The 53,381-nt window shown below is 58.9% G+C and carries 61 protein-coding genes, 1 tRNA gene and 1 pseudogene (1 of these 63 running past the window's edge); 25 read left to right on the forward strand and 38 right to left on the reverse strand.

All coding sequences use genetic code 11. The features are described from left to right. A complete protein-coding gene (dnaA, locus tag ACLM45_RS00005; RefSeq protein WP_006043674.1) occupies positions 1–1,395 on the forward strand; it encodes a chromosomal replication initiator protein DnaA in 1,395 nt (464 codons plus the stop codon). Here the strand turns inward: dnaA and ACLM45_RS00010 are convergent. The 3 genes from ACLM45_RS00010 to ACLM45_RS00020 are packed head-to-tail and all read right to left on the reverse strand — an operon-like array spanning position 1,392 to position 2,785. Next, the gene (locus tag ACLM45_RS00010; RefSeq protein WP_415409902.1) at positions 1,392–2,060 is read right to left on the reverse strand and encodes a ParB-like protein; all 669 of its coding nucleotides are present in this window, start codon (positions 2,058–2,060) and stop codon (positions 1,392–1,394) included. The two genes, dnaA and ACLM45_RS00010, sit on opposite strands and share 4 nt — an antisense overlap. A 29-nt stretch (positions 2,061–2,089) precedes the next feature. Beyond that, positions 2,090–2,614, reverse strand: a complete 525-nt coding sequence (locus ACLM45_RS00015) for a DUF2808 domain-containing protein (protein ID WP_415409904.1) — start codon at positions 2,612–2,614, stop codon at positions 2,090–2,092. A 6-nt stretch (positions 2,615–2,620) separates the two neighbouring features. Beyond that, a complete protein-coding gene (locus tag ACLM45_RS00020; RefSeq protein ID WP_415409906.1) occupies positions 2,621–2,785 on the reverse strand; it encodes a hypothetical protein in 165 nt (54 codons plus the stop codon). Positions 2,786–3,024: 239 nt separating this feature from the next. Between ACLM45_RS00020 and gorA the strand changes: the two genes are divergently transcribed. The 6 genes from gorA to ACLM45_RS00050 all read left to right on the forward strand — a co-directional run bounded on the left by gorA (position 3,025) and on the right by ACLM45_RS00050 (position 6,868). After that, positions 3,025–4,386, forward strand: coding sequence for a glutathione-disulfide reductase (gorA, locus tag ACLM45_RS00025; RefSeq protein WP_415409907.1), 1,362 nt, complete (start codon positions 3,025–3,027; stop codon positions 4,384–4,386). 101 nt (positions 4,387–4,487) lie between these two features. Beyond that, a complete protein-coding gene (locus ACLM45_RS00030; RefSeq protein ID WP_415409908.1) occupies positions 4,488–5,009 on the forward strand; it encodes a MotA/TolQ/ExbB proton channel family protein in 522 nt (173 codons plus the stop codon). Then, on the forward strand, positions 5,009–5,371 hold the full coding sequence (locus tag ACLM45_RS00035; protein ID WP_415409909.1) for a hypothetical protein: 363 nt from the start codon (positions 5,009–5,011) through the stop codon (positions 5,369–5,371). The genes ACLM45_RS00030 and ACLM45_RS00035 overlap by 1 nt, the downstream gene beginning before the upstream one ends. A gap of 122 nt (positions 5,372–5,493) precedes the next feature. Further along, a complete protein-coding gene (locus ACLM45_RS00040) occupies positions 5,494–5,727 on the forward strand; it encodes a hypothetical protein (protein ID WP_415409910.1) in 234 nt (77 codons plus the stop codon). Next, positions 5,690–6,331, forward strand: a complete 642-nt coding sequence (locus ACLM45_RS00045) for a hypothetical protein (protein WP_415409912.1) — start codon at positions 5,690–5,692, stop codon at positions 6,329–6,331. Before ACLM45_RS00040 ends, ACLM45_RS00045 begins: the two co-directional genes overlap by 38 nt. A 69-nt stretch (positions 6,332–6,400) precedes the next feature. Next, complete coding sequence (locus tag ACLM45_RS00050; protein WP_415409913.1) at positions 6,401–6,868, forward strand: hypothetical protein; 468 nt, start codon at positions 6,401–6,403, stop codon at positions 6,866–6,868. Here ACLM45_RS00050 and ACLM45_RS00055 read toward each other — a convergent pair. From ACLM45_RS00055 to ACLM45_RS00085, 7 genes are all read right to left on the reverse strand, one after another. Then, complete coding sequence (locus ACLM45_RS00055; protein ID WP_415409915.1) at positions 6,865–8,385, reverse strand: GMC oxidoreductase; 1,521 nt, start codon at positions 8,383–8,385, stop codon at positions 6,865–6,867. The two genes, ACLM45_RS00050 and ACLM45_RS00055, sit on opposite strands and share 4 nt — an antisense overlap. 4 nt (positions 8,386–8,389) lie before the next feature. Beyond that, positions 8,390–8,986 (reverse strand): cytochrome c oxidase subunit 3, encoded by a 597-nt coding sequence (locus ACLM45_RS00060; RefSeq protein ID WP_415409917.1) that lies wholly within the window; start codon positions 8,984–8,986, stop codon positions 8,390–8,392. Positions 8,987–8,989: 3 nt separating this feature from the next. Beyond that, the gene (locus tag ACLM45_RS00065) at positions 8,990–10,678 is read right to left on the reverse strand and encodes a cytochrome c oxidase subunit I (protein ID WP_415409918.1); all 1,689 of its coding nucleotides are present in this window, start codon (positions 10,676–10,678) and stop codon (positions 8,990–8,992) included. Between the two features lie 3 nt (positions 10,679–10,681). Further along, a complete protein-coding gene (locus tag ACLM45_RS00070; protein ID WP_415409919.1) occupies positions 10,682–11,617 on the reverse strand; it encodes a cytochrome c oxidase subunit II in 936 nt (311 codons plus the stop codon). After that, positions 11,614–12,234 (reverse strand): DUF2231 domain-containing protein, encoded by a 621-nt coding sequence (locus ACLM45_RS00075; RefSeq protein WP_415409920.1) that lies wholly within the window; start codon positions 12,232–12,234, stop codon positions 11,614–11,616. Before ACLM45_RS00075 ends, ACLM45_RS00070 begins: the two co-directional genes overlap by 4 nt. After that, entirely contained in the window at positions 12,231–12,731 is a 501-nt protein-coding gene (locus ACLM45_RS00080; protein ID WP_006043689.1) for a DUF2231 domain-containing protein, read from the reverse strand. The genes ACLM45_RS00075 and ACLM45_RS00080 overlap by 4 nt, the downstream gene beginning before the upstream one ends. 110 nt (positions 12,732–12,841) lie before the next feature. Next, positions 12,842–13,927: a calcium/sodium antiporter gene (locus ACLM45_RS00085; protein ID WP_413330798.1), complete on the reverse strand. Its 1,086-nt coding sequence runs from the start codon at positions 13,925–13,927 to the stop codon at positions 12,842–12,844. 101 nt (positions 13,928–14,028) lie between these two features. Here ACLM45_RS00085 and ACLM45_RS00090 point away from each other — a divergent pair, with 101 nt between their 5' ends. From ACLM45_RS00090 to ACLM45_RS00100, 3 genes are read left to right on the forward strand one after another with little or no spacing between them, the layout of a single operon-like run. After that, a complete protein-coding gene (locus tag ACLM45_RS00090; protein ID WP_415408470.1) occupies positions 14,029–15,708 on the forward strand; it encodes a SulP family inorganic anion transporter in 1,680 nt (559 codons plus the stop codon). A gap of 3 nt (positions 15,709–15,711) precedes the next feature. Further along, positions 15,712–16,827, forward strand: coding sequence for a dihydroorotase (pyrC, locus tag ACLM45_RS00095; RefSeq protein ID WP_415409921.1), 1,116 nt, complete (start codon positions 15,712–15,714; stop codon positions 16,825–16,827). Positions 16,828–16,858: 31 nt separating this feature from the next. Continuing rightward, on the forward strand, positions 16,859–17,026 hold the full coding sequence (locus tag ACLM45_RS00100; RefSeq protein ID WP_415409922.1) for a hypothetical protein: 168 nt from the start codon (positions 16,859–16,861) through the stop codon (positions 17,024–17,026). A gap of 96 nt (positions 17,027–17,122) precedes the next feature. Here the strand turns inward: ACLM45_RS00100 and ACLM45_RS00105 are convergent, their stop codons facing one another. The 3 genes from ACLM45_RS00105 to ACLM45_RS00115 form a co-directional block, all read right to left on the reverse strand. Then, complete coding sequence (locus tag ACLM45_RS00105; RefSeq protein WP_415409924.1) at positions 17,123–17,893, reverse strand: hypothetical protein; 771 nt, start codon at positions 17,891–17,893, stop codon at positions 17,123–17,125. Between the two features lie 12 nt (positions 17,894–17,905). After that, positions 17,906–18,121 carry a hypothetical protein gene (locus tag ACLM45_RS00110; protein WP_415409926.1) on the reverse strand — a complete coding sequence of 72 codons (216 nt, stop codon included), beginning with the start codon at positions 18,119–18,121 and terminating at the stop codon, positions 17,906–17,908. A gap of 84 nt (positions 18,122–18,205) precedes the next feature. Further along, a tRNA-Leu gene (locus tag ACLM45_RS00115) sits at positions 18,206–18,291 on the reverse strand. 46 nt (positions 18,292–18,337) lie between these two features. On the opposite strand from ACLM45_RS00115, the gene ACLM45_RS00120 reads away from it, so the two are divergent. Genes ACLM45_RS00120 through trpA form a run of 3 tightly spaced genes read left to right on the forward strand, consistent with a single transcriptional unit; the run spans position 18,338 to position 19,794 of the window. Next, positions 18,338–18,601: an NAD(P)H-quinone oxidoreductase subunit L gene (locus tag ACLM45_RS00120; RefSeq protein WP_415409927.1), complete on the forward strand. Its 264-nt coding sequence runs from the start codon at positions 18,338–18,340 to the stop codon at positions 18,599–18,601. Between the two features lies 1 nt (position 18,602). Next, complete coding sequence (locus ACLM45_RS00125; protein WP_006040827.1) at positions 18,603–18,959, forward strand: DUF3007 family protein; 357 nt, start codon at positions 18,603–18,605, stop codon at positions 18,957–18,959. A gap of 31 nt (positions 18,960–18,990) precedes the next feature. Next, the gene (gene trpA / locus ACLM45_RS00130) at positions 18,991–19,794 is read left to right on the forward strand and encodes a tryptophan synthase subunit alpha (protein WP_006040828.1); all 804 of its coding nucleotides are present in this window, start codon (positions 18,991–18,993) and stop codon (positions 19,792–19,794) included. 3 nt (positions 19,795–19,797) lie between these two features. Here the strand turns inward: trpA and ACLM45_RS00135 are convergent, their stop codons facing one another. Further along, positions 19,798–20,169 carry an AbrB family transcriptional regulator gene (locus ACLM45_RS00135; protein ID WP_006040829.1) on the reverse strand — a complete coding sequence of 124 codons (372 nt, stop codon included), beginning with the start codon at positions 20,167–20,169 and terminating at the stop codon, positions 19,798–19,800. Between the two features lie 94 nt (positions 20,170–20,263). Here ACLM45_RS00135 and ACLM45_RS00140 point away from each other — a divergent pair, with 94 nt between their 5' ends. Further along, positions 20,264–20,533, forward strand: coding sequence for a YciI family protein (locus ACLM45_RS00140; RefSeq protein WP_038004770.1), 270 nt, complete (start codon positions 20,264–20,266; stop codon positions 20,531–20,533). On the opposite strand, the gene ACLM45_RS00145 is transcribed toward ACLM45_RS00140, so the two are convergent. Together ACLM45_RS00145 and ACLM45_RS00150 are read right to left on the reverse strand one after the other, a co-directional pair. Beyond that, the gene (locus tag ACLM45_RS00145; RefSeq protein ID WP_415409930.1) at positions 20,509–20,850 is read right to left on the reverse strand and encodes a c-type cytochrome; all 342 of its coding nucleotides are present in this window, start codon (positions 20,848–20,850) and stop codon (positions 20,509–20,511) included. The two genes, ACLM45_RS00140 and ACLM45_RS00145, sit on opposite strands and share 25 nt — an antisense overlap. A 23-nt stretch (positions 20,851–20,873) precedes the next feature. Then, on the reverse strand, positions 20,874–21,119 hold the full coding sequence (locus tag ACLM45_RS00150; protein WP_006040832.1) for a DUF3136 domain-containing protein: 246 nt from the start codon (positions 21,117–21,119) through the stop codon (positions 20,874–20,876). An 85-nt stretch (positions 21,120–21,204) separates the two neighbouring features. Here ACLM45_RS00150 and ACLM45_RS00155 point away from each other — a divergent pair. Continuing rightward, a pseudogene (locus tag ACLM45_RS00155) lies at positions 21,205–21,666 on the forward strand (Nif11 domain/cupin domain-containing protein); the annotation flags it as partial. Here ACLM45_RS00155 and ACLM45_RS00160 read toward each other — a convergent pair. The 5 genes from ACLM45_RS00160 to ACLM45_RS00180 form a co-directional block, all read right to left on the reverse strand. Further along, on the reverse strand, positions 21,629–22,192 hold the full coding sequence (locus ACLM45_RS00160; RefSeq protein WP_415409932.1) for a phosphate-starvation-inducible PsiE family protein: 564 nt from the start codon (positions 22,190–22,192) through the stop codon (positions 21,629–21,631). The pseudogene ACLM45_RS00155 and the gene ACLM45_RS00160 sit on opposite strands and share 38 nt — an antisense overlap. 6 nt (positions 22,193–22,198) lie before the next feature. Continuing rightward, positions 22,199–22,453: a hypothetical protein gene (locus ACLM45_RS00165; protein ID WP_415409934.1), complete on the reverse strand. Its 255-nt coding sequence runs from the start codon at positions 22,451–22,453 to the stop codon at positions 22,199–22,201. Between the two features lie 41 nt (positions 22,454–22,494). Beyond that, a complete protein-coding gene (locus tag ACLM45_RS00170; protein ID WP_006040837.1) occupies positions 22,495–22,827 on the reverse strand; it encodes a hypothetical protein in 333 nt (110 codons plus the stop codon). Next, positions 22,824–23,183: a YkvA family protein gene (locus ACLM45_RS00175; protein WP_415409936.1), complete on the reverse strand. Its 360-nt coding sequence runs from the start codon at positions 23,181–23,183 to the stop codon at positions 22,824–22,826. The genes ACLM45_RS00170 and ACLM45_RS00175 overlap by 4 nt, the downstream gene beginning before the upstream one ends. A gap of 93 nt (positions 23,184–23,276) precedes the next feature. Further along, complete coding sequence (locus ACLM45_RS00180) at positions 23,277–24,203, reverse strand: sigma-70 family RNA polymerase sigma factor (protein ID WP_413330788.1); 927 nt, start codon at positions 24,201–24,203, stop codon at positions 23,277–23,279. 250 nt (positions 24,204–24,453) lie between these two features. On the opposite strand from ACLM45_RS00180, the gene ACLM45_RS00185 reads away from it, so the two are divergent. From ACLM45_RS00185 to ACLM45_RS00195, 3 genes are all read left to right on the forward strand, one after another. Next, complete coding sequence (locus ACLM45_RS00185; protein ID WP_006040841.1) at positions 24,454–24,945, forward strand: DUF2214 family protein; 492 nt, start codon at positions 24,454–24,456, stop codon at positions 24,943–24,945. 12 nt (positions 24,946–24,957) lie between these two features. Then, on the forward strand, positions 24,958–25,614 hold the full coding sequence (locus ACLM45_RS00190; protein WP_415409938.1) for a peptidase: 657 nt from the start codon (positions 24,958–24,960) through the stop codon (positions 25,612–25,614). A 71-nt stretch (positions 25,615–25,685) separates the two neighbouring features. Continuing rightward, the gene (locus tag ACLM45_RS00195; protein WP_415409940.1) at positions 25,686–26,420 is read left to right on the forward strand and encodes a L,D-transpeptidase; all 735 of its coding nucleotides are present in this window, start codon (positions 25,686–25,688) and stop codon (positions 26,418–26,420) included. Positions 26,421–26,429: 9 nt separating this feature from the next. Here ACLM45_RS00195 and hisIE read toward each other — a convergent pair whose 3' ends face one another. Continuing rightward, a complete protein-coding gene (gene hisIE / locus ACLM45_RS00200) occupies positions 26,430–27,098 on the reverse strand; it encodes a bifunctional phosphoribosyl-AMP cyclohydrolase/phosphoribosyl-ATP diphosphatase HisIE (RefSeq protein ID WP_415409942.1) in 669 nt (222 codons plus the stop codon). A gap of 68 nt (positions 27,099–27,166) precedes the next feature. Between hisIE and ACLM45_RS00205 the strand changes: the two genes are divergently transcribed. After that, a complete protein-coding gene (locus ACLM45_RS00205) occupies positions 27,167–27,667 on the forward strand; it encodes a 6-carboxytetrahydropterin synthase (RefSeq protein ID WP_415409944.1) in 501 nt (166 codons plus the stop codon). On the opposite strand, the gene clpB is transcribed toward ACLM45_RS00205, so the two are convergent. Next, positions 27,627–30,245 carry an ATP-dependent chaperone ClpB gene (gene clpB, locus ACLM45_RS00210; RefSeq protein ID WP_415409945.1) on the reverse strand — a complete coding sequence of 873 codons (2,619 nt, stop codon included), beginning with the start codon at positions 30,243–30,245 and terminating at the stop codon, positions 27,627–27,629. The genes ACLM45_RS00205 and clpB overlap by 41 nt on opposite strands. 141 nt (positions 30,246–30,386) lie before the next feature. On the opposite strand from clpB, the gene ACLM45_RS00215 reads away from it, so the two are divergent. Further along, positions 30,387–30,602 (forward strand): hypothetical protein, encoded by a 216-nt coding sequence (locus tag ACLM45_RS00215; RefSeq protein ID WP_006040847.1) that lies wholly within the window; start codon positions 30,387–30,389, stop codon positions 30,600–30,602. A gap of 4 nt (positions 30,603–30,606) precedes the next feature. Here ACLM45_RS00215 and ACLM45_RS00220 read toward each other — a convergent pair whose 3' ends face one another. The 11 genes from ACLM45_RS00220 to ACLM45_RS00270 form a co-directional block, all read right to left on the reverse strand. After that, positions 30,607–30,807, reverse strand: coding sequence for a Nif11-like leader peptide family natural product precursor (locus ACLM45_RS00220; protein WP_415409947.1), 201 nt, complete (start codon positions 30,805–30,807; stop codon positions 30,607–30,609). Further along, entirely contained in the window at positions 30,804–31,166 is a 363-nt protein-coding gene (locus ACLM45_RS00225) for a c-type cytochrome (RefSeq protein ID WP_415409949.1), read from the reverse strand. Before ACLM45_RS00225 ends, ACLM45_RS00220 begins: the two co-directional genes overlap by 4 nt. A gap of 133 nt (positions 31,167–31,299) precedes the next feature. Beyond that, positions 31,300–31,659 (reverse strand): plastocyanin, encoded by a 360-nt coding sequence (gene petE, locus ACLM45_RS00230; protein ID WP_415409950.1) that lies wholly within the window; start codon positions 31,657–31,659, stop codon positions 31,300–31,302. Positions 31,660–31,693: 34 nt separating this feature from the next. Beyond that, positions 31,694–32,686 carry an NAD-dependent epimerase/dehydratase family protein gene (locus ACLM45_RS00235; protein WP_006040851.1) on the reverse strand — a complete coding sequence of 331 codons (993 nt, stop codon included), beginning with the start codon at positions 32,684–32,686 and terminating at the stop codon, positions 31,694–31,696. A gap of 10 nt (positions 32,687–32,696) precedes the next feature. Further along, on the reverse strand, positions 32,697–33,755 hold the full coding sequence (hemE, locus tag ACLM45_RS00240; RefSeq protein WP_006040852.1) for a uroporphyrinogen decarboxylase: 1,059 nt from the start codon (positions 33,753–33,755) through the stop codon (positions 32,697–32,699). A gap of 118 nt (positions 33,756–33,873) precedes the next feature. Further along, positions 33,874–36,159: a 1,4-alpha-glucan branching protein GlgB gene (gene glgB / locus ACLM45_RS00245; protein WP_415409952.1), complete on the reverse strand. Its 2,286-nt coding sequence runs from the start codon at positions 36,157–36,159 to the stop codon at positions 33,874–33,876. A 78-nt stretch (positions 36,160–36,237) separates the two neighbouring features. Beyond that, positions 36,238–36,984, reverse strand: a complete 747-nt coding sequence (locus tag ACLM45_RS00250; RefSeq protein WP_415409954.1) for a DUF3887 domain-containing protein — start codon at positions 36,982–36,984, stop codon at positions 36,238–36,240. 23 nt (positions 36,985–37,007) lie between these two features. Continuing rightward, entirely contained in the window at positions 37,008–38,615 is a 1,608-nt protein-coding gene (locus ACLM45_RS00255) for a CocE/NonD family hydrolase (protein WP_415409956.1), read from the reverse strand. After that, a complete protein-coding gene (locus ACLM45_RS00260; RefSeq protein WP_006040856.1) occupies positions 38,605–38,850 on the reverse strand; it encodes a hypothetical protein in 246 nt (81 codons plus the stop codon). Before ACLM45_RS00260 ends, ACLM45_RS00255 begins: the two co-directional genes overlap by 11 nt. 108 nt (positions 38,851–38,958) lie before the next feature. After that, complete coding sequence (locus tag ACLM45_RS00265) at positions 38,959–39,363, reverse strand: DUF4332 domain-containing protein (protein WP_415409958.1); 405 nt, start codon at positions 39,361–39,363, stop codon at positions 38,959–38,961. Next, positions 39,363–39,803 carry a Ycf51 family protein gene (locus ACLM45_RS00270; RefSeq protein ID WP_415409959.1) on the reverse strand — a complete coding sequence of 147 codons (441 nt, stop codon included), beginning with the start codon at positions 39,801–39,803 and terminating at the stop codon, positions 39,363–39,365. Before ACLM45_RS00270 ends, ACLM45_RS00265 begins: the two co-directional genes overlap by 1 nt. Positions 39,804–39,867: 64 nt before the next feature. Here ACLM45_RS00270 and ACLM45_RS00275 point away from each other — a divergent pair, with 64 nt between their 5' ends. The 5 genes from ACLM45_RS00275 to ACLM45_RS00295 all read left to right on the forward strand — a co-directional run bounded on the left by ACLM45_RS00275 (position 39,868) and on the right by ACLM45_RS00295 (position 47,599). Further along, a complete protein-coding gene (locus ACLM45_RS00275) occupies positions 39,868–44,304 on the forward strand; it encodes a translocation/assembly module TamB domain-containing protein (protein ID WP_415409961.1) in 4,437 nt (1,478 codons plus the stop codon). Positions 44,305–44,307: 3 nt separating this feature from the next. After that, positions 44,308–45,198, forward strand: a complete 891-nt coding sequence (locus ACLM45_RS00280; RefSeq protein WP_415409963.1) for an ROK family protein — start codon at positions 44,308–44,310, stop codon at positions 45,196–45,198. 70 nt (positions 45,199–45,268) lie between these two features. Continuing rightward, on the forward strand, positions 45,269–46,576 hold the full coding sequence (locus ACLM45_RS00285) for a glutamate-5-semialdehyde dehydrogenase (RefSeq protein ID WP_415409965.1): 1,308 nt from the start codon (positions 45,269–45,271) through the stop codon (positions 46,574–46,576). Beyond that, positions 46,576–46,959, forward strand: a complete 384-nt coding sequence (locus tag ACLM45_RS00290; protein WP_415409967.1) for a dihydroneopterin aldolase — start codon at positions 46,576–46,578, stop codon at positions 46,957–46,959. The genes ACLM45_RS00285 and ACLM45_RS00290 overlap by 1 nt, the downstream gene beginning before the upstream one ends. Position 46,960: 1 nt before the next feature. Continuing rightward, positions 46,961–47,599 carry an esterase/lipase family protein gene (locus ACLM45_RS00295; RefSeq protein ID WP_415409968.1) on the forward strand — a complete coding sequence of 213 codons (639 nt, stop codon included), beginning with the start codon at positions 46,961–46,963 and terminating at the stop codon, positions 47,597–47,599. A 39-nt stretch (positions 47,600–47,638) separates the two neighbouring features. Here ACLM45_RS00295 and ACLM45_RS00300 read toward each other — a convergent pair whose 3' ends face one another. The 4 genes in view from ACLM45_RS00300 to ACLM45_RS00315 are tightly spaced (at most 56 nt apart) and all read right to left on the reverse strand, a layout consistent with a single transcriptional unit that may run on beyond the window. Beyond that, the gene (locus tag ACLM45_RS00300) at positions 47,639–49,750 is read right to left on the reverse strand and encodes a M3 family metallopeptidase (RefSeq protein ID WP_415409969.1); all 2,112 of its coding nucleotides are present in this window, start codon (positions 49,748–49,750) and stop codon (positions 47,639–47,641) included. Between the two features lie 6 nt (positions 49,751–49,756). Next, positions 49,757–51,328 (reverse strand): NAD(P)H-quinone oxidoreductase subunit 4, encoded by a 1,572-nt coding sequence (locus ACLM45_RS00305; protein WP_415409971.1) that lies wholly within the window; start codon positions 51,326–51,328, stop codon positions 49,757–49,759. A gap of 56 nt (positions 51,329–51,384) precedes the next feature. Further along, positions 51,385–52,332 carry a homoserine kinase gene (thrB, locus tag ACLM45_RS00310; protein WP_415409972.1) on the reverse strand — a complete coding sequence of 316 codons (948 nt, stop codon included), beginning with the start codon at positions 52,330–52,332 and terminating at the stop codon, positions 51,385–51,387. A gap of 14 nt (positions 52,333–52,346) precedes the next feature. After that, a protein-coding gene (locus ACLM45_RS00315; protein WP_415411444.1) for a glucokinase crosses the window boundary here: on the reverse strand, positions 52,347–53,381 show its 3' portion. The gene runs 42 nt beyond the window's last position; the window shows 1,035 of its 1,077 coding nt (coding positions 43–1,077); its start codon lies beyond the right edge, outside the window; the stop codon is at positions 52,347–52,349.

Genomic DNA, 53,381 nt, shown 5'->3' on the forward strand with positions numbered 1-53,381 from the left:
GTGGATCTGACGGGAAGTGAACTTTGGAGCAAGGTTCAGCAGACCCTTCAGAGCAACCTCAGCAAGCCCACGTTCGAGACCTGGATCCGGCCAGCCCAATGCAGCGCTTTCACGGATGGAACGCTCACTCTGCTGGCGCCCAACAGCTTCGCGAGTAACTGGCTGCGCAAGAACTACGCCGGCACGATTGCCGATGTCGCTGGTGAGATCGTTGGCCGTCCCGTCCTTGTGATGGTTGAGGCCCGGGACGTTGAGCCCCGTGGTGGCAGCCCCAACAGCCAAACGACCGCAGTGACTGCCGAGTCAGCTCCGTCGCCTCCCACGGTCGAGGCGCTGCCGAAGGCTTCGAAGGCACCACGCCGTCTCCCCGGCTTGAACATGCGCTACGTGTTCAACCGCTTCGTGGTGGGTCCGAACAGCCGGATGGCCCATGCCGCGGCTCTGGCAGTGGCCGAAGCACCGGGACGGGAATTCAATCCGCTGTTCATCTGCGGCGGTGTCGGGCTCGGCAAAACGCATCTGATGCAAGCCATCGGCCACTATCGGCTCGAAATCGATCCCGAGGCGCGGGTCTTTTATGTTTCCACTGAAAGTTTCACGAATGATCTAATCCTGGCGATCCGCAGAGACGGAATGCAGGCGTTCCGTGACAGATATCGGGCTGCTGATTTGATCTTGGTGGATGACATCCAGTTCATCGAGGGCAAGGAATACACCCAAGAAGAGTTCTTCCACACCTTCAACGCGCTCCATGAAGCAGGCCGTCAGATCGTCATTGCCAGCGATCGGCCTCCCAGTCAAATCCCCAGGCTTCAGGAGCGTTTGATCTCCCGATTTTCCATGGGGTTGATTGCCGACATACAGGCACCGGATCTGGAAACACGGATGGCCATCCTTCAGAAGAAAGCGGAACAGGAGCGGGTGGCCCTGCCCAGGGATCTCATTCAGTACATCTCCGGACGTTTCACGTCCAATATTCGGGAGCTGGAAGGTGCACTGACGAGGGCTGTCGCTTTCGCCTCCATCACTGGGTTGCCAATGACGGTGGAATCGGTTGCTCCCATGCTTGATCCCAGTGGCCAAGGCGTGGAGGTCACCCCGCAACAGGTCATCGACAAGGTGTCCGAGGTGTTCGGAGTGAGCTGCGATGACATGCGCAGCAGCAGCCGTCGACGAGCTGTCAGTCAGGCCCGGCAGGTTGGCATGTTTCTGATGCGACAAGGGACAGGTCTCAGCCTTCCGCGCATCGGCGACACCTTCGGGGGGAAAGATCACACAACGGTGATGTATGCCATCGAACAGGTCGAGAAGAAATTGTCGAGCGACCCGCAATTGGCCAGTCAGGTGCAGAAGGTGAAGGATCTTCTTCAGATTGACTCCCGTCGGAAGCGTTAATCAGCGCCTCCTCTCCAGCCTGCAAGATGTCGAGCGGCGGCTGACCGGGCCAAACATCGCGCCGCCGGTAATGCGGGCTCCAAACGCGCGGAGCTGAATGGAGGCAGAGGCCTGGTTCGCAACCAGCTTCCCCAACGGAACTCGTGGTAAGGAATCAGGGGTTGTGGTTTGATCAATCCTTCTTTTTTCAGTTTCCATACCAGGCTTCTGTAGGGATCGTCCTGCAGGCCGAGGAGGGTGTGGGGGAGTTCCGTCGCAGGCTTCGGGCCATTACCCCGACCGTCAAACAGGTAAAGCCAGCCGCGCTTCTGGAGAGCCTCGAGTGCCGATTCCCTCGATTCGCTCTCAAGCTCGGCAATCACATAGCCGAAGGACGTGACGCTCCGGTCAAGTTCGAGAAGCGCACGAAGTCTGTGGTGACGATCCACCATCCAAAGCTGCCCCCGGCGGTTGCGGACCAGTGGAACGGGTTTTCCGCGGAGATAACGCAGTCTGTCTTTGGGGCTTTGGTCGTGGAAATCTTGCTGCCGGCTCCATACCTCTGTGAGGCCCACGCACATCTGCGTGGGCTGTAGATCATTGACCTTGACCTCGAAAAGAGAGTGGTTTTTGTCGTGATCAGGGATGGAGTCGTATCGAGGAAGTTGCAGGAAATCCCTCACCATTGCCAGGAAATCTTATGAGGAGAGTTGGCTCAATAGGGAGTGTGAATATCCATCTGTATTACCCCGACAACTTGTGGGATGGGACTCGGTCCAAAAGGAATCGCTGCCAGTGTGAAGGTGTAGAGGTCTGCAGGTGGATTGGTTCCAGCTTTGAAGGCGACTGTCACCGTGTTCCCTGGTTCGACAGGTTCTTTGAATTGAACGTTGACGGTGCGGGACTCGATGTTGAACTCGGCGGCCGTGGGAACGTTTCGGCCTTCTTTGCGCGGAGTTCCGAGGAATGCTCTAACTGGCACAGCCCCGTAAAGGAAAGCAGGCTGTACGCCTCGGATTTGTTCGAGGCTGATTCCTCCAAGTCCCGCTTCGGCACCTTGAGGAAAGTCGAGAACGACGTAGTAAGTGGCGCGCCCTTCAAAGGCATACCACTGGTAATTCACAAGACGAGCCTTGGTTGGTACCGCGACAAAACTGGTCTGACCGTTGATTTCTAGGGCTCTTGCTGGGATGGCGACAAGCATCAGCGCCGCCGTCAGAGCGGAGTAGATCAGACTCATCAATGATCAGCGTTCTGGTCTTCGAAGGTAGGGGGCGAAGAGCACCTCAGACGGCTTGGAACTGCCTTGCCAATCCCCAAGTTCTCGCATCAAGGCAAGACAATCGTCGCGCTTGCCTTCTTGAGCGAGCTCTTTCAGCCTCTGGTTCATATCATCCTTGGTGATGATCATGACAAGCTCCCTGCGCTGATCGGCTTGGAGAGCAAAGCTGTCGGGGAGGTGGACTCTGCGAAAACGCTTAGAACTCATGGTGTCTTGAGCAGATATCAAACAACCCTGGCTTGGGTCTTACTCGGACCATAATCAAGCCTTTACGTCCATGCCGTATTCCGGCGCACATCGGCTTAGCAGGATCAGGGACAGGAGCAGTTGCAGCTTTTGATCAGAATGGACCTGATCGAGGTGTTCCGGTGGACCAGAATTTTGATCTCGTGGTGATCGGCGCCGGCTCAGGCGGTCTCGCCGCTGCCAAGCGAGCCTCGGCCTATGGCGCACGTGTCGCTCTCGTTGAAGGCGACAAGGTCGGCGGGACCTGCGTCATCCGTGGGTGTGTTCCGAAGAAACTGCTTGTGTACGGCTCTCAGGTATCAGAGCACTTGGCTGATGCACCGAGCTATGGCGTTGATGTTCCGCCGGCGACGATCAACACCCATGTGCTTCTGAAGGCGGTGCGGGCCGAAGTGGACCGATTGAATGCTCTGCATGTGAACCTCCTCGAGAAAGCGGGAGTCACCCTGATCCAAGGCTGGGGTCGTTTTGAAGATGACCACCGCATTGCTGTTTCCTCCAAACCCGGAGGCGAAGCTTTGCAGGTTTTGAATGCCGTCCGCATTCTTATCGCCGTGGGAGGGCGTCCCAGGCGCCCTGCGATTCCAGGTGCAGAGCTGGGTTGGGTGAGTGACGACATGTTTCTCCTCAACAGGTTCCCAGACCACGTGGTGGTGGTAGGAGCCGGTTTCATCGCCTGCGAGTTCGCTTGCATCCTCCGTGGACTTGGCATCGCCGTCACCCAGCTTGTAAGGAGCGACGGCCTGTTGCGTGGTTTCGACCGGGAACTCGCCGCTGCGGTTCAGGAAGGAATGATCGAGAAGGGGGTGGATCTGCGTTTATCCACCAGTCCTGCGGCTATCGAAGGCGCGCCCGGTGATCTTGTTCTCATCACGGATCAAGGAGATCGGATCCCTGCCGGAGGCGTGCTTCTGGCGACCGGGCGTCAGCCTTTTCTGCAGGGCTTGAACCTGGAAGCAGCTGGTCTCCGCAGCGACGGCAGGAAGCTGGCGGTGGATGCTGACCAGCGCACCAGCACTTCTCATATCTTCGCTGTGGGCGACGTGACCGATCGCATCTGCCTCACCCCGGTGGCGGTGGATGAGGGCAGAGCCTTTGCTGATACTGAGTTTGGTGGCCGACCTCGCCAGGTGAATCATGACCTTGTGGCGAGCGCGGTGTTTAGTCAGCCTGAGCTGGCCACCGTCGGTCTTTCCGAAGAAGCCGCCATCAGTCGATTGGGTGCTGACGCTGTTGTGATCCAGAGGGCGCGGTTCCGATCCATGGCGCAGGCACTTCCCAAGCGTGGTCCGCGCACTCTGCTCAAGCTGGTGATTGAGGCCGACACGGACAAGGTGCTGGGCTGTCACATGGTGGGAGATCATGCCGCTGAAATCATTCAGATGGCGGCGATTGCTGTGGGGATGGGCGCTACCAAGGCGGACTTTGATCGCACCATGGCTCTCCATCCCACGGTGTCAGAGGAATTTGTCACCATGGCCTAGAGATGGCCTAGAGATCGTCTGGCGAATCGCTGTCAAGGTTCCACGTGACAGCGGGGCTGCGGAAGACGCACTACTTTGCCGAAAGTGTTTTTTGTCAAGCGGTGCTGACTCTTGAGGCCCTGCGTCGTGGAGGGATGTTGATCGTTCCTTTGATGCTGGTCTCCGTTGCTGTTGCATCGATCGGAGTGGAGCGGTTGCGTTTCTGGTGGCAATGGAGCCGCGGCGATCTTCTCAGTTCCGAGCTTTTGTTGCCTGAACTGGATCAACTCAATCCATCGGAAGCATCACTGCGTCAGCATTTGCTTCTGGCGCGTCTTGAGCGAAAGCTCTGTCGCTGGGATGGTGCGCTGGAACTCTGCATGGTTCTTGGGCCGCTGCTGGGGCTGCTGGCCACAGTGATCGGCTTGATGCAGTTGCTTCAAGCGCTTGGACCAGGACTCACGCTTCCTTCCCAAGGAAACGAACTGGTCGTTGGGTATGGCCAGGTGCTCATCGGCACGGTTCTCGGCCTTTTGATTGCGGTTCTGGCCCTTTTGGTGCAACGCCTGAATCGTCTTCGTGCTCAGGTGGTTCTCAATGCTGTCTCCGATCGTTGCTTGGAACGTCGTTCTGGCCTGATCTGATGCCTCTCGTGCTCTCGTTCAGTGTGATTGTTCTGTCCCTGATGACGTTCCTGGCATCCTTTCCGTTTTTGGTGCAACAGACTCCCACGTCGGAATCGCGGCAGATGTCTGGAGCTTCGTCACGGACGCGTTGGCTCGTGGTCCGATCTCTCGGTGGTAGTTGGTATCTCAATGGACAACCCATGTCAGCTGCGGTGCTCAGCCGGCAGCTCGATCTGAGTGAGGACACGCCAGATGAACTGGTGCTGCTTCCCTCAAGCGCCCGACCGGTATCGGCGGTCGTGTCTGACCTTGCCTGGCTTAGACGCCAGTCATCGATCCCCGTCAGTTTGCAGGGTGTGCCAGAGGTGATGGCTCCATGACATTGCCTCTCGCCCAGCGTCGTGCGCTTGGCTGCTCAGTGGTCTTCCTTTGCATCGCTCTCGCCGCGACAGCACTGTTGTTGCTCCCCCAGTGGCAGTAACAACAGGCGGCCAGTGACGGCGTGATCGTGATCCATCTTGAGGCCGATGGCGGACTGCGTCTCTGGAATCAACCGATTGAGCCATTGATGCTGCCTGCTTTGATCGCTCGTCTGAATCGTCTTGATCCGGGTACTCGCATCCGTTTGTCTCTGGCGCCCCAGGTGTCTTGGGGTGTGGTGCAAGACCTGATTCCTTTCTTCAATTCCAGCTCCCTCGATGTGGATCTTCAACTCCCTGCGCCGACGCGTTCCTGACGGTCTCGCCATGGTTGCGTTGCCGGTGGGCGTCGCCGTTGCTGGCCATGCCGTTGTGATTTGTACTAGCACGGTGCTTGCGACGCGAACGACGGTGGAATCCGGGCCCCCGCAAGTGATCGACAACTCCCGGGAACTGGTGCGTCTGAGCAGGCGAGTGGCCCAGAATCAACCTGTGGCCTCGGTTGGCCTGCGCTTGAGTGAAACGTTGCCCCCGCCACCTGCACCGGATCTCCTGGATGCTCCATCTGGGGAAAAGCAGGTTCAAAACTGCGATCCAAGGACGAAAGCTGATCAGGAAGACCGTACGAATCCGTCTGTTGCGACGGGGGCGTCGGCTTCTCAAAGCACGATGGCGTTTTTGCCGCCTCTGGAGGTTCAACAGGTCAGCTCCCTCTGGGAAGAGGGTGATCCCGTCGAGAGCTGGCCCGATGAGTTCGGTGCCTTTCCTGAAGATTCACAGGTGCGAGAGGTGCCGCTGGATTCCTTCCGTCCTCGAACCACGTTGCAGCTGAACGCTCTTGTGATCACATCACCAGACGCCGTGTTTCTACTTCGCGCCAGGGATGAGGCCGTGTGGATCGCTCGTCGATCCTTGGATTGAGTAGTAGTTCTTACTTGAGAAGAGGGTTAAGGGCCGTAAGACTAGAAGTTAAGGAATGGTTAATGATTGATGCCGTTGTTTGTTCTGGTGTTTCTCGCCTCTCTCGCAGGCGTCAGCACTGTGACCGGTGGGGAAGGTTGTGAGGCCAAGGCGCATTACTTGGGTAGCTTCGATCCTGATCATCAGCAGGTGAGTCTCTGTGCAGAGCATGCGATGCAGGGGCAGCGATCCCTGGGCGAAGTGGCCCGCCACGAGTTTTTTCACGCCATCCAGCACCGCTTCGGCTTTGGAGGAAAGGGATTCCTCCCTGATGCTTTGCTGACGCCATTGGTGCGCCACGGCATGGATAATCGGGAGGTGATGGCCGTGCTCAGTTTTTATCCGGAAGAGGAAGTGAATGGGGAGCTGGAAGCTCGCTTGGCTTCCAGAATTATTCCCAACTCGCTGATTGCAGGTGGCCTAATTAGTGGCGCGCTGATTGACAACAACACGCGCGGGCCTATTGGCAAGATTCGGGCGTTTTTCCTGCCCCGCTAGGCATCGAATCGTTGCTTGAGGGCACCGGCCATGCGAAGAGCTAAGGCGATGGTGGTGAGTCCAGGGCCGACGCTTGGGCAGCTGGGAAACACGCTGGAATCGGCAATGTAAAGATTGTCAAGTTCGTGGCAACGGCCATCACCATCGACCACTGACTCAGCTGGATCTTCACCCATGCGGCAAGTGCCGCAGGCATAGCCCACCACGCTCAATGGAGCTTCTCCACGAGGGTGCGTCGGTGCTTTGGTCACCACCTTGGTGATGGGATCTGATTCAACGGCCTTCAAGGTGTCGATCCATCGATAAACGAGGCGATCGTGGGCTTCGCGATTGTTATGCAGATAATTAATGCGGATCTGATCGTTGTTCAGCCACACTTTGTTGTGGGGGTCGGGAAGCACTTCCGTCATGGCCCACCAGGCCACTGACCGGGATGCCAGGCGTTCCAAGCCGAAATCAGGGATCAATTTGCTGACGAGAGACAGCACCGGTGGTGATTCGGCGAACAGGGCATCCTGCAAAACACCACCAGCCGTCTGGATGTGACCCAGTGGAAAGCTCACATTCTTGTCTCCCCAGTAGTAGTCGTTCACGCCAAGCGATCGGGCATAGCGACCATTGTTCGGTTCAGCTGCCAGCTGGAGAATCGAGGTGAGCTGAAGATTCATCAGATTGCGGCCCACCTGATCAGACCCGTTGTTGAGACCTCGGGGATGCTTTTCACTGCTGGAGCGCAGCAGGATTGCCGCTGTATTGATCGCCCCAGCGGCAAGCACAACAACATCAGCTGAGAACAACCAGGTTTCACCGGCTACATCGGCTTCAACAGCCTTCACTTCGCGGCCGCTTGGATTCACGTGGAGTCGTAACACCCGGGCCATCGATCGCACCTCCAGTTTCTCTGGGTCGGCGTTGTCTAGGCCGTACAGCTGGGAGTCTCCGCTGGGGTCTTCCTGACTGCTCGACCAGCTCAAGGGCAAGTCATAGGGTTGACAACCTTGGCGCTTGAGACTTTCACGCAAGGGCTCAAGGAAAGGCATCAACGGTTTGGGTGCGTAGCTGAAGTCGTCGCTGCGGGCCGGTTCCGTTGGATCCACGCCCGATTTACCGTGCACTTGATAAAGGCTTTCGGCCTCGTCGTAAAAAGGAGCCAGGTGCTCGTAATTGAAGGGCCAGCGAGGGGAGATGCCGTCCTGAAGTGGGAGGTCTTCGAAGTCCTTCTCGCGCATGCGCTCGAGAACGGCTCCCCAGATTTTGGTGTTGCCGCCTAGGGCGTAGGTGGTCTGCGGGGCGATCGGGTCGCCATCCGGTCCGAACCAGCGCTCGTTGCGTGGGTGATAACGGTCTTTGCGAAAGAGATCAACATCGGCCACGTTCTGATCACTCAGGGCCATGGCCTCTCCGCGTTCAAGCAGAAGCACACAGCGACTTTGCCTGCTTAGAGCTCCCGCCAGGGTTCCTCCGCCGGCGCCACTGCCGATGACAATGATGTCGTAATGGCGATCGTCGATGATCATGGGATTACTGCCAAACGTAGATAAGAAGGAAAAGAATGATCCAGATCACATCGACGAAGTGCCAGAACAGGCTCACTGAAGCGACGCCCATTTCGCCTCTGTCGTAATTGCCAGGGCGGAACGACCGGGCCAGCATCAAACCCATCAGCAGGATGCCAGTGATCACATGAAGGCCATGAAATCCGGTGAGCAGATAGAACATTCCTCCGAACACACCGCTGCTGAGGCTGAAGGTCAGTTCGGACCATTCGAGGTACTGCCCGTAAACGAAGTAGGAGCCCATCGCCATGGTGAGGAGCCAAACCGCACGGAAGCCCCAGAGGTTGCGGTGATGGAGGTAACGCTCAGCGAAGTAAGCCACGAAGCTTGAACTCACCAACACCACCGTGTTGATCAGAGGCATGCGCACCTCTAGTCCTTCAACGCCATCGGGGAGCCATTGGGGTGCCGTGAGCTTGAGCAACGCATATCCGGCGAAGAAGGCCAGAAAGATCACACTCTCGGAACAGAGGAAGATCACGAAACCAGTCATGTTGTGACCGTCGTGCTTCACATGGCCAGGGGTGTGATGGAGCTGCAAATCGGGATTGACGCTGGTCATCGATCAGACCTCCAGGGAGCGGCGAACGTAGAACTCCTCGTCCTCGACGAGGGGATGGCCCAGGCCATAGCCGTAGGGCTCACTGATCACTGTGGGGATGTCGTCTTCGAAGTTCTCAGCAGGTGGCGGGGAGGGCAAAAGCCATTCCAAACCAATGGCTCGCCAGGGATTGGGGGGAGCCTTCGGCCCCCGGGCCCAGGAACTCACCATGTTGAGGATGAAGGGGATCGAGGCGACGCCGAGCATGAAGGCACCAATGCTGGCGATGACATTCCAGATTGCGAATTCGGGGTCATAGGAGGCCACACGGCGGGGCATGCCGAGCAGACCGGCCCAATGCAACGGCAGCCAGTTGAGTGTGGCGCCGATGAAGGTGAGAGCGAAGTGCACCTTGCCCAGACCTTCGTAATACATGCGGCCAGTGAATTTCGGAAACCAGTGATAGATCCCTGCGAAAACTCCGAAGCCGATCGTGTTGAAGATCACGTAGTGGAAGTGGGCCACCACGAAGTAGGTGTTGCCAACGTGCACATCGATTGGAACGGTGGCCAACATCACTCCAGTGATTCCGGCGAAGATGAAGTTGAACAGCCCACCGAGACAAAACAACATCGGAGTGTTCAGTCTCAGATTGCCTTTCCAGAGAGTTCCAAGCCAGGCGAATACTTTGACGCCGGTGGGCACAGCGATCAGCATTGTGGTGGCCATGAATAAATTGCGCATCCACATCGGTGTGCCGGAATAAAACATGTGGTGCACCCACACAATCAGGCTGAGGAAGGTGATGCCGAAGGAGGCGATGGCTACGAACCGATAGCCGAAGAGAGGCTTGCGGGCATAGACAGGAAACAGCTCAGAGAAGATGCCAAACACCGGCAGCACCAGCACGTAAACAGCCGGGTGCGAATAGAACCAGAAGAAGTGCTGGAACAGCACCGGATCGCCTCCGCCCTCCGGTCGGAAGAACGTGGTGCCGAAGCTGAGATCAAACAACAGCATCACAGCTCCTCCGGTCAGTGCCGGCAGGCCCACCAGTTGAATCGTCTGGGCGGCCCAGGCTGTCCAAACGAAGATCGGCATTTTGAAGAAGCCCATGCCGGGGGCCCGCATGCGGATGATCGTCGTCACGAAGTTGACGGCGCCCATGATTGAGGAAATGCCCGACAGAGCCACCGCCAGGATCCAGAGAAACTGTCCGTTGATGAAGTGCCCCAGAGGGTTTTGAATGCTCATCGGTGGGTAGGACCACCAACCTGATGAGGCTGGTCCTCCAGGGGCGAAGAAGCTGCCCATCAGCACCACGGCGAAGACCGGCACCAGCCAAAAGGCAGCAGCGTTCAGTTTTGGAAATGCCATGTCGGGTGCCCCGATCATCGTGGGAATCAACAGGTTGTTGAAGCCGTTGAGGATCGGGAAGAGAAATAGGAACAGCATCACTGTTCCATGCATGGTGTAGAGGCCGTTGTAGACGCTGGGATCCACCAGATCAGCCGGAGGTGTGATCAGCTCACCACGTACGATCATCGCCAGTAAGCCTCCTACCAGTAGGAAGAACAACGCGGTGGCGATGTACTGAATCCCGATCACCTTGGCATCGGTGTTGAAGCTGAAGAAGCGCTTCCAGTTGTCCGGTGCACCGGGTACGGGATGGGGCGCCTTGAGGATGCGGGGGTCGTAGTTGGTGGTGCTCATGGCTCAGGCGTCGTGGGGGATTGAGGGATCGCCAGGGTCATTCACTAACGGAGGTGGTGCCGGTGGCACCGTGCCCCAGCCCTTGTTCCCGCGGGCGATGCGGCGGTCGTAAAGCGTGCGGCCTGGGTCGAGGCCGGGTTGGAGAGCTTTTTGCGCCGAACGCTTCAGCCAATCGGAGTACGCCTCCTCTGATTCGACGATCACGTTGGATTGATTCACCGACATGTAGGCGCCACTGAACATGGCGTCGCGCAGTCGGAAGCGCCCCTGTCTGGTTGGCGTGAGGCTGTAGGAGATCAGGCTGCCCGGAACGATGTCTTGCTTCAATCGGAAGGCCGGTACATAAAAGCTGTGAATGACGTCCTCAGATTGCAGCTGCAGGTTGACGCGCTGATCGATGGGGAGGTGCAGTTCTGAACTGCGAACGCCGTTGGGATAGATGAATTCCCAGCTCCATTGGCGAGCGATCACTTGAATCGGTCCCACCTGAGCGATGGGATCGGCCGTAATCAGCTCACGGGTATCGGTCTCGAGGGAGTACTTCTGCTTCGGCCCCAAGGTGTTAAGGGTGTCATTCACCTTCATGGAATAGAAGGCGATGGTGAACACCAGAAGCAGGGGAATCACGGTCCAGGTGATCTCGAGTTTGGTATTGCCTTCAATCGGCGCACCGTCGCTTTCGTCATATTTGCCGGCCCGATTGAACAGCAGGACCCAGCCCATCACGCCTGTGCAGCCGAAGAAGATGAAGGAGCCGATCCCAGTTTCAAGCGCGAACAGATCGTCGACGTAAGGCGCTGCCGTCGAGGCTTGCGGCGGGAACCAGCTGTAGGACCAAGTGGCCATCAGCTTGGCGATCACCAGATTGAGCACAACCGCGACAACGATGATCACGATCGCGCCAATGTTGGGGCTTTTCTTGGGTGAAGTGGTCGTCATGGCAGCACCTCATTCAGATCAGCGCCGGCGGCCAAAAGCTGATCCGCGGTGATATGCACTCCGAAGTCGCTGGCGAGCCAGGCGCCGAGGCTTCCGTGTAGGCCCATCACCATCAGCATCGAGGCTCCACAGAGCAAATACAGCCATGTCACCTGACGGCCGAGATCCTTGCGCCAGACAAAGCGTTGATAGCCGCGCCAGACAGTCATGGCGACGATCACCATCAGGATGGCAACACCACCGATGGCATGCCAGAGCATGGTGTCGATGGCGGTCTGGCCGAGAATGCTGCGGATACCTGGCAGGGGCACCGCCAACAGCATTTCGTAAAAGCCGGCAGCCACGGTGAAGAAGCTGATCCCGCTGCAGGCCACCAGGTTGTACCAGCCCACATCATGGAATCCACTGCGGGTCACTGGCAGGGCGAGAAAGCGGAAGACCCGTTTCTCCAAGGGATAAAACGCGCCAGCGAAGTCGAAGGCGATCCCGATCGAGAACAGCCCAATGGTGAGATGCACCAAGTTGGGGTGAAGGGGAATCGCGTAGGGAAGATCGTTAGCGCCAAGGGAGTCGGCGATGTCGTTGATCGGCGATGCAATCGCGGAAAGAAGAGTCATGACACCACCCCATTGCGGATTGCTTCCACCACAGGCACAGTGTGGAGCCCGTAAACCCACACGAGTTTGTCTCCGAGATAAACCTGGGTGAAGACCAGACCGGCCAATACGAAGTCAATCGCTAGAAAGCCTTTCGGCAACGCAGTCGCATCTTTTTGGCGAGCTACATAGCGCCATCCGGTGAGCAACGACAGGACACCAGCCAGGGACCAACCGAGCGTGCTGTGGTAATTAAGAATGTCGCGCGAGGCTCCGTAAGGATTGGCGAGCCCAGCCTCAATTTGTCCGAAGATAATCGCTACAAAGATGGCAATAGTCGCGACAATCAGATTCCAGAAGCTGACTTCGAACAGGTTTTTCTTTTTTGTGATCACTCCGATGACGTCGAAAACGACTGTAATCAGTGCCATCGAGATCACGAAGTGAACAACGATTGGATGAATGACATCCAGCCAGGGAAGATTTTTGTCGTTGAGTGGTGGTAGCAGCCCGAGCATCGGCAAGCCGATCGACACCCTCCAAGGATGACCACGGTGGATCAGATGGTCAGCACTGGGTGTGGAAATACAACTTCATCCGAGCCATCAAAGGCCGAAATTGAATGCTGTTAGGACTTGGTTCTCCAGAACACCAAGGCCTGAGTCATGATCACAATCATCACGACCGGCAGCACCAGGCAGAGCATCAACAGCCGGAATTCGTCTGACCAACTGGCGAGAGTTGTTCTCGGAAGAACGTTGTCAACGATGTACAAGATGTACAAACCCAGCAACAGTCCACCTTCCAGTCGGCTGATCCGACCGCGCGTCCAGAAGATCGGCAAGCAGGCCAAGCTGGTCAGCAACATCACCGGCAGGTCGTCCTGAATCAGTTCGGGGCTGACGTCCAGGCCGCGGCCAGCGGCAGCCAAGGCTCCACCGCCCAGCACCAGCAGAAGGTTCAGCAGGCAGCTGCCCACCACGTTGCCGATGGCCAGATCAGTGCGCCCGCGCAGGGCGGCCACCAGGGAGGTGATCAATTCCGGCATCGAGGTTCCGGCGGAAACGATCGTCAGACCGATCACTGCCTCACTGACCCCCAGATAGGTGGCAGCTTCAGTGGCGCCGCTGACCAACACCCGGGATCCGATGGTGAGGATGCCGATACCTCCGATCAACCGCAGAACCGCAAGGATCCAACCCCCGCTCGCTGCGTTCTCTTCGATGTCAGGTTCAGCGCTGCCGCTGTCGTCTGGTTGTTCACGGGCGGTGCGGATTTCCCAGACCGAATTGATCACCAACGCCAGAAGCAGGGCAAGCCCCGCCTGCCAGGTCACCCGCCCTGCTGAGGCCATACCCCATACAGCGGCCGAGACCGCAATCAGGAGGGGGACATCCCGCCGCACGAGTCGGCTCTCCACCCGGAGAGGCATCACCAGGGCACTGCTGCCCAGCACCACCATCACATTGAAGATGTTGCTGCCGACCACATTGCTCACGGCCAGGGTGTCAAATCCCTGGGACACCGAGCTCAGGGTCACAAACAATTCAGGGGCACTGGTGCCCAGTGACACGACCGTGAGGCCGATCACCAGCTGGGGAATCCCGAAAATCAATGACAAGGTGACCGCACCCTGCACGAAGATTTCACCACCGCCGAACAGCAGAGCGATCCCGACCAGAACTTCCAGGAATGCAGACAGAAACGGAGGCATCGCTACCTGAGGCCTGATCCCATTCTGCTTTGTCGAGCTTCACCCCTTGATGCGCTGATGTGGGGCTGATTGTTTTGAGCGGGATCTAGCATTCGCCACCAATGGCTTGCTATGGCGTGTTTCTGAATCACATCAGCACCCGCAACATCCGAGGTGATCTCTTCGGTGGATTGACGGCAGCTGTGGTGGCCCTTCCCATGGCACTTGCTTTCGGGGTGGCTTCAGGGGCAGGAGCTGCTGCAGGTTTGTGGGGTGCCGTGATCATTGGCTTGATGGCCTCTCTGTTCGGGGGGACTCCCACGCTGATTTCAGAGCCCACAGGTCCGATGACGGTGGTGTTCACCGCAGTGATCCTGAGCTTCACGAGCCAGATCCCTGATCGTGGAACCGCTCTGGCGATGGCCTTCACCGTGGTGGTGCTGGCCGGTGTGTTCCAGATCCTGTTCGGATTTTTCCGTCTGGGTCGGTACATCACGATGATGCCCTACACCGTGATTTCCGGGTTCATGTCCGGAATCGGCGTGATCCTGGTGATCCTCCAGCTCGCTCCGTTCTTCGGTCAGGACAGCCCGAGTGGGGGAGTGATCGGAACACTGAGCAGTCTTCCGGAGCTCGCGGCCGGAATTCAGCCGCTTGAGCTCGCCCTCGCCGTGATCACACTGCTCATTCTCTGGTTCACTCCTGAGCAGCTGAAGCGTTTCTGTCCTCCCCAGCTACTGGCACTGGTGATCGGCACGTTGCTGTCGTTAACGGTCTTCGGGGATGTGGAACTCCGCCGAATTGGCACGTTCACAGCTGAGTTCCCCACCTTTCAGGTCCCAACGTTCTCCACGGATCAGATTCGCCTGATGGTGGTGAACGGTGCGGTTCTGGGCATGCTCGGCTGCATTGATGCGTTGCTCACATCTGTTGTGGCTGACAGCCTCACCCGCACAGAGCATGACTCCAATAAAGAATTGATTGGTCAGGGTCTTGGCAATGTGATGTCGGGGCTGTTTGGCGGTCTTCCCGGTGCAGGGGCAACGATGGGAACTGTTGTGAATATTCAGGCCGGTGGACGATCCGCCCTCTCAGGAATCGTGCGTGCGCTGATTCTGATGCTGGTGATCCTGCTTGCGGCCCCATTGGCTTCTCGCATCCCCTTGGCCGTTCTCGCGGGCATCGCACTCAAGGTCGGTTTCGACATCATCGACTGGAGCTTTCTCAAGCGGGCGCATCATCTCTCGATCAAGGCGGCCTGCATCACTTATGGCGTGATCGCGCTCACTGTTTTGGTTGATTTGATCTGGGCCGTGTTCATCGGGGTGTTCGTTGCGAATGTCCTCACGATCGAGCGGATGACAGCGCTTCAGGCCAAAGGGGTGAAGACCATTACCACGACCGATGATGACGTTGAACTTCCTGAGCAGGAGCAGGCTTTGCTCGATCAGGCCTCAGGGCGACTTTTGCTCTTCCAGCTCACCGGCCCGATGATTTTTGGTGTAGCCAAGACGATCAGTCGCGAACACAACGCCATCGAAGATTGCGACGCTGTGTTGTTTGACCTGAGCGAAGTCTCTCACCTGGGTGTGACGGCATCGTTGGCGCTGGAGAATGCCATCAAGGAAGCCGTGGAAGTCGGCCGTTCTGTTTATCTGGTCGTGATTGCTGGATCAGCCACACGCACTCGTCTCGAGAAGCTGAAGCTTCTTGAACTTCTTCCCGAGCACCACGTGAGCGAGGATCGCGAAGAGATTCTTCGCCGAGCCGTCGGCGAGCTTCCCGTTCTTCAGGAGGTCTGACCATTGCAGGACAGTCCCAGCCGTCTGGTGCTTCGCCGTCCTGATGACTGGCATGTGCACCTTCGGGATGGAGCCATGCTCAGAGCCGTCGTTCCTGCGACAGCCAGGGTGTTTGCCAGGGCGATTGTGATGCCCAACCTGAAACCACCCGTGACCACGGTGGATCAGGCGCGCGCTTACCGGGACCGAATTATGGAGGCAGTTCCAGCGGATACGAGGTTCGAGCCGCTGATGACGGCCTATCTCACTGATCACTTGGATCCTTCCGAGCTTGAGCGTGGTTTCACTGAGGGTGTGTTCACCGCAGCCAAGCTTTACCCCGCCAACGCCACAACCAATTCAGCCGCTGGCGTGAGTGATCTGTCCAAGATCAGTGAGGTTTTGGAGCGGATGGAGGCCATCGACATGCCCCTGCTCATTCACGGAGAGGTTACCGATTGTGATGTGGATGTTTTTGACCGGGAAGCCGCGTTCATCGAAACCCACCTGATCCCCCTTCGGAGACGCTATCCAGCCCTGCGGATCGTGCTTGAGCACATCACCACTCAACAAGCCGTCGATTTCATCAGCAATGCAAGCCTGGCGGGTGATTCCCGCATCGCGGCCACCATCACGCCTCACCATCTGCATCTCAACCGTAATGCGATGTTCATGGGTGGTCTTCGCAGCGACTTCTATTGCCTTCCGGTGGTGAAGAGGGAATGCCATCGACGCGCTCTAGTCAAGGCAGCCACCAGTGGTCTTCCCTGTTTCTTCCTCGGGACCGATTCAGCCCCGCATCCACGTTCAGGTAAGGAATCGGCCTGTGGATGTGCCGGCATCTTCAACGCGATGCATGCTCTCGAGAGCTACGCCACCGTTTTCGAACAGGAGGGGGCCCTGGATCGTCTCGAGGGCTTTGCCAGTGAGCATGGGCCCCGGTTCTACGGTCTTTCTCCAAACGCTGAAACCCTCACGCTCGTGAAACAGGAACAGATCGTTCCCATGCGCCTCGAATCGACGCCGTCGATCCAGCTTGGGGACGCGGGACTCGAAGCCGGTGAATGGCCGGTTCTGTTTCATGCCGGCGAAACGCTGACCTGGTCGGTGCATGTCGATGGGCAAGCGGAGACCAACTGAATAGGGTTCGTTCATGCGTACACCTCATTGCATGGGCGATTCGCAGATCCAGACTCCCGATGCAGAACAGTATTGGCATCTCTGGACGGACGATGAGGGCATCAGTCGACATCAGCTCTGCACGATCAGTGAGCTCAAGCTCGGCCGGCTCGGGCCTCGGAACTCACCACAGTTTTCCCGGGATCTGCGGAGCTGGTAGCAAAATCAATCGGTGGCTTGCACCGTTTCCTGAACGGTAGGAAGAGCTTCCGTTGACGTCAGGAGATGCGTGAGGAGGCGCAGCGTTTTGGCAGGGTTAGCCCTGCCAGCGATTCAGTTGAGTGATCATCTTGGCGACAATGGCACTCCAACCTGTCTGATGACTGGCTCCAACGCCCGCTCCACTGCAGCCGTGGAAGTATTCATTGAACAGCAGGAGATCACGCCAGAGAGGATCATTCTGGAACTGTTCAACAGAACCGTTGAACGCACGTCGACCGTTGGCATCGCGGCGGAAAATGCCAATCAGGGGTTTCTCCAGCTCCAATGAAATCTGCCAAAGGTTCAGTTCTCGTCCGGATCCCGTATCGCTCACCACTGCTCCGTCTGCAAGACGAATGCGCGGACGTGCGCTGTCTTCATCGCCCCAGTCCCAAGTGTTGCGGAACCAGAGACTGGGAAGCAGATGAAGCTCCGCGGCTTCTGATCCCTGGTTGGTCACAGTGAGACGGATCAATAGATCCTCTGGCGACACCTTCGCGTATTCGACGTTCAGATCGAAGAAGCGGTTTCCAGAGAAAATTCCGGTGTCGACCAACTCGAATTCAGTCTCATCCCGGCTGCGGCGTTGGTTCTCTTCGCGCAGCTGTTCGTAGGGAAAGCGTTCCTGCGGATAGCGGTACAGCGCCTTGGCATAGCTGCATGTGGGTGTACCTGCCAGGTGGTACATCGTGTCTTTCAGGTCTTCACCGTGATTGCCTTCGGGGTTGCCCAGGCCGAGCAGGCGTTCCTTGAGCACTGGATCTTTCCCGTTCCAAAGCACGGGAGCGAAGCAGAGCAGACCGTTGGCATCGCTCAGACCCAGCAAACCATCTTCACCTCAGCGGTAGGCCCGCAAGTGGCTGTAATCAAAGGGAAAGGACTTCCAGGCGTTCCCGTCGTCGGAATAATCCTCTCGGACAGTTCCCCACTGGCGATCACTGAGATAAGTCCCCCAGAGATCCCAGGGCTTCAAGTTCTCATCCCGCTCCCTGGCTCGAACCAGCTCCATCGGCTCTTCGCCGAGTTGGGTGGTGGACATTACGGAGGTTGCCATGCAGTTGGCTTATCCCTTTCCCCAGAACGTATAGAGGGACTTAGAGACTGCCCATGCAATTGCGGTCTGCTCGAAGGCGAGGGATGGGGGCGGGGGGACTTGAACCCCCACAGGCTTTTCAGCCCAAACGATTTTAAGTCGTGTGCGTCTACCGATTCCGCCACGCCCCCTGGAAACCCACCGGCTCCGTAGCGGCATCCTAGATTCCCTGTGGACATGGAATCATCAGTGACGATCGAGACGCTTCTGAATGCCTTCCCCCAGGACACCCTTCTGGTGATCGGTGCCTATGGAGTCCTCGGAGCTGCCTATCTGGTGGTTGTTCCTCTGTTTCTTTATTTCTGGATGAACCGTCGTTGGACGGTGATGGGAAAGCTGGAGCGCCTAGGGATCTACGGCCTGGTGTTTCTTTTCTTCCCAGGCTTGATCCTGTTTGCACCGTTCCTCAATCTGCGACTGAGCGGACAGGGAGACGTTTGATTTGACGCGGGCAGGAGTTCTGACACTGGGTGCCGCCCTTTTTGTGGTCGGCGGGCTGGGATATGGAGCTTTCCAAGCGTTGGGGCTTGAGGGATTTTCAGCCGGCATTGCAGCTGAATCCCTTTTGGTTCTTGTTGTTGTTGGTTGGACAAGCAGTTACCTCTTCCGCGTGATCACCGGACGGATGACCTACATGCAGCAAAGGCGCACTTACAGGGCTGAGTACGACGCTCTGACGGATCAGCAGTTGCAAGCTCGTTTCGATGCCATGACTCCAGAAGAACAGCAAGCATTACTGGCCTCAGTCACCAGCGACACGCCTCCTCAATCCCAGGACAAGGATTCAATCGAACCCTAGGCTCGCATCCGTCACGTTGTCAGATTCTGCAATGCAGCCCTCGTCACGAATCGCTGAGGTCTTTGCAAACACCACCCGTGAGCATCGCCTCGCATTGATGCCTTTCATCGTGGCTGGGGATCCGAATCTGGAAACGACGGCTGAGATCCTTCTCAGCTTGCAGTCCAATGGTGCTGATGTGGTGGAACTGGGTCTTCCCTACAGCGACCCTTTGGCTGATGGACCTGTGATTCAAGCTGCTGCCTACCGCGCACTGTCTCAGAACACCACGGCATCCAAAGTGCTCAGCATGCTGCGTGGGTTAAAAGATCGTCTGACGATGCCAGTGGTGCTGTTTACCTACAGCAATCCCCTTCTGAATCGTGGCGCTGAACAATTCTTTGCGGAGGCCGCAGACGCAGGCGTCTCAGGACTTGTGGTGCCTGATCTTCCCCTCGAGGAAGCCGAACGTTTGTCTCCCCTTGCTGCTCAACAAGGCCTGGATCTGGTTCTGCTTGTGGCACCGACCACTCCAGAAGATCGCAGGCGCAGAATTGCCACATCGAGCCGAGGATTCACCTATCTCGTCAGTGTCACAGGCGTGACGGGTGAACGTGCATCGCTTCAGGAACGCGTGGCGGAGTTGGTGCTTTCTCTCAAAGAATGCGATGCAGGTCCTGTTGCGGTTGGGTTTGGAATCTCAGGGGCTGATCAGGTTCGTCAGGTGCGTGAGTGGGGCGCTGACGGAGCCATCATCGGCAGTGCCCTCGTCAAAAGAATCGCCGCTGCACAACCAGGTTGTGCAGCGGCGAATGCTGGTGAGTTTTGCCGAGAACTTAGACAGGCTGCGGGCTGAAGATCACTCTTCGTCTTCGTCAGTGCCACCCACGGGAACGAGACGAATTTGCTTGCGACCAAGCTTGATCTCGAATTCATCGCCAGGCTTGAGATCGAGCATGGCCGTATAGGCTTTACCGATCAAGAGATTGCCATTGCCTTGAACAGTGGCGACATAGGAAAGTTTGCGGCCTCCCTTGCCGATTCCTCCAACTCCGGCGGTACCAAGATTGACACCCTTGGCTTCGAGTAGTGCTTCGTAGAAGGCTGTGAAGTTGAGGCGCTCTCCTCCGTCCTTTTTGTTGGACACATAACCGCAGGCGCGGACGAGATCAGACTTGCTGACATCACCCAGCTCCTTCACTTTGTTCAATAGGTCAGCGCCTGTAAGCATGGTTGTTGAAAACATCTACTCACTGAACATAGCGCTTGATGTGCAGCATGTGCCATCCTTTGCCTCAGTTTTGTACCAACAGGGCAAGCAACCTATGGCTCGATTCGTTCTCTGGGGGCTGTACTGCGAAGATGCACTTGAGAAAAGAGTGCCGTTTCGTGATGAGCATCTAGCTCGTCTTCAACGTCTTAAGGACGACGGCACCTTGATCACTCTGGGGCCTACCGAGGGAAGCACTCATGTTTTCGGAGTGTTTGAATCGGAGAGTGAATCGTCGGTACGCGCACTGCTCGAAGCGGATGTCTATTGGCGGGAGGGTATCTGGACGCGCCTTGATATCTATTCCTGGATCCAAGCGTTCTGAGCTTGAAGCCAGACCCAATCGCCCACAACGTTGTCATTGCCCTCGCCGAGGACATGGCCATAACCACTCATTTGGCCGATTCCCTCTCGGGCAATGGCTGCGATCGCTTCTGGATTGTCCAAGCCTCGTTTGGATAGATCCTTCAATTTCAGTGAACGGCCGCGGCGGATGATGTTTCCACCGTTGGGGTGACACCCTGCGCAATGAAGATCAAACAGTTGCTCCCCGTCCGGTGCCAGGGCGTCCACGCTCTGAACCGGAACGATGGGAAGGATGAGGGCGATCAACAGCGCAGCAAAAACCAACAGTGATCGCATCACCAAGACTCCGTTCTGATTGATCAGTCTGCCTTTGGGGCTGTTTCATTTGTCTGATTGGAGCGCTGGTAGCGCAGCACGAGATCCTCAGGGGAGCGATAGCTCTGTGGAAGTGACCGATGCAGTCTTTGGAGATAGTCCCAGCAGATGGTTCGCTGAATGGCCGGCATTGATCGTCCTTCTGAGACAAGGCGACGCAGAGCCTGGCAGTAGCTCGAAAACCCTGCTTCCAGATCACCGATGGTCAGAGTGCGGCTCGAGGCTGTCATGAGTGAATCTGTCAGGCTCCCCTGACTTTCGTGGTGCCCCCTGCTTGCCGTCTGTTGCCAGGATCACGAGATCGCTCCAGTTCGGATGGCAGAAGAGGATCTCCAGCAATTTCTGCAGAAGGTCAAAGCGTTGAATGCACTCGTTGAGTGTCTTGAACATGACCCGACACGTTGGAGGCAGTTTGCCGCTTGCTCAGATCACAACGCCGTTGTGTCTCTTGCGGCTTCATGGGGATTTGAGATTGGACGTCGCTGGGGAGAACGTTCCGTTGACGCTCGCTCCGCATCGACGAACACCTCGCAGCTTCTAGCTGATGTGGATTGTTCGCCTGGTGAGGAGCAGGAAGATGTTCTCTGTTCTGGCGTTGGGTGGAGGCTGGTGAAGATCTGCTCGAATGCCGCCAGCAGTCCTCCAGGCTTCTGGTATCAGCAGAATGAAAATGAATGGTTGACCCTTCTCAGGGGAAGCGCCCTGCTCAGGTTGGGTGATCCTGACCAGTGGGTTGATCTCAGTGTTGGTGATCAGCTGTTGTTGCCGGCTGGTCGTCGCCATCGGGTCGAGAGGACTGATCCTTATCCAGGTACGACTTGGTTGGCTCTGTACTGGAGTGGTGATGACGGGAAGACCCATGCGCCGGTTGGATCGAACGCTTGACCAGCCAGTAAGCACCAGCCAGGGCGATCGATGAAATTCCCAGCCCGATGAGGAGCTGGGGCTTGTTCTCCGATCCAGCCGGCAAAACGATCACTTTGCGCGCTACGGCGGTCAAGGCGGTGACGAGAACCAGTTCGATTTGAACAACGTGACGACGCAGGTAGCTGGTGATGTTCTGTAGGACCTCGAGCGCAATCAGGACAGTCAGAAGATCTCCGAGAATGCGGATCAGTCCATCACCAAGCCAATAAGCGTCCTGATCGGTGGTGATCAGGGCCATGGTGACTTTGACCGTGAGCTGAATGAGGGCAGCAACAATCACGACAGCCGTGATCACGGTGAGAAGGATGGCGACCTGTTTTTCTCCCTGATCAACCCATTGGAGAAAACTTCGTCGTCTGCGACGGAGTTCTGACATGGAGGTTCAGTTGCTGCTGAAGGGGTTGTAGTAGGGCTTTGCGGGTGTGTCTCCAGGAGGGTTCTCAATCTTGGTGTTGCAAGTGATTGAGCCGTCGGAACCCTCTACGCAATCAGTAGGAACAACGGTGCTTTGTTGCCCAGTGCGACTGTTGGGGCCGAGAAGCCAGACTTCTGACTGTGCCAGGGCACTTTGGGGAAGGACTAAGGAGAATGCGGTTATCAGGCTGATGCCAGCAAGCTGTTGGATTTGGTAGGGCATCGTTGGTTCTCCACTAATCACTACTCTGCCTGGAATTCTCCTTAGCTGGCGCGACCATCGCGAATTTCCTGAAGGAGAAGGTCGAGCTGACCAAAAGGATCATCGGAGTGCCCCGTTGCAGCAAAAGTCTCGACGGAGTCTGAAGTGGATGGATGGTCTGCCCATTCGGCTTCGATGGCGCAAAGCCTGGCAGCCACTCTCTGCATCCCACCAAGGTTGTGATCTCTCTGAAGAATGTCCAGAAGGGCCGGCATTCGCGTTGACGTGGCACGGAGACTGCGACGCAAGTCGGCCTGTGTGCGTCCCTGTTGCTTGAGCCAGTCCTTGATCAGTGCTCCGAGGTCGTCCTCGAGCTCTTGAGACCAGCCAGTCATGGGTTTAACAACGGGAACCACCGGTCCAGTCTGCGCTGAGCACGCTGCTTGATCTCGGGAGTGATGTGATTCCTGCACAGTCCCAGCAGTGCGGTCAAGGCCACCAGATCGTCGCTGAACCCAGCTACAGGGAGCAGATCAGGGATCAGATCAATTGGTACGACGAGGTAAGTGAGCGCAGCGAGAACAGTGACTCTGGCCTGATGCGGTGTGGCCGGCTCGAGCACCATTTCCAACGCTTCCAGCGCTGGTCGTATTAGGAGTCGACCGCTCCGCTTGAGCAGGTTGCGCAGGAGCCCCTCATCCACCGTGACGTCAACAGGTTTTGGATCGACGGGGGAAGAAGAGGACTCCAACGGGGGCCTTGTCATCAAAATGACCATTATTTTGAGTCACCCCAACACGCTTGAGAAGGAGGGGAGCCGTAGCGGTGATGGTCGGGTTCCCGTTCAAACGCTCATTTCGACCAGTCCGTGCTGAATTCCGGTCTTGCGGAGCTTGCGCAGAGCCCTCTGCACAACCTGGCGGCAATATTCCCGGCTGCAGTTCATCTGACGGGCGACCTCGGCCAACGTTCGCCATTCATTGCTGCCGTCAAGGCCGAAGCGCAGCATGACGACGGTGCGCTCCTTGGGCGTGAGGTTGGATTTATCAAGCAGTTTCCAGGCTGATGCCGTGCGCTCGGCAATCTCAGCCCGCTCCAATGGCGGAATTTCCTCGCTGGGCAGCACATCCACCAGCTCAGACGGGTCAGATTTCGATTTCACCACCCCTTGCAGGCTTACGGTGACGCTGCGCAACTCACAACCAAGAAGATCCTCGACCTCGCTGATCGGGAGATTCATGTCGTCGGAGAGCTGTTCGGTACTCGGCGAAAGTCCATTCCGCTGCATCAGGCGGGCTTTGGAAGCACGTAATTTGGTGAGCTTTTCATTCACATTGACCGGAATGCGAATGGTGCGGCTTTGTGTTGAAAGTGCACGATTGAGGCCTTGCCGGATCCACCAGTAGGCATAGGTGGAAAATCGATGCCCTCGGGTTGGATCATATTTTTCAACAGCTCTGGTCAGCCCGAGTGTTCCCTCCTGGATCAGGTCAAGAAGGTCAAGGCCTTTTCCCTGGTAGCGCTTTGCGAGATTCACGACCAACCTGAGGTTGGCTGTGATCATTTGATTCTTCGCTTTTTCACCACGTTTGATGATGCGTTTTTCGTCTTCGCTGTACTCGCAGGCAGGGCCGCTGCCCCCGGCCAGCATGCAGCGTTCGGTCAGGGTTGCCATCGCCTGGACTTTTCTGCCCATTGTTAATTCCTGTTCAGGCGTCAGTAATTGGTGTCTGCCGATTTCGCCCAGAAAAGCACTCAGGGAGCTCACCATTTTGTTGGCTCTGTTTCCTTGAACCTAGGACGAATGTCTTTCCAGCTGGCCCGTGTAATAAAGAGTGCGGAATTCATAATTTAGACGCAATCTTGAATTTGTACTGAATTCCTTTTTTGTTCATAATTGAGATGGTTTTTCTTCACTTTTTATCTGTCTGAGTATTTCTGCTCTTCGTTGGGCTCTTTTCCAAACAGCGGCTGATGTGCTTCTGCAGCTACCCTCACTTTCGCCGACCTAAGTCGAATCCATGCCTTTGGCCACCGTGCTCACCCCCGAGATCGCCAAGAGTGCGGGAGTGGCCTACATCCACTACGTGAGCTTCATGTTCTGCTTCGCCGCACTGGTGGTTGAGCGCAGGCTGTTGCGTCCGGATCCTGATCGGCGTTCGGCAACGGCGATGGTGATCACCGACATCATTTATGGCATCGCGGCTCTGGCGCTTCTGGTGAGCGGCATCTTCAGGGTTCTTTATTTCGGCCAGGGAAGTGAGTTCTATACCCAGAACCCTCTGTTCTGGTGGAAGGTGGGTCTTTATCTCAGTGTTGGTGCTCTCTCCCTCTACCCAACGATCACCTACATCCTCTGGGCCATCCCCTTGCGTAAGGGCGAACTGCCCAAGGTGAGTGAAGCTCTTGCCACTCGTCTCGGTTGGATCATCAATGTGGAGTTGGTGGGCTTTTCACTGGTTCCCCTTCTCGCCACGCTGATGGCTCGAGGTGTAGGGCTGCCCAGCGTGTAGCGCACGCGATCAATGAACCTTGACCCATGCCCTCCTGCTCAGGCAGAGCGCATTCTGGACGGTGAATCTCTCCGGGCCGGGGCTGCAGCCGCAGCCCCGGGATATGGCAACAAGCTGGCACGGTCTGACTTTGGAGCTCCCTCCTTGCCGCGATGGTGCGTGTGGGTTCAACCCTCTGCTGCGGGTGATGCGGATCGCTGGGAGCGGCGTTGGCTTCAAGGCGTGAATGCAGCGCTGGACAGCTGGGCGAAGCTCTTGCCGATTGTCCGCGTTGACGAGCCCCGACGAGCCCATGTGCGGGTTGAGCGGCGGCGCCCCCCACTGCGTCAGCTGTCTGAAGGATGGCGTGCCAGTAATGGACGAAGCCTTTTGCAGGTGCTGGAGGTGAAGCGTGCCGATCGATCGTTACTTGAGCCCCGGGTCACCGTGTTGGTGTCGCCGGAGCTGCGTGCGTTGGCTTTGAGGGCGACGGCGTTGCATGAGCTCGGTCATGCGTTTGGGCTCTGGGGGCATAGTGACAATCCGGCTGACGCCATGGCGCCTGTGCAGGGGGCGTCTCCGGTGCTTGAGCCTTCCGAGGATGATCGCCTCACGTTGGAGTGGATTCGCCGCCAGCCGACAGGTTTTGGGCAGCCACTCCCTCCAGAGGCTCGGGCTGATGACGCGTAAGCGTTGCTCTTTCGTAGCGTTTGCAACACGTTTTCGTGTTTTCGAGGCTGGTTAATGGCTGTGTCGCTGGGATGTCATCAGGCTCTAAACCCGGCAAGCTGCGGGACAAGAATCCTTCCACTTTGGGTATGTTGCGGAGATGGCGAACCGGACAACTGGTGGGCCTGCCCGCCCTGACTGCTCTGGCGATCGCTGCGGTGGGCTGCAGTCCCTCGGAGCCGAAAGCTGATCAGTCTGTTGGCAGGTCTGAAACCATCCTCATTCAATTGGATGGCGACAATCCCTCGGCTAGTCGGGGGGAGCTGCTGCGCGGACAAGCGCCTCGGCAGTTCAAGGTGGGGTATGGCCGCAATGGCATTGCCTGCAAGGGAACCCGCTTCGAGGAGGGGTGGACTCCCCTGGGAACCTTCCGTGTGAATGCTGTGCTCAGCGCGGATCGCTTCGCGATGGACCCCTCCCTGGTGGAGTCCTCTGGAAAAAGTGAGGCCTATCTGCGAGAGAACCTCTTCCGCAACATGAGTGCGATCGATTTCAAGGGGGATGGCGAAACGGCTGAATATGGCATCGGTTACATCAGCCTGACGCCGGTTCCCCCGACGCCCCAGCCGTTCCGCTTCAACACCTACGACGGCCAGTTCCGTTGGTACAGCTTTGCCATTCACGGCACCAACGACCCCAGCCGAGTCGGTCAGTCAGTGACCGGTGGTTGCATCAATGTCGGACAGGAGGTGATGGCCGACCTGCTTAAGACTGTTCAGCTCGGTGATGAAGTCGTGGTCACATCCGAAAGCCCCTGTGTGTCTTGATGTCGACGTCTAGTGCCGCCTCGGTGCGCCTCTTCGGGCGGCAAGAACTTCTTGCACCTGGCGCCAGCTGACGCCGTGATGGGCCAGGGCTACCTGGAGATGGAAGAGGATGTCAGCCGCTTCACCGGCAATCTCCTCCGGGTTGTCGTCTTTGCAGGCCATGACGAATTCGGCGCTTTCCTCGCCGATCTTCTTGAGGATGCGATTGTCACCGCCGCTCAGCAGTTTGTTGGTGTAGCTGCCCTCGTCAGGGTTCTCCCGGCGGTCTTCGATCACGCGCATCAGTTCGGTGCAGGCATCGGCCGGTGGTGGCAGGGCCTGGTGGCCGCCTTCACTGCGGTGATCTCCGTCTTCAAAGAAACAGCTGCGTGCACCGGTGTGGCAGGCCACATCGCCGCGCTGTTCGATGGTCAGCAGGATCACGTCGGCATCGCAGTCGTAGCGGATGTTGCGCACCGTCTGGGTGTGTCCACTGGTGGCTCCTTTGTGCCAGAGCTCCTTGCGGGAGCGGCTCCAGTAATGCGCTTCGCCGCTGCTGAGGGTGAGCTCCAGCGAGCCACGGTTCATCCAGGCCACCATCAGCACAGCACCGTCAAGCCAGTCCTGCGCAATCGCTGGAATCAGTCCTGCTTCGTTGAAGCGGAGCTGATCGAGGAACGCAGGGGTAAGGGGCTGCATCGCTGGGTGTGGGGTCCAGATGTAGACAGGAGGAATCCTCCCGCAGCGCCGTTCCGTTCGTCTGCCCGATGCTCCTGCCTCCCGTTGGTTACACCTGCAGCAAGCAGTTCGACGGTTACCCCTGTTGTCATCGCCAGTGGCGCCATCCGGGACATTGCCGGTTCGTGCATGGCTACAGCCGTAGCTTCACGGTTTGGTTCGCTGCCACCAACCTGGACGCTTGTGGTTTTGTTGTGGATTTCTCCAGCCTCAGACCCCTTGAGTCCCAGCTGCGTGAGCAGTTTGATCACACGTTTCTGGTGAATGCCGATGATCCCCTGCTTGCGCAATGGCAAGATCTGCACGTGCAGGGAGCCCTTGATCTCCGCGTGATGGAGAACGTTGGTATGGAGGCTTCGGCACGGTTGGTGTGGAGCTGGGCCAACGCACTCCTGATGGAGCGAGATCATGGCCGCAGCTGCTGCTGGCGCGTGGAGGCCCGGGAAAACCGGGCCAATGGAGCCTGCTATGAGGCCCTGCCGGAGTGGTTCAGCGCAGGGCCAGCTGCTGCTGGTTCTCCTGGCCAGTGACAACAGGTTCAACATCCACATGGACGGTGTCACCGTCGCCGTACCGCCCGGAAAGGATGGCTTTGGCAATGGGCGTTTCCAGTTCCCGCTGAACGGCGCGCTTGAGTGGGCGTGCGCCATAGACAGGGTCGTAGCCGGCATTGGCCAGCCAGTCGGTGGCTGCTTCGGTGAGATTGAGCCCCAGCTTGCGCTCATCCAGCCGAGAGCGCAGGCGCTCCACCTGGAGGGTCACGATCCGGCGCAACTCATCCCGCCTGAGGCTGTGGAAGATGATCTGATCATCAAGCCTGTTGAGAAATTCCGGCCTGAAGTGAGCGCGCAGAGCGTCATTCACCCGTCGCTCCATTTCGGTGTGCTGACCGTCGTCGCCCCCGAGGTCAAGGATCGACTGGCTGCCGATGTTGCTGGTGAGGATCAGTACAGCATTGGTGAAATCCACCGTTCGCCCCTGACCATCGGTGACGCGGCCATCATCCAAGATCTGCAGCATCACATTGAACACATCGGGGTGGGCCTTCTCCACCTCGTCAAAGAGGATCACGGCGTAGGGCCGGCGTCGGACAGCCTCCGTGAGCTGGCCCCCGGCCTCGTACCCCACATAGCCGGGAGGTGCTCCGATCAGCCGACTCACCGTGTGCTTCTCCATGTACTCCGACATGTCGATGCGCACCATGGCGTCCTCGCTGTCGAAGAGCTGAGCCGCCAATGCCTTTGACAGTTCGGTCTTGCCCACCCCGGTCGGGCCCAGGAACAGGAAGCTGGCGATCGGTCGGTTGGGATCACTGAGGCCAGCACGGGATCGCTGGATCGCATCGGCGACAGCGGTGACCGCCTGCTGCTGACCCACGACGCGTTCGTGCAGCTCGGTTTCCAGGCTCAGCAGCTTGGCCATCTCCGATTGGACCAGTTTCGCCACGGGAATGCCTGTCCATTTGGCGATCACCTCAGCGATGTCGTCTTCGGTGACTTCCTCGCGAAGCAGGGACTTGTCCTGCCCTCCGTCGTCTGCGGCAGCAAGGGCTGCCTCCTTGTCGGCTAGCTGTTTCTGCAGAGTGGCCAGCGTTCCGTATTCCAGTTCGGCAGCTTTGTTCAGGTCGTAGCTGCGCTTGGCTTGCTCCACCTGCAGCTGCACGCGCTCGATCTCTTCTTTCAGATTCGAGAGGTCATCAATGGCGCCTTTCTCCTGCTGCCACTGGGCGTTGAGGGTACTCTGCTGTTCCGAGAGTTCCGCCAGCTCTCGCTCAAGGCGTTCCAACCGTTCCTGACTGGCGGCGTCGGACTCGCGGCCGAGAGACAGCTTCTCCATCTCTAGCTGCAGAATCTTGCGGTCGATCTCGTCGATCTCCTCCGGTTTGGAGGTGATCTCCATCTTCAGGCGCGCGGCGGATTCATCCACCAGGTCGATCGCCTTATCGGGCAGGAAGCGATCGGCGATGTAGCGGCTGCTCAGAACCGCCGCCGCCACGAGGGCGCTGTCGGCAATGCGCACGCCGTGGTGCACTTCATACCTCTCCTTCAGTCCACGCAGGATCGACACCGTATCTTCCACGGTGGGCTGATCCACAAGCACCTGCTGGAAGCGGCGCTCGAGGGCCGGATCCTTCTCGATGTGCTGGCGGTGTTCATCGAGGGTGGTGGCGCCGATGCAGCGCAGTTCGCCCCGAGCAAGCATCGGCTTGAGCAGATTGCTGGCATCCATGGCTCCTCCGGTGGCACCGGCACCGACCACGGTGTGGATCTCGTCGATGAAGAGCACGATCCCGCCGTCGGAGGCGGTCACCTCCTTGAGCACGGCCTTCAGCCGTTCCTCGAACTCTCCTCTGTATTTGGCACCGGCGATCAGGGAGCCCATGTCGAGGGCGATGAGCTGTCGGTTCTGCAGGGCCTGGGGAACGTCGCCGTTGACGATGCGTTGTGCCAGTCCTTCCACGATCGCTGTTTTGCCGACCCCAGGTTCCCCGATCAGCACCGGATTGTTCTTCGTCCTGCGGCTGAGGATCTGAATGGTGCGGCGGATTTCCTCATCACGTCCGATCACCGGGTCGAGCTTGCCGTCCCTGGCTGCGGCTGTGAGATCTCGTCCATATTTTTCCAGGGACTCATAGGAGCCCTCCGGGTTCTGATCCGTCACGGTCTGACTGCCCCGCACCGCGTTGATGGCATTTTTGAGTGAGTCGGGGTCAGCGCCGGCCTGCGTGAGCAGCCGTCGTCCACAGCGTCTGTCGTCTGCCAGGGCCAGCAGCAGGTGCTCAACGGAGATGTAGCTGTCGCCATAGTTCTGTTTGAGACTGTCGGCCCGATCAAGCAGGTCGCTCAGGCCCTTGCCCAAATACACAGACTCAGGCGGGGTCTGCAGAGCAGGTTGCTGGGTGAGGTGACTTTCCACGCTGCTCTGCAGGGCGGCAGGCGTGACTCCCGCTTTTTCGAGGATGCGGCTGGCCAAACCATCCTGTTCCAGGAGGGCTTGGAGCAGGTGTTCAGTTTCCAGCTGCTGATGTCGGCGTTTCTGGGCCAGCTGCTGGGCCGAAAGGATGGCGGCCCAGGCTTTCTCAGTGAATTGTTCGGCCGTGGGTTGCATGGTTCTTCTTGGTCTGCACCAACCGTATGGGTGATCTTTGGATCAGAGTCTTGGAAGACCGCTCCCTTGCGTTCGGTCTCCACGACAGGCGACGGTTAACCGATGCGAATCGGTAGGGTCAACCGAATTGTTCCACTCACGATGCAGCAGCCCAAGGCTGTCGATCCATCTCTCGTGAAGCACCTTGTGGGCAGGGTGCAGGAGATTTACGGCCCAACCCTCACGGATCCCGAGCGGATGTGCTGGACCGTCGTGCATGAACATCATCATGATGCGATGCCAACGGAGTACGACATCCGTGAGGTCGACGAAGACCTGTATCTGGCGGTTCTTGACGCATGCCGCCAGCTGTCTTGACAGTTCAGATCAAGCTGTCAGCGAACCAGGTTGCGATTTTGGAGCAATGCGCATCGGCCTTGAAATCGTCGGCCGAAACGGGAAAGCCCGTCTGTCTTGCCAGTTCGATAATCCCATCAAGTGTGGCTAGGTTTTGAACCTCTCGCCTCAAGCCAGGACTGCGTTCCAGAGCTCTAACGAAATCGCTGAATCCCTCCCTGCTCATCGGGACCAGCCATGTTCAGCTTGGCGTTCTACATAGGCCGCGACATCTGCAATGTCCTGATCGCTGAGCTTGCCTTCATAGGCAGGCATGGCGTTCTTGCCGTTTTCGATCTGATGTTCGATCGCCTCGAGCGGGTCCATGCCGTAGGACTCCAGATGGGCTTGGAGATCAGTCTGGCTCAGGGTGCGGCTTGCGCTGATGACATTGCCTCCACCCATATGGCAAGCCGCACAGTTCGCGTAGAACAGCTGGGCTCCATGCTCTGGGTCTGGACTGCTCAGAGCAGAGGCAGGCATTGCACTCATCAGCCCCAGGCCAATGCTGAGCAGCAAGGCCAGGAAGGAGGTGGGGTTCAGCATCAAACGCTGATGATCACTGTCCAAACCCTATCCAGACCTGGGAATAAAAAAAGCCCCCGGAAGAAAGGTTTCATCCTCCGGAGACTTGATGTGTTGCTTTCAGAAAATTGTCAATTGATCCCGGTGAACGGGATCATTCAACAATCACTTTGCCGACCATGCCTGCACCACGATGGGGCTCACAGTAGTAGTCGTAGGTGCCTGCATCGGAGAAGGTTTCCTCCCAGGACTCACCGGGGGCGAAGGCGAGGTCGCTGTGGCTGAGTTCAGCGTGACCGTCGAACACAGCGTTGTGAGGAGCCAGCTTGTTGTTCACGAACTTGACGGTATCGCCAGCTTTGATGGTGACGGTGCTGGGCTCGAAAGCCAGCATTCCGGCATCAGTGCCGAGCTTCACTTCAACAGTGGCAGCGTTGGCAGATGCGACGCCGATGGAGCAGACCACAAGAAATGCGATGGCTGCTGAAACAATGGACTTCAGGCTCTTAAGCATGACGTCAGAAACACTTCAGCGATCTTAAGCGCTTTTAGACTCCACCTCGATGGGGGAGGCCGGAGTCTTGAAGCACAGCTTCAAGATTTGCTGCATGGCTGGTGCCTCCGAAGCGCTCGGGCTGGGTCACGGGGTTGTGGATGAAGTGGCGCTGTTTGATGGAGAAGCGGTCCCAGGCATTCACCTCAATGGGGAGAATCTTGATCAGGGTTTCAATCAACCAGGGCCAAAGGGGCACCCCTGGTGTACGGGCCACACCTCGCCAACGGCAGAGCGTGGCCACGGCTTCATTCACGCTGATCACCGGCTGTCCCATCACGATCCGGCGAACGGCTCCCTGCCCCGGTTCCGAATTGCGCTCATGAGGTGACGTTGCCAGGTGCCCGCAGATGGCGGCGATGTCAGCGGCATGGATGAAATGGAAGCTGGCGTCGGCCCTTAGAAACCGTGCCAGCCAGAGCCACTTGCTGGCTTCCGCCAGGCCTTCTGTGAGGTAGCTGGTGGGGAACGGGCTGCTGCCATCTACTCGGCCGCCGAACACCAGGGTCGGAAACACTGCCACGATCTTCTCGGCGAGCGGATGCTGCTCCAGTTCTTTCAGGCACTGGGCTTTGGTTTGGATGTATTCCGTGCCGTAGGCAAGGGCTTCGGGCAGCGGCTGAAGATGGCGATCAAGAATGCTTGCCGTTGAGAAATAGGTGATCTGTTCGATCAGATTCGGGTTGAGCAGTGCCAACAACCGTTTCACGGCCACCACGTTCACTTGCTGCGCTCTTTCGGGATCCCCCCAGGCTGTGGCGGTGTGAATCACTCGGGTGACTGTGGACAGATCGCTGGCGAAGCGGTCGGTTTCACGCAGATCACCTACCAGCAGCCTCACTTTGGGGTTGTTGGCCTGGATTGCGGTGAGTTTGGACGGGTCACGCAACCAAAGGAGGAGATCCGCATCGCTGTTCCGCAGCAGCCAGTCGGCGGTGTACTGACCGACGCAGCCGCTGGCGCCGGTGATCAGAATGCGAGCGGGCATCAGATGGTGCTCAGGCGACGGCGCCGATTCGGTCCATCACGCTCTTGCCGGAGCGGAAGAAAGATGCGCCATTCTCCTCAGGGGTTCCGGGAAGAATTCCATGCCCGAGATTGAGGATGTGTTTTCGACCTCGGGCTTTGCGGACGCAGTCGTCGATTCGGGCTTCGATTGCTTCGGGCGTTCCGAACAGCAAGCCGGGATCCACGTTGCCTTGCACTCCGATGTGCTCGGGAAGACGGGCCAAGGCTTCAGCCATATCAACGGTCCAATCGAGGGAGATGATGTCGACCCCTGTGGTGGCCATGCGCTCAAGCACCCCTGCACTGCCAGAGATGTAGAGGATGAAGGGTGTGTCGGGATGGGTCTGCTTGACCAGATCCACCACTTTCTTCTGATAAGGAGCCGCAAATGTGTCGTAATCCGCGGGGCTGAGCTGGCCGGCCCAGGAATCGAACATCTGCACCACCTGGGCGCCGGAGTCGATTTGGTAGCGAAGGTACTGGGCAATCGATTCAGCGAAGTGATCGAGCAGCTTGTGCAGCAGGGCCGGTTCCTGAAAGGCCATGGCCTTGATCACGGCGTAGTTCTTGCTGCTCTTGCCCTCCACCACGTAAGCGGCCAGGGTCCAGGGAGCGCCGACGAAGCCCAGGACAGCGGCCTCATTGCCCACGCTCTGACGAAGACGACCCAACACTTCACCAACAAAGGGCATCGATTCAGCAGGGTTCAAAGGATGCAGGGCATCCACCTGGGCCATGGTCCGGATCGGCTCACCGATCTGAGGACCCTTGCTTTCGATGATGTCGAAGTCGATGCCCATCCCCGGCAGGGGGGTGAGGATGTCGGAAAAAAGGATCACGCCGTCGGGCTTGAAGGCGTTGAAGGGCTGCATCGAGATCTCATAGGAGAGATCAGGGTTCTCCGACCGTTCCCGGAAGCTCGGATACCGGTCACGCAAATCCCTGTAGATCTTCATGTAACGCCCTGCCTGACGCATCATCCAGACAGGGGGACGCTCGACCGCTTCTCCGCGGGCTGCGCGCAGCAACAGGGGCAGAGAGTCGCTCATCAAGCTCTTTCGACGTAGCCGGAAACTTACCTGAGTGATGCGTACAAAAAGCCCCGGGATGCATCCATCCCGGGGTCTTCGTCATATGGAGAGAACTTTCTCAGGCCGAGAGGCCTGCTCAAACTTGAGCCTGATTAAGACTCCTTTTGGGATCGTGTTTGAACACCATCAGGCTCAAGGGAGGCAGGCAAAGGTCGAGGGAGTTGTCGTAGCCGTGGATCCCCCACTCTTCAGTGGGCTTTCCGCCCATGTTGCCCAGGTTGCTGCCTCCATATTTGCTGGCATCAGTGTTGAAGATCTCTTCGTAGAACCCGGCCAAGGGAACACCAACTCGGTAGTGAGAATGACTCTGGGGAGTGAAGTTCGCCACAACCACGAGCCAGGTGCCAGTGGCACTCTCTCGACGCATGAAGCTGATCACTGAGTGGCGGTTGTCGTTGCAGTCGATCCACTGGAATCCAAACTGATCAAAATCATCCCGCCAGAGGGCGGGCTCGGCTTTGTAAAGCCCATTGAGGTCATCGACCATGCGCTGAACACCTTGATGGGGCTCGTAATTGAGAAGATCCCATTGCAGATCTCCCCAGACATTCCATTCAGCCCTTTGGCCGAACTCCATGCCCATGAAGATGGTTTTCTTCCCGGGATGGGTCCACATGTAGGCCAGTAGTGCCCGCGTGTTGGCGTATTTCTGCCAGTCATCCCCAGGCATTTTGTGCAACAGATTGCTCTTTCCGTGCACCACCTCGTCGTGGCTGAGCGCGAGCATGAAATTTTCTGTGTACGTGTACCAGATGGAGAATGTGATGTTGTTCTGGTGGAACTGTCGGAACCAGGGATCAAGCTCGAAGTAATCGAGCATGTCGTGCATCCAGCCCATGTTCCATTTCAGGTTGAAGCCAAGGCCACCGATGTCCGTGGGCTGGGTCACCATCGGCCAGGTGGTGGATTCCTCGGCGATTGAGAGGGCACCTGGGAAGTGCTGGAAGAGCACGTGATTGGCCTGCTGAAGGAATTGCACGGCTTCGGTGTTTTCCCTGCCGCCGTGATCGTTCGGAAGCCATTCGCCGTCAGGCCGCAGGTAGTCGCGGTAGAGCATTGATGCAACAGCGTCCACCCTGATCCCGTCGATGTGGAATTGATCGAACCAGAACACAAGGTTGGCAACGAGGAAATTGCGAACCTCATTGCGGCTGTAGTTGAAAATTAAGGTCCCCCACTCCTTGTGCTCCCCAATCCTTGGGTCGGCATGTTCATAGAGATGGCAGCCGTCGAAGAAGGCGAGGCCGTGGCTATCGCGTGGGAAGTGTCCGGGGACCCAGTCGATGATCACGCCGATGCCTTCGGCATGACAACGATCCACGAACACCCGGAATTCATCGGGTGTGCCGTAGCGGCTTGTGGGTGCATACCAGCCGGTGACCTGATATCCCCAGGAGCCATCGAAGGGATGCTCGGTGATTGGCATCAGTTCGATGTGGGTGAACCCTCTCTCCTTGACGTATGGAATCAGGCGATCGGCCAGTTCTGGATAGGTGAGAAGACGAGCTCCTGGCTTGAGGTCAGCGGCTGGAACCGGAGCGCGTGGGGTGCCATCGGCTTCGATGAACGGCTCGTTGGCGGCCGCGTGGATCCAGCTGCCAAGGTGCATTTCGTACACCGAGATCGGTTGATCGAGGGGGTTGCTGCTGTCCCGTTTCTGGATCCAGTCGCTGTCGGTCCAATGGAAGCCATCCAGGTGATTCACCACGGAGCTGGTGTCTGGACGCACCTCATGCTGAAACCCGTACGGATCGGCCTTCTGATAGCAGTGGCCGTCCTGGGTGCGGATTTCGTACTTATACAAGTTGCCTTCGTTGAGCTCGGGGATGAACAGTTCCCAGATGCCACCCAGACGCTGCTGCATGGGGTGATGGCGTCCATCCCAGGAATTGAGGTCGCCGATCACACTCACGCTGCGCGCGTGCGGTGCCCACAGGCAAAACATCACACCCTGAATGCTTTCCCGCTCGCATCGATGGGCACCCATCCGTCGCCAAATGTGGTGATGGTTGCCTTCGGCGAAGAGATGGCGGTCCATTTCGCCCATCCATTCCTGGCGAAATGCCCACGGGTCATGCTGCTCATGGGTGATCCCACCACGCTGAACCCGTAACCGGTACCTGCAGCCCGGGTCTTGGATGACGGAGGCTTCGAAGATCCAGGGGTGGTGAGGGGTTGACATCACCATCTCCTGATCGCCCAGGAGCAGGGTCACACTGTCTGCTTCAGGCATCCAGACACGGATGGTCCAACCTCCGTCGTCCTGAGCCTGGGGGCCGAGGACAGCAAACGGATGGTCATGACGGCACTCGGCCAACCGTTGTGCGTCCTCAACCATCCACTCGAGAACAGTGTTGGTCATGCCTTTGGACGCCGCGTTGGCCGGGAGCTTAAGCCGAAATTCCCAACATTCGGCGCACCGACCTGACTGAGCGAGTAATCAGACCAGATCCGCTGAAAAATCCACGTTGATGATCCGGCCCTGCCGGTTGAAGATCACGAACAGATTGTCAGTGATTTTCCCGAACTCGATGGTGACCAGCACCAGCTGCTGGTCACCGCCCTGGCTGGCGACCAGTGCGCTCTTGATGCGCTTCACACCACCAAGAAGCCCTTCCAGTTTGGTCCATTTGCGTTGCAGATCTGCCGGCGAAATCTCCTTCTGAAAATCGAGATCGAGGTAGTACCGGGCTGCCACCCACCGGCTTGCATCCAGATCCTTCACAAAATTGAGTGCCGTTTGCTCAATCGGCCGCATGGTGCCCACCCATTTCCAGGCCAGCAGCTTTCCCTCATCGTCGAGCACCAACAGGAGAGGAACCTCCCGAGTCCCACCGTTGGTGATTGCAACCGTGTCGACCGTTGTGTCGTCCATGCCGGGGTTTACGGCAACCACGCGGAAGGTTTCAATCCCAGGTGCGGATTGCAAGCGATTGGCGACGGCCTCCACACTTGTTGCCGCCTGAAGCGGGGAGGACAGCAGGGAATAAATCCCCGCGGCATTTTTTGTTTGAATCGCCTGAAGAAGAGCCGTGGCGGCCTCGGTGGCCTGGCGGGGGCTGAGTTCTGTGCGGGGGGCCGCGGTGGCCTGGCTGACAAGGCTCTCAGCACGAACGGAGAATGATGGGATCAGCTCAAGCGTGCTGGTGGCCAGGGCTGCAGCCAGAAGACAGGAGGTGAGCTTCACGGCAATCGTCCGAACAATCGCGATCAGTCTGCCGGAGTTCCATCAGGGTGTAGTACCAGCAAGGGATCGATCCAGAGCAAGGCTTTGTCCAGATGCAACGCGATGCTGATCACCCGACACTCAAGGCTTGGTGCTCCGCAGGGGTGGTGCGGTGTGCCTGGGTTGATGGCAACCGCTGGCCATGCCGTACCAGCGAAGGAGAGTCGCAGGCGGTCACCCGGCTGAAGGCTGGCATAGACCGGCTGTAGTTCAACCAAGCGTTCCTCCCGCCGAAGGGCACTGTCTCCAAGAACCCTTCGGAGCCCCATCGATAGCTGCTGGGTTGTTGTCGACCCCGCAGGAAGTCTGGAGAGGGTCACGCCGAGATCGAATCCGGGTTGGTCCGCCGAGGCCTCACAGCGCAGGACCGGACGTCCATTCAGCACGCGTGTGTCCTGCAAGGGAGCACTGGTGAACACGGCCACATCACTGCGCTGATCGATGGAGCTTCGGTCGCATGGGCCTGCTGAAGGACTCAGGTGACCTCCCACGGCCGGGACCGGACGCCAGGGGTCATGCACAACCGTGACGGTTCCACCGGAGCCTTCCGGTGGATTGAGAAGACGGCCTTCGTTGGGATCCAGGCAGGCCAGGCCATCACTGGCGAGATGCCAGCCGATCGCGCTTGCTGTCGGACTGTCCGCCGTCGTCCAAGGCATATCAATCCACTGATCACTCCCCTGGTCCCAGAGCCTCACCACCCCGGCGTTCTCACCGGGCGCCGAGTGGTCCTGCAGATGGCGCTGAAAGAAGTTCAGCAGCAGTTCACTGCTTTGAGGCCACCACTGCAGGTGGGTGGCTGGCCCGATGTGCAGTTCGGGACTTCCGCCTGCGGCCCGGGACCTTTCGGCCAGATCCAGGACGCCGCGGAGGTGGGGATCCCACCATCCGCCCAGCAGCAGCAGGGGGCGACGCAACCACGATCGTGGGCTGTGGTGCTGTGTCCAACCATCGGCTTGGTCTGCAGGCAGTTTCAGCCAGCGCAGGGCCATGCCATCGGGATCGTGGCGTTCCAGCAGATCTCGTCCGTTGCGTAGATAACGACCGTTCTCGAGGCTTTCGCGGATCTCCCCCCAAGCGTTCTGATCCTTCCGTCTCCTGGCCTGTAATGCTGCCAATTGGAGGCCCCAGCCCAGGCCGAGATGCCACCAGTGGGCACCGCCCTCGCAGCTCCAGTGATGGCGCTCATCCAGCCCACACATGGCCGGTGCCATGCAATCGGGAGGGGCACAGTCTTCCGGGGCAAGCAGCTGGGTCAGCCCTTGGTAAGAAAAGCCATAGAGACCGATCCGACCATTGCAGTCAGGGTGGTCCCGAATCCAATCCAGGGTTGTGGCTGTGTCTTCGGCTTCCTGACTAAATCCCTTAAAAACTCCCCCAGAGTCTCCCTGCCCGCGCACGTCTTGCACTAGCACCATGAAGCCATGGCGACACCACCACTGAGGGTGGGGCAGGGTGACTGTCGATGCGATCGCTCTGCCATACGGCTGACGCATCAGCAGGCATGGCCATGGTCCGGGGGCATCGGGCCGCCAGAGTCTGGATGCAAGTGCTACGCCGTCGGCGGTGATCAGATTGTGATCAGCGAACATCCGGGCAGTGAAGACCGATCACATAGGTAGCCAGGATTTCGGCATCGGTGGTGCTGAGGTTGCGCTGGTTGGCGAGCTTGCCGATGGACTTGCCTGACAGTGCCGATTTGCCGTTGGCGTTGAGAGCTTCGAACTGTCGGCACAGGGCCTTGGCTTCTTTCGGATTGCGTTTGACGCTCTCAAGAAGGGTGGATTGCGCCGAGCTTGGAGAGGCCACAGAGAGGACGGCCGCCATGGAGGCCGCCACCAATCGAGACTGGATGTGGAGGGAGTGCACAGGACCGCCGTCCTTGTTCGACCCTCATTTGAAACGGGTGAGACCACCGCTTGCTCGTCGGAGCGGTCAGTTCGTGTTTTGCCTCTCCTTGGCTCTCAGGATCCAGGTCCTTGCCAATGCCAGGTCAACCACCGGCGGGCGGCCACTGCGCAGTTGCCGTTCTAAACGCCCAGTACGAGTCACCAGCTCGGGGGGTGATGAACCCGCCACGGCTGCGACTGTGGCCAGGCCCGCATGCATCAGCAGGGCCGCATCGGCGGGGGCCAGGTCGAGGCAGCATCCCAGATCGGCCATGCCTTTGAGGCGGCGCAGGTTGCGAGCTGAGGCCCTGCCTGAGGCGGATAGGCGACTGATCTGATGGTCGGTGAGGTTCTGCACGTCTCCCCAGGTGTTGAGTCCTGAGGCCAAAAGCTGAGCCTGTTCATCACGTAGTCCCTGGGGGAGATCCCTGAGTGGATCGGCGGGGTTCATTAGGGCTCGAAGCTCCGCTCCAGTTCCCCCAGGACGATGGGCTTCGAGGCTCCATCGCCTGCCGGTTGCAGCTGGCGCAGTCGCACTGACACCACCGCGCTGCTCCGTCCACCTGGTCTCACATTCTGAGCAAGCTGTTCAAGGGTGGGTGCCACGGCCTCAGGGGGAAAGTCAACGCCTGCCTGTGCCACCACTAGATCGTCGCCATTGTCGAAAACAATGGGGACGCGAACGGCACCATCCACCTTCACTGTGGGGGTGTAGCTCACCGAAAAGGCCCAGCAGCTCGCCGATAGCAGCAGGGTGAAACTGCTGACCCCCACCAGGCGGAATCGCAGTCCCCAGCGGGAGATGAAGGCCACGATCGTGAGTGCCGACATCGCTGCTCCGCCCCAGGCCAGCCAGCCGCTCGAGGTTTCAAGCAACTCCGGTAAGGGCATGGGGTGGTCTCTCGTTGATGTGCTCCTTATATTGCGTCGGCTTCCAATCAATTGACGGAGATTGATGCTCGGAAGCGGTTCAGGTGGACGAACCAAGAGCGTGCTCTTCACTGGACTCGGTGCCGTCCTGATCGGCGGTGCCGTTGTTTGGGTTGCTGCAGATCGCATTGTCTCGGCTGTGTTCGAGCGACTGCGCCCGGATCTTGAAGAGCAGGTGGGCAAGCCCCTGGGACACCCTGTCAGCATCGGCAGTTTTCAGGGGTTGAGCCTCCGAGGGATCACGGTCGGTCCCATCAAGGTGCAGCGTGGTCGCCGTGATCAGTCCACTGCATCCGTGCAGCAGCTGACGATCGGTTTCAACCCGCTCGCCAGTCTGCAGCGGCTTCGGCCTGTGGTGACCGTGGGAGTCAAGGGTGCTCTGCTCGACCTGCGCCGCAATCCTCAAGGGGCTTATTGGGTGCCTGGTCCCCTGCCGAAAGGTGGCAAGCCGCCTCGACTGGATTTGGATGTGCGTCTGACGGACCTGGCGCGACTCCAAGTTGCACCCGCCGGACTGGCTCTGCGTGCAGCGGGCTGGACATCGGTTCGCCTTGATGAGAATCGAGCTGACGTGTCCCTGCAGGTGGCACTCCCGGATCGCGGCCGGATCACTCTTAAGGGCCGGGGCCGTTGGATTCGACCGGAACTGCAGCTCAGCACCCGCCTGGAACGGATCCGGCTGGAGCGTTATCAGGGGCTTTTGCCCGCGAAACTCCCCGTGCAACTGCGAGGGCAGCTGGGTGGAGATCTACGGCTCGGTTGGAGGCAGGGACAGGCGAATTGCAGCGGAGGGATTTCCCTGGTTGATGTTGAGGTGAGTGGTCAACCTCTGGACCAACCCCTGCGTTCGAAGCGACTGAAGATCAGTTGCCGAGGCAACGCTCTGACGATTCCCACCAGTGAGTGGGCCTATGGGACCTATCGCGCCGATCTTGGCGGTCAGGTGCGCCTGAATCGCGCCTTCGATCTTCGCGGTGGCTTCCGGGAGCTCGGACAGGACAGGAGCGTGGCCTTCCGTGTGCTGGGCGATTGGTATCGGCCGAAAGTTGAACTCAAGGGGCGCTGGGCTCTGCCCGAAACGGTGGCTCTGGATGAGCCACTGCAGTTGGCCGTGCAGCTGGGGGCTGATTGGCGTAACAGCAAGGCCTGGACGGCTCAGCTGGATCGTCTGGATCTGCAGGCACCCGGTGTGGCGGTGCAGGCGCGGGGGATGCTTCATCCTCAGCTTGATGTGACCAGCCAACAGCTCACTCTCGCGGGCCCGGCCTGGAAACGACTGCCGTTGGTCCCTGAGTTTCTGGGGGCGAAGGCTCCTCTCCAGGGGCTGTTGAAGCTTCGAGGAGAAACGGCGAAACCAGTGATCAGCCTCGACCTTGCTCAGGCCAGCAATCCTCTGCTTGAGGCGTGGTCTCTGAGGGCCGGATGGAGCAGCGAAACCGGTCTTCTGCTGATCAAGGACTTCCGCAGTCCTGACCTTCAAGCGGATGCCCGTCTTCCGCTTGAACTAGGCGCCGAGGGCCTGAAGATTGGCGATCTGCAGGCTGATCTGAGGCTGGATCGCTATCCGCTGAAGCGCATCGGTCCACTGCTTGGCACCCCAATGGACGGATCGATCAGTGCATCCGGTCGTGTGAGTGGACCGCTCCAAGCGCTTCGACCCGATCTCAACATCGCAGTCAATGCACCCCGTGCCGGCGTGATTCGTTTGGCCGAGAACTGGAAGGGGCGATTCAAAGGGCTGGCCGGAGGAGGAGGCCTCCTGACCATGGCCTCCGTCGGTGCGGTGGTGCAGGGGGACCTCGAAGCCAGTCTTGGTGCGAATTGGCTACCGAATCGGGTGCTTCTCACCCGGCGTGGCGGACGGATGGAGATGATTGGCACACCAGCGGCCTACCGCTGGACGGCTGAGGGACTCTCCATCGATGGGGTGGAGCTGGCCTTGCCTCCGAAGCAGCGATGGGAGGGGCTCTACGGCCGGCTGAGTGGAGAGGGAACCCTGGGTCTGCAGCCTCTGGCGATGGACGTTGATCTCAGTCTCAGTCGGCCTGGTCTCATGGGTCTTCAATTGCGTCAGATCCTGCTGAGTGGCCGCTACCAGGATCGTCGCTATTCCTTCACCGGTGAACTGCTCCCACCGGATACGGGCCAGATCACTCTCGATGCCAAAGGTCGACTGAACGGTGCCTTGGATGCTCGTGTGGAAGCACGAGGACTCAGTGCTCGCTGGCTGACCAACAGTGCTCTCAGCCTGCCTCAGCTCAACGATGAGCGTCTTGTCTCCATGGGGACAGCTCAAGATCTGGGCACCCTGCTGGTGAATACCTTTGGCGGAACGCTCGATGGTCAGCTTCAGGCCCTTCGCGATGCCAGGGAGGCTCTGCTGAATGCGACCCGAACCAGCCGTGAGAGAGACCCGCTGCATCTGAAGGACCTGAGGGGGCAGGTTGATGCGGTGATCGATGTGAAAGGTCCCAGGCTGAGTCGTCTTGATCTTGATCTCAAGGCCAGGGGCCATCTCTGGATCGAAGGACAGGACCAGGACTACGCCCTCCAGGTCAAACCCTTCATCGCCAGGATCGAAGGGCCGATTCAGGGGGGTGAAGGGAGTTTCTCCCTTGAACATCTCCCGTTCAGCCTGCTCGCCCTCGTGGCCCCCGTCCCGCCAGCTCTTCAAGGAGCTGTTGGGCTCACCGGCCGCTACAAGCTCGGCGGAGCATCACCGGAGCTCAGCACCGATCTCAAGCTGGAGGATGCGCAGATTGGTGACAACCCGATCGCTCTCGAGCGAGGGCAGGTGCTGTTTGAGAACGGTGGTTTGACGCTGGACCTCGCGCTCAAGGCGGAGAAGGCTGCCCAACCTGTCACCGTCACGGGCCGCATTCCGCTGGCCTCCGATCAACCTCTCGATGTGAGGGTGGTCAGCCTGGGTGACGGACTGCGTTTCCTGACCGGTTTCACCGGCGGGATGGTGTCTTGGACCAAGGGAGATGCAGACCTGCGGCTTCTGCTCAGTGGACCGTTGTCGGCTCCTGAAGCCAACGGCTATGTGGTGCTGAAGAATGCCTCGTTCAAAGCTCAGGATCAGGCTCTGACCCAGGTCAACGGGTCGATGGTGTTTGACTTTGACCGGCTGGAGGTTCAGTCCCTGACGGGACGGGTTGGATCAGGGGGCCGGCTCAAAGGCAGTGGTTCCTTAGCACTGCTCAGCCCTGCCCCAGAGGCCAAGCCGCTGCGTCTGCAGCTGGAGAAGGCCCGGATCAAGCTCACCATCGCGGACGTTCAGGTTGGTGCCGATCTCACGATCACCGGAGCCCTGGTGAAGCCTGAGGTGGGAGGCACTTTGGAGGTCAGCGATGGCTCGATCCGACCGACACGCTCGATGTTGGTGCGCCCCAAGCGCAGGGAGGCTTCAGGGCTTCTACCAACGATGTCACTCCAAGGGGGTGATGGTGATGCGCAGATTGTGTCTGCGGATGCCCTGCTCGAGCAGCAATGGAATTTTCAGGATCCTCTGGTGCTGCTTGGCCCCAACATCGAAGCTGACAGCAGTCGCTCGCTCAAGGCCTCGCTGCCGAATCTTCCCTTTCTCGGCTTCGATAATCTGCGCCTGAGGCTGGGGCCCAAGCTTCGGGTGGAGGTTCAGCCCCTGGCGAACTTCACCACGGAGGGGCTGTTGACCCTGAACGGTGCCCTGGACCCCAGCCTGCAGCTTCGAGGAGTGGTGCAGCTGCTGACCGGGCGCGTGTCGATTTTTACGACGACGTTCAACCTGGATCGGCGTTCTCCGAATGTGGCGGTCTTCACCCCATCCCTCGGTCTGATTCCCTATGTGGATGTGGCCATGACCAGCCGTGTTTCCGACAGCGTGACCATTGGTACAGGTAGTAACGCAGTCTCCAGCTCCGTGTTCGATACCAATGGACTCGGCAATCTCGGCGCCGGTGGGCAGTTGCGTCTGATCAAAGTGATCCTCACGGCCACAGGGCCTGCTGACCGTTTGGCTGATGCCATTACGTTGCGAAGCTCTCCTGCGCTGCCTGAGGCGCAATTGCTTGGTCTGATCGGTGGTAACTCCCTGGCCGGTCTCTCCAACGCCGGTGCCGGCGCTGCTTTAGCGGCGGTCCTCGGCCAGTCGCTTCTTTCCCCGGTGCTCGGGACTTTGACCGATGCCTTCAACCAAAGACTGCAGTTCGCTCTTTATCCCACTTACGTGACACCGACAGTTCAGAACAATCAGGAGCGCACCTCCGGTCAGGTTCCTCCCCAGCTCGCTTTGGTCACTGACGTGGGTGTGGCGCTGACCGATCGCTTCGATTTTTCCGTTTTGGCTGCTCCTGACCGCAACGATATTCCCAGCCAAGGCACGCTTTCTTACCAGCTCAATGCCCGAACGAGCGTGTCCGCCTCCGTGGATACCCAGGGCACGTGGCAGTCCCAGCTTCAGGTATTTTTCCGTTTCTGATTCATGGCTGAGCCGCGTGTCCTGGGGGTTGATATCGGCGGAACGGCCCTCAAGCTCGGCCTGTTCGACGCGGATGGCATGTTGTTGGCTGATCTCCAGCGACCCACGCCTCAACCGGCGACTCCGGGATCCGTGTGCATGGAGCTTGTGGAGGCGATCGACACTCTCGATCCGGAGAGGAAGGCTGCACTGGTGGGAATTGGGCTTCCCGGACCAATGGATGCAGCGGCCCGGGTGGCGAGGGTGTGCATCAATCTGCCCGGATGGGAGGAGGTTCCCTTGGCCGCATGGCTGGAGCCACGCCTCAAGCGCAAGGTCACCCTGGCCAACGATGGCAACTGCGCTCTGGTGGGAGAAGCCTGGAAGGGGGCTGCGCGAGGGTTCCAGGATGTGGTCCTCCTCACCCTGGGAACGGGCGTCGGCGGGGGGGTGATGCTTGGAGGAACCCTGTTCACCGGCCACAACGGTGCCGCTGCAGAGCCTGGACTCATCACCCTCAACCCGGAGGGACCTGACTGCAACAGCGGCAATCAGGGATCGCTCGAACAATTTGCCAGCATCAGCGGCCTGGGGCGTCTCAGCGATGAGGATCCCGCCGTTCTCGCTGAAGCTGCCTCACGCGGTGATGCCGAGGCTCTGACGATCTGGCGTGAATACGGCCGCTTGCTGGGGATCGGTATCACGTCTCTGGTGTATGTGTTCACGCCACAACTGGTGCTGGTGGGTGGAGGGCTGGCCGGCGCCAGTGCCCATTTCCTTCCAGCCGTTCGCCAGGAGGTGGCTCAGCGGGTCCAGGCCGTTTCGAGGGAAGGACTCTGCATCGAAGCCTGTGCACTGGGCAATGGAGCCGGTCGTCTCGGCGCAGCCCGACTCGCTTTGCAGCGCTTGAGCTGAACGTCGAGACGTGTTGACTCCGCCAGACCCTCGGCATTGATGATGGCCTTAGTGAGAGTCGCCCTCAGGTATGAACGAAGTCCCAGTGCCGTCCCCTGAGCTGCTGCAACGGGCTGGCGCCGTGCGTCTGGCCGCGGTGGATCTGGGGATGGCTGACGATGGTCAGCGAATGCAGGCTCTGAAGGCCATGGCTGAGGCCCTGGCTGATCGCTCTGATGCCCTCGTGGCAGCCAATCGTGAAGACCTGGAACGCTCGGCCGCCGAGGGTCTAGCGCCCGCCTTGATGGCCCGGCTCAAGCTCGACGCTGCCAAGCTGGGGGGGGCGATCGATGGCGTTCGCAAGGTGGCCAGTCTCAGGGACCCGCTAGGCCGGCGTGACCTGCACCGAGAACTGGATCAAGGCCTTGCGCTGGAGAGGGTTTCAGTGCCTCTTGGGGTTCTGGGTGTGATCTTCGAAGCGCGTCCTGACGCCGTGATTCAGATCGCCTCCCTGGCCATTCGCTCCGGTAACGGCGCCCTGCTCAAAGGGGGCAGTGAAGCCCGCTGCACCAACGAAGCGGTGATGGAGGCCCTCAAGGCTGGGCTGGCCTCCAGTGCTATCTCCCCCGATGCACTCGCTCTTCTGACCACCCGTCAGGACAGCCTGGCCCTGTTGAAGCTGGATGGTCTGGTTGATCTGATCATTCCCCGTGGCAGCAACGAACTGGTGCGTTTCATTCAGGACAACACCCGGATTCCCGTGTTGGGTCACGCTGACGGAATCTGTCATCTATTTGTGGACGCGGCAGCGGATGTGGACAAGGCTGTTCGGGTGGCGCTGGATAGCAAGACCCAGTACCCGGCGGCATGCAATGCCATCGAGACCCTGCTGGTGCATCGCTCTGTGGCCGCCTCCTTTCTTTCCGCTGCCATCCCGGAGTTCCGCAAGGCGGGGGTAGTGCTGCGTGGCGACGCCGCCAGCGTTGCTTTGGGAGTGTCTGAACCAGCCACGGACGATGACTGGCGCACTGAATACCTCGATCTGATCCTGGCGGTGAAGGTGGTGGAGGATCTGGCTGAAGCCGTTGAGCACGTCCGCTGTTTTGGCTCCCGTCACACCGAGTGCATCGTCACGGAGGATGCCGCCGCCGCCGACCGCTTCCTGAGCTCCATCGACAGCGCAGGGGTATATCACAACTGCTCCACCCGTTTTGCCGATGGTTTCCGCTATGGGTTCGGCGCTGAGGTTGGCATCAGCACCCAGACGCTCCCGCCTAGGGGCCCGGTCGGTCTGGAGGGTCTGGTGACGTATCGCTACCGATTGCGCGGCGATGGCCATGTCGCAGCGGACTACGCCACGGGTGCGAGCCGCTTCACGCACAAGGATCTGCCGTTGTGATGCCCTCGCTGATCCCTTCACTCGACGTGATTCGCATCGATGACCTGTGCCTCTGGGCCCATGTGGGAGTGCTGGAGCATGAGCGCCGGGATGGGCAATGGTTCCGTTTGGATCTTGCCTTGCATCTGGATCTCTCCGGTGCTGCGGCATCGGATGCGCTTGAGGCCACAGCCGACTACAGCCTGGCTGTGAATGCACTTCAGGTTCTCGCCGCTGAGATTCGTTGCCAGACAATCGAACACTTCAGCGAACGGGTCTTCGAGGTCTTGGAGAGTCTCTATGGAGCCCTGCCGATGCATCTGCGCCTCAGCAAATGTTCCCCACCCATTGCTGGATTCAACGGTACGGTGAGCATTGAGCGCTGGCGCAACAGGCCGTTTTGAGATGACCACTTCGGTCACGGTGCCCTCGTCAGTTCGGCGTCCTCTCGTTCTTGTTCACGGGCTCTGGGATTCCCCCCGTCTCTTCAATCGTTTGGTTCGCCGCCTGGATGCCTACCAGTGGCCGGTGTCGGTGCCGCACCTTCCCCATCGTCTCGGTGCGGTGCCGCTTGTCACTCTCGCCGAACGTCTGGATGATCACATCCGCCAACGCTGGGGAGATGGCTGCGTGATTGATCTACTGGGTTTCTCCATGGGGGGCATCATCAGTCGTGTTTGGCTTCAGCAGTTGGGGGGAGCCCGGAGAACCCATCGCTTCATCAGTGTCGGCAGTCCACAGCGAGGCACACTCACGGCACAGTGGATTCCCCGCTGGTTGTTGGCTGGGCTGGCCGATATGAAACGCGGCAGTTCCCTGCTGCGTTCTCTGAATGCGGATCCTTCGCTACTGCAAGCCCTCGACTGTGTGAGTTGTTTCTGCGGTTGCGATCTGATGGTGGTGCCCGGATGGCAAGCCCGTCTCCCCGTCGGAACGGTGCGGAGCATTCCAGTGCTGACCCATCAGCAGCTCATATCCAATCCTCATGCGTTGGATGTGCTGATGCAGGCCCTCCTTCGCGACGCATCCTCTGCGGACGGGTGACACTGTCTAAAGCTGAGGTGTCACTTCGGTGTAGTCGACTCAACTGGCTTTCAAACCCGAATGGCGGATGAGCGCTTTGCTGCTGGCATCCCGACCTCGGAACTGTCGATAGATCTCTGCTGGACGGAGACTTCCCCCCAGGCTGAGGATCGTGTTGCGGAATCGCTCGCCGGTGGCCGCCACAGCATCATCCTGGTCCAGACCGACCTCTTCAAATGCCGAGAAGGCGTCAGCACTAAGGACTTCCGCCCACTTGTAGGAGTAGTAGCCCGCTGCATAACCGCCAGCGAAAATATGTCCGAACGCGCAGAGGAAGCGGTCGGTATCGATCGGCGGCAGCACTGTCGTCGTCTCGGCGATACGGCGACGGAAGGCATCCGGGCTCAGGCCGAGGTTCGTGGACCATTGGCTGTGAAGCCGAAGATCGGTTAGTGCGAAGTGGATTTGGCGAAGGGTGCCACTGCCCTGCATGAAGGTGCGGCTGTTGCAGAGCTTGTTGTAATCCGCTTCGGGCAGTGGCTCACCCGTTGTCCAGTGCCGGGCCATGCCCATCAGTGTCCTGCGGTCGAAGCACCAGTTCTCCATGAACTGACTGGGGAGTTCCACGGCATCCCACTCCACGTTGTTGATGCCAGCGGCCTGGGGGTGCTCGACTGTGGTGAGCATGTGCTGCAGGCCATGCCCGAATTCGTGGAAGAGGGTTTCCACCTCCTCAAAGCTCATGAGGCTGGGGGTGTCCCCAGAAGGTGGGGTCTGATTGCAGATCAGGTAGGCCACCGGCAGGGTTAAGTCTCCGTTGGGTTGCCGTTTGCGGTTGAGGCACTCATCCATCCAGGCCCCGCCGCGCTTGCTCGCCGGCCGGCTGAAGGGATCCAGGTAAAACCCAGCCAGGGCTTCTCCCCTGCGGTCGAGGACTCGGAAGAACCGCACGTCCTTGTGCCAGATGGGCGCATCACCATCCGCCGCTTCAATGCGGATCGCAAACAGGCGTTCGCAGAGGCTGAACAGGCCATCGAGAACCTGTGGCAGGGGAAACCACGGCCTCAAGGCTTCCTGATCGAGATCGAAGCGCTCCCTGCGCAGTTGCTCCGCCCAATAACTCACATCCCATGGAGCGAGAGCATCCATGGCACCGCGGCTAGCGGCGAGTTGGTTCAGTTCCTTCAGCTCCCGCTCAGCGACGGGCATGGCCGCAACCCTGAGTTCTTCAAGAAGGGTTTCCACCGCATCCACCCCATCGGCCATCTTGGAGGCCAGGCTCAGCTCAGCCCAGTTGGCATAGCCCAGTCGCTGGGCCTGCTCCTGGCGTAAAGCAAGGATTTCTTCGATCAGCGGGCCATTGTCGAGATCACCCTGGCTCGCTCGGCTCACGTAGGCCTTGTACACCGTTTCGCGAAGATCGCGGTCTTCGGCATGGGTCAGGACCGGCACGTAGCTCGGCATGTCCAGTCCCAGTCGCCAAGGCCCTTCCGCGGCGGTGGGTTCGGCACCGGAGGAGGCACGGTCCCCCGCGGTGGCTGCAGCAACGGCCAGATTCTCCAGGACGCGTTCGGGAACTCCCTGCAGTTGATTGCGGTCGTGCACCACGAGGCTCCATTGCTGGGTGGCGTCGAGAACGTGATTGCTGAAACTGGTGGAAAGGGCTGCCAGACGCTCGCTGGTGCGGTTGAAGGCCTGTTGGTCATCCCCTGTCAGACCAACTCCGCGATGCTGCATCGAGAGCAGTTCGGTTTCGAGAATGCGGACCTGGGTTGAATCAAGCGTGTTGTTCTGTTGCTCCAGCAAGGAACGCAGGGCCTGGTGAAGGACTGAGCTTTGTCCGACTCTGTTGCTGAAACGCACCACCTCAGGTTGTTGTCGTGCGTGGGCTTCACGCAACTCCGGCGTGTTGCGAACGGCTGTGAGGTGCGTCACCACGCCCCAGCTCCAGCGCAATCGTTCCCCCAAAGCATGGAATGGAGGCATGAGTTCGTCCCAGGACAGGGGGGGGCTGTCTGGTTCAGAGAGGCGCTCGCGAAGTTGGTCCTCCAGAGCGGTGAACCTTTCACTGAGATCAGCCAGCAGGGACGGGATCTGTTGATCCACCTGTTCGGTATCGATGGCGTCGAATTGAGGGAGTCCCTCGCAACGCAGCAGTTCCGATGGGGGCATGGATGATCAGCCGGTGGGGAGGAGGGCGCGCATGGCCACGACGGTGTGTTTGGCCAGATCCACCGCCAGGGCATCGGTGGAGGCTTCATACAGATCCATCGCGATCCGGGGCCAGATGCCAATCACAAGCGTGGGGACCAGCAGAGTGAGACCGATCACCAGTTCGCGAGGACGCATGTCTTCGACAAAAGCAAGGGCGGGAATCCGTGGACCGAAGAACACCCGACGGCACATCGACAGGAGATAAATCGGAGTGAGAACCAGACCGATGGCCGCGAGCACGATCGTGGTGACCCTGAACAGTGTGGTGAAACTCTCCTGGCTGGTAATGCCGAGGAACACGGTGATTTCACTAATGAATCCACTCATGCCCGGCAGTGCGAGGGATGCAAGGGAGCTGGCAAGGAAGAAGGCGAAGGTGATCGGAAGCACCTTGGCGAGTCCGCCCATGTTGGGGATGGACAGGGTTTTGGTGCGCTCGTAAAAGCACCCGGTCACGAAGAACATGGCCGCGGCAATCAGGCCATGACTGATCATTTGCAGCATGGCTCCACTGATGCTGAGTGCATCGACGGCACCGATGCCCAGCAGCACAAATCCCATGTGACTGACCGAGCTGCAGGCGATTCTGCGCTTCACGTTGTCCTGCGCGAAGGCATTGAGAGCGCCGTACACGATGTTGACGATGCCCAGGATGATCAGAGCCGGTGCCATCACGAGGTGGGCATCCGGAAGCATCTGAACGTTGAATCTCAGCAGGGCGTAGCCACCCATTTTCAGAAGCACGCCTGCCAAAAGCATGGAAACCGGAGCATTCGCTTCCCCGTGGGCATCGGGAAGCCAGGTATGAAGCGGGAACATCGGTAGTTTCACTCCGAATCCCACAAGGAAGCCGAGGTAACAAAGAAGGCCGAAACTTCCTCCCGGTGAGCGCTGTGCGAGCTCATTGAGGTTGAGCGTGAAGGTGTCGCCGGACAGGGCGAGTGCCAGCCCGCTGATCAGGATCAGCAGTGACGCAAGAGCGGTGTAGAGGATGAATTTGGTCGCGGCGTACTGACGGTTCTGACCACCCCAAATAGCGATCAGTAGATAAACGGGGACCAGTTCCAGCTCCCAGGCCAGGAAGAACAGCAGGAAATCCTGGGACAAGAACACAAGGCCCTGGGCCGAGGCCTGGACCAGCAGCAGACCGAAGTAAAGCCGTGATTTATGAGTGACATTCCAGCTGGCCGCAACAGAGAGAAGCGTGACCAGACCGCTGAGAACAACAAGAGGTGCGGAGAGACCATCGGCCCCCAGGGACCACTCCAGACCGATGACCGGAAGCCAGCTGACTCGTTCAACAAGCTGGAGCTCACTGCTCATCGGATCAAAATGTTGGCTGAATACAGCCAGCATCAGGACGAGATCCACCAGCAGAACGCCGATCGCCACGTTGCGTGGCACCGGCGACGGGGTTTGGTCGTCGCCAGGCAACAAGGGCATGAGCAATGCCGCCGCCGCAGGTAGCAACACGATCAGCGACAACCAGGGAAAGCCTGCGTCGGACGCAGCCGTCAAAGGCAGATTTGCGTCCATGGCGTCCACAAGATTGTGATTGAACTTATCAGCTCCAAGGGTGAGCTTAAGTACAACTACCCAGCATCGCGAGGCTGCCAGTGGCTCCCAGTCGTCTGCAGATTCAGTAGGGGGGCACGGCTGGCGATACCGACCGATTCCCAGGCTCTCACCATGGCCTGGCTGATGCTCGGCCCTTTCTCCTCCGTGCAGAGGGCCAAAATGCTTGGACCGGCTCCGCTGATGGAGCAGCCCCAGGCTCCCGCCTCGAGAGCGGCTTGGCGCACCTCCTGCCCTCCCTTGATCAAGCGCCACCGGTAGGGCTCATGCAACCGATCATGCATGCCATCGGCGATCAGATCGCCGTTGCCTGTGCGCAGGCCCTGCAGGAGCAGCGTGAGCGCACCAAGATTGACCACCGCATCTCCCACGGGAACGGTTTTCGGCATGGCGCGACGGGCTTCGCTGGTGCTCAGACGGATAGCGGGAATCGCAACCACGGCCTTGACGCTGTGCATCCATTCGCAGCGCACCACCCGCCATCGCTGCGATGCCGCCTTGGCTGTCATGCAAAGACCCCCGAGGAGGGAGGGCACCACATTGTCGGGGTGGCCTTCGATGTCGATGGCTAGCTCCAGAAGTTTCTCGCGGCTCAAAGGCTCTCCGACCAGAGCATTGGCCCCCACGAGGCCGGCGACGATGGCTGTGGCACTGCTTCCAAGGCCGCGGGCCGGCGGAACCGCCAGGCGCACTCTGGCCTCGAGAGCGAAAGGTCCTTCACCTGCAGCCTTCCAAACCCGTTGAGCGGCTCGATACACCAGATTCTCGGCTCCACCGCGGAGATGGGATCCCTCTTGCCCTTCGATGATCAGCTCGAAGCGTTCACCATCCCCCTCGATTCGCCGCATGGTGAAGCGGTTGTTCAGATCCAGGGCTGCACCGAGACAGTCGAAGCCTGGTCCGATGTTGGCTGTGGTGGCTGGAACATCCACCACAACGGTCTGGCCTATGCGCGGCTGCGCCATCCCTACTGATCTACTCAGGCTAGTGTCCCACCCGACTCCGCCAGATCGCGTGCCCTGCAGGCTGAACTGAACAATCCGGCCTCCGGATCGGTCACGGCCCTAATGGTGATGCTTTCGATCAGGGGCCTGAAGCGTCCTTTCCGGCGAAGAGGCTCCAAAAACTGCGGCGAGCGCAGGCCGTCGATGACCTTTTCCGCTGTACCACCGCCGATCCAGAGTCCACCGATGCAAAGTTCTTGAAGGGCCAGATCCCCTGCAGCGGATCCATAAGCTCCGAGCCACAGCGTCATCGCGGCCTGGGCTAGAGGATCTCCTGAGACCGCTGCCTGGCTGGTGTGGGCTGGCAAGTCTTCATGCTCCGGGTGGTCTGCCGGCAGCGTCCTCCAGGCTTTTGCCTTGGCCTGCAGGGGGTGATCGGCGTTGTCATGAGTGGAGAGCATCCAGCACATCACATACCCAAGCCCCGTGCCGCTGACAACGCGTTCGATCGACAGTCGATCGAGATCAAGGTCACTTCGCATCCACTGGGCCAAATGCCATTCATCTTCAGTTCGCGGGGCGAATTCCCGGTGCCCGCCCTCGCTGGGCAAGGCCAGCCAGCCCCTGGCCGCAGGAAGGCCGCGAGCCATTCCCAGGCCCGTGCCTGCACCAAGAATGGCCACGGCTCCGCCGTCGTGTCCTGATTCTGTCGGGGTGTCTCGGCCGCTTCCGGTCTGCAGCACCACCTGTTGCGATGCGTTGAGGTGGGGCAGGCCATGGATGAGCACAGCAAAGTCGTTGACCAGCTCAAGTCGTTGCAGTCCTGTGGCATCGCAGAGCGAGGATTCGCTCATGCTCCAGGGGAGATTGGTGAGCTTTGCCGTGCCGTTCTGGACTGGTCCGGCCACGGCGATACAGCTGGTTTCAGGTTTGGACACACCTGGAGGCAGGGTCTTGAGAAAATCACCCAGCATCGATTCAAGATCGTTCCACTCAGCCGACGCATAGCGATGGGAATGCTTCTTGTTCAGCCCCCGATCGGTTTCGCTGTAGATGGCCAGTAGGGTCTT

The organism is Synechococcus sp. A10-1-5-9 (genome assembly GCF_047716785.1).
Classification (GTDB): Bacteria; Cyanobacteriota; Cyanobacteriia; order PCC-6307; family Cyanobiaceae; genus Synechococcus_C.

Bases quoted from the DNA above. Each gene is read 5' to 3' on its own strand.
- ACLM45_RS00010 (WP_415409902.1), bottom strand. From the start codon at position 2,060: ATGGTGAGGGATTTCCTGCAACTTCCTCGATACGACTCCATCCCTGAT.
- ACLM45_RS00015 (WP_415409904.1), bottom strand. From the start codon at position 2,614: ATGAGTCTGATCTACTCCGCTCTGACGGCGGCGCTGATGCTTGTCGCC.
- ACLM45_RS00020 (WP_415409906.1), bottom strand. From the start codon at position 2,785: ATGATCATCACCAAGGATGATATGAACCAGAGGCTGAAAGAGCTCGCT.
- ACLM45_RS00035 (WP_415409909.1), top strand. From the start codon at position 5,009: ATGCCTCTCGTGCTCTCGTTCAGTGTGATTGTTCTGTCCCTGATGACG.
- ACLM45_RS00045 (WP_415409912.1), top strand. From the start codon at position 5,690: ATGTGGATCTTCAACTCCCTGCGCCGACGCGTTCCTGACGGTCTCGCC.
- ACLM45_RS00050 (WP_415409913.1), top strand. From the start codon at position 6,401: ATGCCGTTGTTTGTTCTGGTGTTTCTCGCCTCTCTCGCAGGCGTCAGC.
- ACLM45_RS00055 (WP_415409915.1), bottom strand. From the start codon at position 8,385: ATGATCATCGACGATCGCCATTACGACATCATTGTCATCGGCAGTGGC.
- ACLM45_RS00060 (WP_415409917.1), bottom strand. From the start codon at position 8,986: ATGACCAGCGTCAATCCCGATTTGCAGCTCCATCACACCCCTGGCCAT.
- ACLM45_RS00065 (WP_415409918.1), bottom strand. From the start codon at position 10,678: ATGAGCACCACCAACTACGACCCCCGCATCCTCAAGGCGCCCCATCCC.
- ACLM45_RS00070 (WP_415409919.1), bottom strand. From the start codon at position 11,617: ATGACGACCACTTCACCCAAGAAAAGCCCCAACATTGGCGCGATCGTG.
- ACLM45_RS00075 (WP_415409920.1), bottom strand. From the start codon at position 12,234: ATGACTCTTCTTTCCGCGATTGCATCGCCGATCAACGACATCGCCGAC.
- ACLM45_RS00080 (WP_006043689.1), bottom strand. From the start codon at position 12,731: ATGCTCGGGCTGCTACCACCACTCAACGACAAAAATCTTCCCTGGCTG.
- ACLM45_RS00085 (WP_413330798.1), bottom strand. From the start codon at position 13,927: ATGCCTCCGTTTCTGTCTGCATTCCTGGAAGTTCTGGTCGGGATCGCT.
- ACLM45_RS00090 (WP_415408470.1), top strand. From the start codon at position 14,029: ATGGCTTGCTATGGCGTGTTTCTGAATCACATCAGCACCCGCAACATC.
- ACLM45_RS00100 (WP_415409922.1), top strand. From the start codon at position 16,859: ATGGGCGATTCGCAGATCCAGACTCCCGATGCAGAACAGTATTGGCAT.
- ACLM45_RS00110 (WP_415409926.1), bottom strand. From the start codon at position 18,121: ATGGCAACCTCCGTAATGTCCACCACCCAACTCGGCGAAGAGCCGATG.
- ACLM45_RS00120 (WP_415409927.1), top strand. From the start codon at position 18,338: ATGGAATCATCAGTGACGATCGAGACGCTTCTGAATGCCTTCCCCCAG.
- trpA (WP_006040828.1), top strand. From the start codon at position 18,991: ATGCAGCCCTCGTCACGAATCGCTGAGGTCTTTGCAAACACCACCCGT.
- ACLM45_RS00135 (WP_006040829.1), bottom strand. From the start codon at position 20,169: ATGCTTACAGGCGCTGACCTATTGAACAAAGTGAAGGAGCTGGGTGAT.
- ACLM45_RS00140 (WP_038004770.1), top strand. From the start codon at position 20,264: ATGGCTCGATTCGTTCTCTGGGGGCTGTACTGCGAAGATGCACTTGAG.
- ACLM45_RS00145 (WP_415409930.1), bottom strand. From the start codon at position 20,850: ATGCGATCACTGTTGGTTTTTGCTGCGCTGTTGATCGCCCTCATCCTT.
- ACLM45_RS00150 (WP_006040832.1), bottom strand. From the start codon at position 21,119: ATGACAGCCTCGAGCCGCACTCTGACCATCGGTGATCTGGAAGCAGGG.
- ACLM45_RS00160 (WP_415409932.1), bottom strand. From the start codon at position 22,192: ATGTCAGAACTCCGTCGCAGACGACGAAGTTTTCTCCAATGGGTTGAT.
- ACLM45_RS00165 (WP_415409934.1), bottom strand. From the start codon at position 22,453: ATGCCCTACCAAATCCAACAGCTTGCTGGCATCAGCCTGATAACCGCA.
- ACLM45_RS00170 (WP_006040837.1), bottom strand. From the start codon at position 22,827: ATGACTGGCTGGTCTCAAGAGCTCGAGGACGACCTCGGAGCACTGATC.
- ACLM45_RS00180 (WP_413330788.1), bottom strand. From the start codon at position 24,203: ATGGTGAGCTCCCTGAGTGCTTTTCTGGGCGAAATCGGCAGACACCAA.
- ACLM45_RS00185 (WP_006040841.1), top strand. From the start codon at position 24,454: ATGCCTTTGGCCACCGTGCTCACCCCCGAGATCGCCAAGAGTGCGGGA.
- ACLM45_RS00190 (WP_415409938.1), top strand. From the start codon at position 24,958: ATGAACCTTGACCCATGCCCTCCTGCTCAGGCAGAGCGCATTCTGGAC.
- ACLM45_RS00195 (WP_415409940.1), top strand. From the start codon at position 25,686: ATGTCATCAGGCTCTAAACCCGGCAAGCTGCGGGACAAGAATCCTTCC.
- hisIE (WP_415409942.1), bottom strand. From the start codon at position 27,098: ATGCAGCCCCTTACCCCTGCGTTCCTCGATCAGCTCCGCTTCAACGAA.
- ACLM45_RS00205 (WP_415409944.1), top strand. From the start codon at position 27,167: ATGCTCCTGCCTCCCGTTGGTTACACCTGCAGCAAGCAGTTCGACGGT.
- clpB (WP_415409945.1), bottom strand. From the start codon at position 30,245: ATGCAACCCACGGCCGAACAATTCACTGAGAAAGCCTGGGCCGCCATC.
- ACLM45_RS00215 (WP_006040847.1), top strand. From the start codon at position 30,387: ATGCAGCAGCCCAAGGCTGTCGATCCATCTCTCGTGAAGCACCTTGTG.
- ACLM45_RS00220 (WP_415409947.1), bottom strand. From the start codon at position 30,807: ATGAGCAGGGAGGGATTCAGCGATTTCGTTAGAGCTCTGGAACGCAGT.
- ACLM45_RS00225 (WP_415409949.1), bottom strand. From the start codon at position 31,166: ATGCTGAACCCCACCTCCTTCCTGGCCTTGCTGCTCAGCATTGGCCTG.
- petE (WP_415409950.1), bottom strand. From the start codon at position 31,659: ATGCTTAAGAGCCTGAAGTCCATTGTTTCAGCAGCCATCGCATTTCTT.
- ACLM45_RS00235 (WP_006040851.1), bottom strand. From the start codon at position 32,686: ATGCCCGCTCGCATTCTGATCACCGGCGCCAGCGGCTGCGTCGGTCAG.
- hemE (WP_006040852.1), bottom strand. From the start codon at position 33,755: ATGAGCGACTCTCTGCCCCTGTTGCTGCGCGCAGCCCGCGGAGAAGCG.
- glgB (WP_415409952.1), bottom strand. From the start codon at position 36,159: ATGACCAACACTGTTCTCGAGTGGATGGTTGAGGACGCACAACGGTTG.
- ACLM45_RS00255 (WP_415409956.1), bottom strand. From the start codon at position 38,615: ATGTTCGCTGATCACAATCTGATCACCGCCGACGGCGTAGCACTTGCA.
- ACLM45_RS00260 (WP_006040856.1), bottom strand. From the start codon at position 38,850: ATGGCGGCCGTCCTCTCTGTGGCCTCTCCAAGCTCGGCGCAATCCACC.
- ACLM45_RS00265 (WP_415409958.1), bottom strand. From the start codon at position 39,363: ATGAACCCCGCCGATCCACTCAGGGATCTCCCCCAGGGACTACGTGAT.
- ACLM45_RS00270 (WP_415409959.1), bottom strand. From the start codon at position 39,803: ATGCCCTTACCGGAGTTGCTTGAAACCTCGAGCGGCTGGCTGGCCTGG.
- ACLM45_RS00275 (WP_415409961.1), top strand. From the start codon at position 39,868: ATGCTCGGAAGCGGTTCAGGTGGACGAACCAAGAGCGTGCTCTTCACT.
- ACLM45_RS00280 (WP_415409963.1), top strand. From the start codon at position 44,308: ATGGCTGAGCCGCGTGTCCTGGGGGTTGATATCGGCGGAACGGCCCTC.
- ACLM45_RS00285 (WP_415409965.1), top strand. From the start codon at position 45,269: ATGAACGAAGTCCCAGTGCCGTCCCCTGAGCTGCTGCAACGGGCTGGC.
- ACLM45_RS00290 (WP_415409967.1), top strand. From the start codon at position 46,576: ATGCCCTCGCTGATCCCTTCACTCGACGTGATTCGCATCGATGACCTG.
- ACLM45_RS00295 (WP_415409968.1), top strand. From the start codon at position 46,961: ATGACCACTTCGGTCACGGTGCCCTCGTCAGTTCGGCGTCCTCTCGTT.
- ACLM45_RS00300 (WP_415409969.1), bottom strand. From the start codon at position 49,750: ATGCCCCCATCGGAACTGCTGCGTTGCGAGGGACTCCCTCAATTCGAC.
- ACLM45_RS00305 (WP_415409971.1), bottom strand. From the start codon at position 51,328: ATGGACGCAAATCTGCCTTTGACGGCTGCGTCCGACGCAGGCTTTCCC.
- thrB (WP_415409972.1), bottom strand. From the start codon at position 52,332: ATGGCGCAGCCGCGCATAGGCCAGACCGTTGTGGTGGATGTTCCAGCC.